Annotated in this window: 48 protein-coding genes; 18 read left to right on the forward strand and 30 right to left on the reverse strand. The window is 43.6% G+C overall.

Features of this window, described 5'->3' with window-relative positions; genetic code table 11:
- Positions 1 to 940: 940 nt before the first annotated feature.
- Complete coding sequence (locus ACVBIU_RS16905) at positions 941 to 1,477, forward strand: thioredoxin family protein (RefSeq protein ID WP_447164385.1); 537 nt, start codon at positions 941 to 943, stop codon at positions 1,475 to 1,477.
- A gap of 77 nt (positions 1,478 to 1,554) precedes the next feature.
- On the opposite strand, the gene ACVBIU_RS16910 is transcribed toward ACVBIU_RS16905, so the two are convergent.
- The 4 genes from ACVBIU_RS16910 to rhlB form a co-directional block, all read right to left on the reverse strand.
- A complete protein-coding gene (locus ACVBIU_RS16910; RefSeq protein ID WP_447164384.1) occupies positions 1,555 to 4,245 on the reverse strand; it encodes a TonB-dependent receptor domain-containing protein in 2,691 nt (896 codons plus the stop codon).
- Positions 4,246 to 4,699: 454 nt separating this feature from the next.
- Entirely contained in the window at positions 4,700 to 7,693 is a 2,994-nt protein-coding gene (locus ACVBIU_RS16915; RefSeq protein WP_447164383.1) for a TonB-dependent receptor, read from the reverse strand.
- Between the two features lie 565 nt (positions 7,694 to 8,258).
- Positions 8,259 to 9,170, reverse strand: coding sequence for a Ppx/GppA phosphatase family protein (locus ACVBIU_RS16920; protein ID WP_447162634.1), 912 nt, complete (start codon positions 9,168 to 9,170; stop codon positions 8,259 to 8,261).
- Between the two features lie 10 nt (positions 9,171 to 9,180).
- On the reverse strand, positions 9,181 to 10,497 hold the full coding sequence (rhlB, locus tag ACVBIU_RS16925) for an ATP-dependent RNA helicase RhlB (protein WP_447162635.1): 1,317 nt from the start codon (positions 10,495 to 10,497) through the stop codon (positions 9,181 to 9,183).
- Positions 10,498 to 10,900: 403 nt separating this feature from the next.
- Between rhlB and trxA the strand changes: the two genes are divergently transcribed.
- Entirely contained in the window at positions 10,901 to 11,227 is a 327-nt protein-coding gene (trxA, locus tag ACVBIU_RS16930; RefSeq protein WP_447162636.1) for a thioredoxin TrxA, read from the forward strand.
- Between the two features lie 237 nt (positions 11,228 to 11,464).
- Positions 11,465 to 12,730 (forward strand): transcription termination factor Rho, encoded by a 1,266-nt coding sequence (gene rho, locus ACVBIU_RS16935; protein WP_447162637.1) that lies wholly within the window; start codon positions 11,465 to 11,467, stop codon positions 12,728 to 12,730.
- 136 nt (positions 12,731 to 12,866) lie between these two features.
- On the opposite strand, the gene ACVBIU_RS16940 is transcribed toward rho, so the two are convergent.
- The 5 genes from ACVBIU_RS16940 to ACVBIU_RS16960 all read right to left on the reverse strand — a co-directional run bounded on the left by ACVBIU_RS16940 (position 12,867) and on the right by ACVBIU_RS16960 (position 18,292).
- A complete protein-coding gene (locus ACVBIU_RS16940; RefSeq protein ID WP_447162638.1) occupies positions 12,867 to 13,781 on the reverse strand; it encodes a LysR family transcriptional regulator in 915 nt (304 codons plus the stop codon).
- Positions 13,782 to 13,927: 146 nt separating this feature from the next.
- The gene (locus ACVBIU_RS16945; protein WP_447162595.1) at positions 13,928 to 14,671 is read right to left on the reverse strand and encodes a fumarate reductase iron-sulfur subunit; all 744 of its coding nucleotides are present in this window, start codon (positions 14,669 to 14,671) and stop codon (positions 13,928 to 13,930) included.
- The gene (locus ACVBIU_RS16950; protein ID WP_447162596.1) at positions 14,668 to 16,668 is read right to left on the reverse strand and encodes a fumarate reductase flavoprotein subunit; all 2,001 of its coding nucleotides are present in this window, start codon (positions 16,666 to 16,668) and stop codon (positions 14,668 to 14,670) included. Before ACVBIU_RS16950 ends, ACVBIU_RS16945 begins: the two co-directional genes overlap by 4 nt.
- A 57-nt stretch (positions 16,669 to 16,725) precedes the next feature.
- A complete protein-coding gene (locus ACVBIU_RS16955) occupies positions 16,726 to 17,400 on the reverse strand; it encodes a fumarate reductase cytochrome b subunit (protein ID WP_447164382.1) in 675 nt (224 codons plus the stop codon).
- Positions 17,401 to 17,560: 160 nt separating this feature from the next.
- Positions 17,561 to 18,292, reverse strand: coding sequence for a fumarate reductase cytochrome b subunit (locus ACVBIU_RS16960; RefSeq protein WP_447162598.1), 732 nt, complete (start codon positions 18,290 to 18,292; stop codon positions 17,561 to 17,563).
- 340 nt (positions 18,293 to 18,632) lie between these two features.
- Between ACVBIU_RS16960 and prmA the strand changes: the two genes are divergently transcribed.
- The 12 genes from prmA (at position 18,633) to ACVBIU_RS17020 (ending at position 26,598) form a co-directional block, all read left to right on the forward strand.
- Positions 18,633 to 19,514 (forward strand): 50S ribosomal protein L11 methyltransferase, encoded by an 882-nt coding sequence (prmA, locus tag ACVBIU_RS16965; RefSeq protein WP_447164381.1) that lies wholly within the window; start codon positions 18,633 to 18,635, stop codon positions 19,512 to 19,514.
- 151 nt (positions 19,515 to 19,665) lie between these two features.
- Positions 19,666 to 20,634: a tRNA dihydrouridine synthase DusB gene (gene dusB, locus ACVBIU_RS16970; RefSeq protein WP_447164380.1), complete on the forward strand. Its 969-nt coding sequence runs from the start codon at positions 19,666 to 19,668 to the stop codon at positions 20,632 to 20,634.
- A gap of 17 nt (positions 20,635 to 20,651) precedes the next feature.
- Complete coding sequence (gene fis, locus ACVBIU_RS16975; RefSeq protein WP_012153658.1) at positions 20,652 to 20,957, forward strand: DNA-binding transcriptional regulator Fis; 306 nt, start codon at positions 20,652 to 20,654, stop codon at positions 20,955 to 20,957.
- Positions 20,958 to 21,242: 285 nt separating this feature from the next.
- Positions 21,243 to 21,509, forward strand: a complete 267-nt coding sequence (locus ACVBIU_RS16980; RefSeq protein ID WP_447164379.1) for an AlpA family phage regulatory protein — start codon at positions 21,243 to 21,245, stop codon at positions 21,507 to 21,509.
- Positions 21,506 to 21,718, forward strand: coding sequence for a helix-turn-helix transcriptional regulator (locus ACVBIU_RS16985; RefSeq protein WP_447164378.1), 213 nt, complete (start codon positions 21,506 to 21,508; stop codon positions 21,716 to 21,718). The genes ACVBIU_RS16980 and ACVBIU_RS16985 overlap by 4 nt, the downstream gene beginning before the upstream one ends.
- A 232-nt stretch (positions 21,719 to 21,950) precedes the next feature.
- The gene (locus ACVBIU_RS16990) at positions 21,951 to 22,199 is read left to right on the forward strand and encodes a helix-turn-helix transcriptional regulator (RefSeq protein WP_447164377.1); all 249 of its coding nucleotides are present in this window, start codon (positions 21,951 to 21,953) and stop codon (positions 22,197 to 22,199) included.
- Entirely contained in the window at positions 22,192 to 22,434 is a 243-nt protein-coding gene (locus ACVBIU_RS16995) for a hypothetical protein (RefSeq protein ID WP_447164376.1), read from the forward strand. The genes ACVBIU_RS16990 and ACVBIU_RS16995 overlap by 8 nt, the downstream gene beginning before the upstream one ends.
- Positions 22,435 to 22,623: 189 nt before the next feature.
- Positions 22,624 to 23,244: a YagK/YfjJ domain-containing protein gene (locus ACVBIU_RS17000; RefSeq protein ID WP_447164375.1), complete on the forward strand. Its 621-nt coding sequence runs from the start codon at positions 22,624 to 22,626 to the stop codon at positions 23,242 to 23,244.
- Between the two features lie 344 nt (positions 23,245 to 23,588).
- The gene (locus tag ACVBIU_RS17005; RefSeq protein ID WP_447164374.1) at positions 23,589 to 24,284 is read left to right on the forward strand and encodes a hypothetical protein; all 696 of its coding nucleotides are present in this window, start codon (positions 23,589 to 23,591) and stop codon (positions 24,282 to 24,284) included.
- Positions 24,281 to 25,768 carry a protein PacB gene (locus ACVBIU_RS17010; protein WP_447164373.1) on the forward strand — a complete coding sequence of 496 codons (1,488 nt, stop codon included), beginning with the start codon at positions 24,281 to 24,283 and terminating at the stop codon, positions 25,766 to 25,768. The genes ACVBIU_RS17005 and ACVBIU_RS17010 overlap by 4 nt, the downstream gene beginning before the upstream one ends.
- Positions 25,769 to 25,943: 175 nt before the next feature.
- Positions 25,944 to 26,399 carry a hypothetical protein gene (locus tag ACVBIU_RS17015; RefSeq protein WP_447164372.1) on the forward strand — a complete coding sequence of 152 codons (456 nt, stop codon included), beginning with the start codon at positions 25,944 to 25,946 and terminating at the stop codon, positions 26,397 to 26,399.
- Positions 26,400 to 26,454: 55 nt separating this feature from the next.
- Entirely contained in the window at positions 26,455 to 26,598 is a 144-nt protein-coding gene (locus ACVBIU_RS17020) for a hypothetical protein (RefSeq protein ID WP_447164371.1), read from the forward strand.
- A 98-nt stretch (positions 26,599 to 26,696) separates the two neighbouring features.
- Here the strand turns inward: ACVBIU_RS17020 and ACVBIU_RS17025 are convergent, their stop codons facing one another.
- The 9 genes from ACVBIU_RS17025 to ACVBIU_RS17065 form a co-directional block, all read right to left on the reverse strand.
- Positions 26,697 to 29,915 carry a type I restriction endonuclease subunit R gene (locus ACVBIU_RS17025; protein ID WP_447164386.1) on the reverse strand — a complete coding sequence of 1,073 codons (3,219 nt, stop codon included), beginning with the start codon at positions 29,913 to 29,915 and terminating at the stop codon, positions 26,697 to 26,699.
- A 236-nt stretch (positions 29,916 to 30,151) separates the two neighbouring features.
- Positions 30,152 to 30,748, reverse strand: coding sequence for a hypothetical protein (locus ACVBIU_RS17030; RefSeq protein WP_447164370.1), 597 nt, complete (start codon positions 30,746 to 30,748; stop codon positions 30,152 to 30,154).
- Between the two features lie 45 nt (positions 30,749 to 30,793).
- Positions 30,794 to 31,702, reverse strand: coding sequence for a DUF4145 domain-containing protein (locus tag ACVBIU_RS17035; RefSeq protein WP_447164369.1), 909 nt, complete (start codon positions 31,700 to 31,702; stop codon positions 30,794 to 30,796).
- Between the two features lie 68 nt (positions 31,703 to 31,770).
- Entirely contained in the window at positions 31,771 to 32,457 is a 687-nt protein-coding gene (locus ACVBIU_RS17040) for a hypothetical protein (protein ID WP_447164368.1), read from the reverse strand.
- Positions 32,444 to 32,611 (reverse strand): hypothetical protein, encoded by a 168-nt coding sequence (locus ACVBIU_RS17045; RefSeq protein WP_447164367.1) that lies wholly within the window; start codon positions 32,609 to 32,611, stop codon positions 32,444 to 32,446. The genes ACVBIU_RS17040 and ACVBIU_RS17045 overlap by 14 nt, the downstream gene beginning before the upstream one ends.
- The gene (locus tag ACVBIU_RS17050; protein WP_447164366.1) at positions 32,608 to 34,029 is read right to left on the reverse strand and encodes a restriction endonuclease subunit S; all 1,422 of its coding nucleotides are present in this window, start codon (positions 34,027 to 34,029) and stop codon (positions 32,608 to 32,610) included. The genes ACVBIU_RS17045 and ACVBIU_RS17050 overlap by 4 nt, the downstream gene beginning before the upstream one ends.
- Positions 34,030 to 34,037: 8 nt before the next feature.
- The gene (locus ACVBIU_RS17055; RefSeq protein ID WP_447164365.1) at positions 34,038 to 36,476 is read right to left on the reverse strand and encodes a type I restriction-modification system subunit M; all 2,439 of its coding nucleotides are present in this window, start codon (positions 36,474 to 36,476) and stop codon (positions 34,038 to 34,040) included.
- 279 nt (positions 36,477 to 36,755) lie between these two features.
- Positions 36,756 to 37,979, reverse strand: coding sequence for a tyrosine-type recombinase/integrase (locus tag ACVBIU_RS17060; protein WP_447164364.1), 1,224 nt, complete (start codon positions 37,977 to 37,979; stop codon positions 36,756 to 36,758).
- A 253-nt stretch (positions 37,980 to 38,232) separates the two neighbouring features.
- Entirely contained in the window at positions 38,233 to 39,561 is a 1,329-nt protein-coding gene (locus ACVBIU_RS17065) for a tyrosine-type recombinase/integrase (protein WP_447164363.1), read from the reverse strand.
- Positions 39,562 to 40,041: 480 nt separating this feature from the next.
- Between ACVBIU_RS17065 and ACVBIU_RS17070 the strand changes: the two genes are divergently transcribed.
- Positions 40,042 to 41,574 carry a leucyl aminopeptidase gene (locus ACVBIU_RS17070; RefSeq protein WP_447164362.1) on the forward strand — a complete coding sequence of 511 codons (1,533 nt, stop codon included), beginning with the start codon at positions 40,042 to 40,044 and terminating at the stop codon, positions 41,572 to 41,574.
- Between the two features lie 146 nt (positions 41,575 to 41,720).
- Here ACVBIU_RS17070 and ACVBIU_RS17075 read toward each other — a convergent pair whose 3' ends face one another.
- From ACVBIU_RS17075 to ACVBIU_RS17090, 4 genes are all read right to left on the reverse strand, one after another.
- Entirely contained in the window at positions 41,721 to 44,888 is a 3,168-nt protein-coding gene (locus ACVBIU_RS17075) for an efflux RND transporter permease subunit (RefSeq protein WP_447164361.1), read from the reverse strand.
- Positions 44,889 to 44,899: 11 nt separating this feature from the next.
- Positions 44,900 to 46,063, reverse strand: a complete 1,164-nt coding sequence (locus tag ACVBIU_RS17080) for an efflux RND transporter periplasmic adaptor subunit (RefSeq protein ID WP_447164360.1) — start codon at positions 46,061 to 46,063, stop codon at positions 44,900 to 44,902.
- The gene (locus ACVBIU_RS17085) at positions 46,060 to 47,460 is read right to left on the reverse strand and encodes a TolC family protein (protein WP_447164359.1); all 1,401 of its coding nucleotides are present in this window, start codon (positions 47,458 to 47,460) and stop codon (positions 46,060 to 46,062) included. The genes ACVBIU_RS17080 and ACVBIU_RS17085 overlap by 4 nt, the downstream gene beginning before the upstream one ends.
- Before the next feature lie 114 nt (positions 47,461 to 47,574).
- Complete coding sequence (locus ACVBIU_RS17090) at positions 47,575 to 47,988, reverse strand: hypothetical protein (RefSeq protein WP_447162544.1); 414 nt, start codon at positions 47,986 to 47,988, stop codon at positions 47,575 to 47,577.
- A gap of 335 nt (positions 47,989 to 48,323) precedes the next feature.
- Between ACVBIU_RS17090 and ric the strand changes: the two genes are divergently transcribed.
- Entirely contained in the window at positions 48,324 to 49,061 is a 738-nt protein-coding gene (gene ric, locus ACVBIU_RS17095; protein ID WP_447162545.1) for an iron-sulfur cluster repair di-iron protein, read from the forward strand.
- 74 nt (positions 49,062 to 49,135) lie between these two features.
- On the opposite strand, the gene ACVBIU_RS17100 is transcribed toward ric, so the two are convergent.
- From ACVBIU_RS17100 to ACVBIU_RS17130, 7 genes are all read right to left on the reverse strand, one after another.
- Positions 49,136 to 49,600, reverse strand: a complete 465-nt coding sequence (locus tag ACVBIU_RS17100) for an Sbal_3080 family lipoprotein (protein WP_447164358.1) — start codon at positions 49,598 to 49,600, stop codon at positions 49,136 to 49,138.
- Positions 49,601 to 49,693: 93 nt separating this feature from the next.
- A complete protein-coding gene (locus tag ACVBIU_RS17105; protein WP_447162547.1) occupies positions 49,694 to 50,416 on the reverse strand; it encodes an HAD-IA family hydrolase in 723 nt (240 codons plus the stop codon).
- A complete protein-coding gene (xerC, locus tag ACVBIU_RS17110) occupies positions 50,413 to 51,312 on the reverse strand; it encodes a tyrosine recombinase XerC (protein ID WP_447164357.1) in 900 nt (299 codons plus the stop codon). Before xerC ends, ACVBIU_RS17105 begins: the two co-directional genes overlap by 4 nt.
- A gap of 12 nt (positions 51,313 to 51,324) precedes the next feature.
- Positions 51,325 to 51,957, reverse strand: a complete 633-nt coding sequence (locus ACVBIU_RS17115; RefSeq protein ID WP_447162549.1) for a DUF484 family protein — start codon at positions 51,955 to 51,957, stop codon at positions 51,325 to 51,327.
- A complete protein-coding gene (gene dapF, locus ACVBIU_RS17120; protein ID WP_447162550.1) occupies positions 51,954 to 52,781 on the reverse strand; it encodes a diaminopimelate epimerase in 828 nt (275 codons plus the stop codon). The genes ACVBIU_RS17115 and dapF overlap by 4 nt, the downstream gene beginning before the upstream one ends.
- A gap of 67 nt (positions 52,782 to 52,848) precedes the next feature.
- Positions 52,849 to 54,093 (reverse strand): diaminopimelate decarboxylase, encoded by a 1,245-nt coding sequence (gene lysA, locus ACVBIU_RS17125; protein ID WP_447164356.1) that lies wholly within the window; start codon positions 54,091 to 54,093, stop codon positions 52,849 to 52,851.
- Positions 54,094 to 54,098: 5 nt separating this feature from the next.
- The gene (locus ACVBIU_RS17130) at positions 54,099 to 54,275 is read right to left on the reverse strand and encodes a hypothetical protein (protein WP_447162552.1); all 177 of its coding nucleotides are present in this window, start codon (positions 54,273 to 54,275) and stop codon (positions 54,099 to 54,101) included.
- A 410-nt stretch (positions 54,276 to 54,685) separates the two neighbouring features.
- On the opposite strand from ACVBIU_RS17130, the gene cyaY reads away from it, so the two are divergent.
- The gene (gene cyaY / locus ACVBIU_RS17135) at positions 54,686 to 55,015 is read left to right on the forward strand and encodes an iron donor protein CyaY (protein WP_447162553.1); all 330 of its coding nucleotides are present in this window, start codon (positions 54,686 to 54,688) and stop codon (positions 55,013 to 55,015) included.
- A 67-nt stretch (positions 55,016 to 55,082) separates the two neighbouring features.
- Here cyaY and ACVBIU_RS17140 read toward each other — a convergent pair whose 3' ends face one another.
- Positions 55,083 to 57,506, reverse strand: coding sequence for a class I adenylate cyclase (locus tag ACVBIU_RS17140; protein ID WP_447164355.1), 2,424 nt, complete (start codon positions 57,504 to 57,506; stop codon positions 55,083 to 55,085).
- Positions 57,507 to 57,671 lie beyond the last annotated feature (165 nt).

Raw genomic sequence — 57,671 nt, forward strand, 5'->3', positions numbered from 1 at the left:
TTTAAGAAGTTTTTCAAGCGATGATTTCTTATACACTCTCGTGTTAACAACCATCATTCGAAGCTCTTAAAGCGTTTGTCACCTGAATCAAATCTCCTAGGAGTTTTAACTCGAACCCTTTATAAAAAGAGCTAACCGATACCGCTGCAAGTCCCATTCTATCTAGCGTTTACGACTATTTCTAATCTCAAGCGTTAGTCTAGTTGGCCTGCTGTGCCGTGTCAGTGGATGCGCATTATAGGGATATCTCAGAGCTGCGCAAGCGCTTTTTTAATAAAAAATGATGTTTTTTCAAAAAGCTATCTTAAGCACACAATACTCACCAACTACCCCCAGACTTATCCACAAAATCGCAGTTTTAGATTACTATTTGCGCACCGGGATAATGAGTCTAGTACAGTATTTTTGAGTTGCACTAAGTATTTTCAACTAATTTCATATTTAAACCATTTAATCCTGCTTCACTTTACGTATTTAGGCCGCCATAAGGTTATAAAGCCACACTTCATACCGATGACGATACAATGACATGTGTTAACTACAGCCTCCTTTGTTCGGTAGAACACTTGCTCGCTGAATCGTAAAACTAGGTCACTATAAAAAGTGCTGCAATATATAGAAGGGAAATAAACTGACTTGTCAGCTAGATTAATCACGCAGCTACATAACATTAAACTGAAACCCAGACGCTTTTCCACATCCAAGTTAAAAAGCAAACCGACGTAGCACCATTTATCTCCTATCAACCCCCCCTAATTACTGCGGGTGATTACAGACTCCATTCAGCTTACCTTAAGACTTTAACCGTTAATCTAGTATTGAAAGGTAAATTTATAGATTTAGAGTGATCCCTATAGCATTGCCGAGATAGTTCACTTCACCCACTAGTTAAGACATGTTTGAATAAATAAAATCATTTATTCTTGCTCGGAGTATTATCATGCACAATAACGTCAAAGCATTGCTTGCAACCACTATGCTGTTTTTTAGTAGCCAAAGTATGGCCAGTGGCGGTTGCGCATTCGATGACAAACAAGCAGGCTTTATGGCCACTTGCAGTGAGGAGAAACAAGAAGTGATTTTAACTGGAACTGTAGAAGCACAGAAAATGGTTACCGAGCTTGCAGACTTTAAAGAGGGTTATGCAGACTATAAAGTTGATAGCGCTGCTATCGCTCCATTAAAGGACATTAGCACTGCGACTGAAATAACCGTGATTATCGGTACATGGTGTCCAGATTGTCACCGTGAAACACCGCGCTTTATCCGTATTATGGAAGAACTCAATAATCCAAATATCAAAGTGACTTATATAGGTGTCGATAGAGCCAAACAAGATCCAGAAGGCTTAGCCGCTAAATATGAGTTCACCCGTATACCGACTATTATTGTTGAGCAAGACAACAAAGAGGTGGGTCGGATTGTTGAAAGACCTGAAGTATCGCTAGAAGTTGATTTAGCTAACATCTTAAAGTAGTCAGCTTATATAGAAAGAAAAGGCACTCATTGAGTGCCTTTTTTATTATCGTCTATATAAGTGACATAAGTAACGACTTAGAAGCTTTGACTAAATGACACCCAGTAGCTACGACCCATGATGTCATATAAGCTCGAGCTGTAACTACCATTTTGCTCAAATGCCGGCTTTTCATCAGTTAGGTTATTTACACCTACGCTAACAGAGTTATTCCACGGCATCATGTATGTGTAGGTGATAGTCTGATAAACCACAGAGTTTATCTCATATTTTGAGTCATCATCATTAAGGTCATCTGTTGACTGGCCATCAATGTAATCAGCTTTATAGAACAAGCTATGATCATCGGCAAATAGATAATTGGCACTAAAACTTACGCGATCATCCGGAGTTTCCGATGTTCCCGCCCAGTTACGAGAAACAACTAGTTCACCATCACTTGGAGAGCTATCGGTATATTTAATATAGTGAGACCAAGCTAGACCAAGTTTAAACTCACCCACTTCAGTTTCAAATGATGCTGCAATATTAGTATCAACACCTTCACGCTCTGCTTTACCAAAGTTCTGCAGTACATTATCCATCGCAGTCAGTTTGCCCGAACCGTTCTGAGAAATGCTTGTACCTGGGTATAAAAGTGAAATGTCTGGACGTGCAACACCTTGCTGATCAGCCGCTTCCCAGAGCTTCGCTTGCTGATACACCAACTCGCTATTATTTAATTGACCAATTAAGTCCTCTGTCTCAAGAACCCAGTAATCAACGGTCATATTAATATTATCGGTAATGTCCCAAACCATGCCTAAATTATAACTTTCTGACTTTTCAGGGCCTAAATTTTCATTCTTATCAACTGAAACTGGAATGCTATTCTCAATATCACAATTACCGACTACGCCTGTTTGCTCATAGCACTGTAGATAGTTAGTTACGTCATTCCAACCTTCACTAGGCGTTTGGTTTAACTGTGCAAGGCTTGGTGCTTTAAAGCCCGTACCCCATGACGCACGAAGTAGTAATGGTTCAAACAAGTTATATCGAATAGAAACTTGTGGATTAAACGTATCACCAAAATCTGAGTAATCATCATATCGAGCAGCTAAGTTCAACTCTAGGTTGTCTAAGATCGGAAGCGTCATTTCTGCGAATACTGCAGTAATATCACGCTCACCTTCACCACCAGAGCCGCCACTTGCACCTTTAATCAAACCAGCTTCTGATAAAGCATCTACTTTAGAGTCGAGCGTCTCTTCACGATATGAAGCACCGACATACATAGCTGCAGTACCAGCATCAAGTTCGAACAAATCAAATCCAGCTCCACCGCCTAGCTCTGCATAAGAAGCAGTCTGGCGCATATCGAAGTTTGCCATGCCACCACTTGGTACTGCTGAATTAGGATCACGAGGATCCCAACCGACAAATGAATTGGTCGCATCATCCCATGAACCAACAAGATCCGTTGATGCACCTTTTAACTCGTAACCCGTACCCCATACGAAGTTGTCGTAGCGGTTATACGTTGCAGAGAAATCCCAATCAACATACTCAGTGCTTCCTTCAAGACCAAGTAAGATGTCATACATGTTGTCATGGTTTTCACGAATACGATTACCGGCTGTATCATAACGATATAACATGCCCGCACCTTCTGGAGTGGCAACAAGATCTAAGCCTTCTGCAGTCGTATACGCTGGCATTGCATCAGGGAAAGAAATGTATCCAGGTACCGGAGCTGATTGATCAATTGTTTTGTTTGCAGCCCAATAAGCACGAGCCGTAAGCTTAATATCATCAGTAATATCGTAGGTATAGTTAACCAATGTATTGGTTCTTTCACGGTCGACATCAAGTGCCGCTGCGTTAGTGTAGTCATATGCACAAAGCGTATCACCAGGGTATGCACTGTCAGACACTGGACCGATAAAGTCATCACCATATACTTCTGAACAACTCAAGTCTGCGTTAGTAAACGGTGCTTGATATGCCCAACCACCATTTGAACCCATATCAATTGTTCGACCAGTAGGGCTAACATTCACCCAGCTTTGGAAGTCTGTTGGGTCTTCACCATCTCTCACGTGTGCCGTTGTATATGGACGGTCACTCATCAAGATTTTATCTTTCTTATAATGTTCCATGGTAAAAACTAAATTACCATTTTCAGAAGTCAGACCTCCAGTGAAAGAGAAAGAGTGGTTATCGCCACCTTCGGCTTCAGTTTGCTCAGCACGGGCTTTAAATTCGATACCTTCGAAGCTTTTCTTCAAGATAACGTTTACAACACCGGCGACTGCATCTGTACCATAAATAGCAGATGCGCCATCAGATAGAATCTCAATACGCTCAATAGCTGAGGTTGGGATGGTATTGATGTTTGCCGCTGCGCCACCAAGAACTGGTGATTTAGCCATACGCTGACCATCTAGCAAAACCAAGGTATCACTAGCACTCGCGCCTTTAAGTTGAATAGTAGCTTGAGAAGACCAGCTGTTGTTTGCTGTACCGCCATAAGAGCCAAATGAGTTCAAAGTCGATGCTCGCAGTGCGTCACCTACAGTAGAGAAACCAGCTACAGCCATATCTTCTGCCGTAATTGTCGTCACTGGTGTAGCGCCTTCCATATCAACACGCTTAAGGCGAGAGCCCGTAACTTCAATGCGCTCTACACTATCGTCTTCATTTTCAACTGCATATGCTGGTGTAGATAATGCTACAACCCCACCACAAGCCAAGCTTATAAGCTTAGCGACTTTATTAAATTTCATCTTTCATCTCCCAAGAATGTAATTTTTATTAGTGCTATTGCTTAAGGGGGCATATTCAAAACTAAACAAGCCACAACAACAAAACAAAGCGATAACATAATTATCACATACTGTATTTTGTATGCAATATATTATTTTCATGGTCAATTCAGGTTATTCTCATAAACAGACTATTTATTCAAAAAGCCGATATTTACGTTTGTTTCCATACAATTTCACCGACAACAAGACTGAACCTAAGCAACTAAAAAATAGGTTTATTTTCGTATAAAACATACAGCCAAATAGGGGTAAGCTGGAATCACGCAACAACATAGAACCACTAAAAATGCAGAATAAATAAAAAGTATTTATTCACATTCTAAGTGTTAAACATTGCTATTTATGCTTCAGGAGGAGATATGTCTCTAAATAAAAAAGGCCGCATGAGCGGCCTTTGTCTACGAGATTATATTTAGAATTCGTAACGAGCAATAACCGAGAAGAAGCGCTCTTCTTGGCGGTCTGTCACCATTCCATAGTCAGGATTTAATTCAAGTCCAGAATCACCATAACGTGCTCTTTCTTCATTGATATTCGTCGCTGAATCAGAGTCCAGTACGTTATAAACAGTCCCTTTAATAGTAAAGTCACCTTCGAAAATTTCTGTCATATAAGTTAACGAAAGATCGATATTTGTCACCCAAGGAAGGTTACCTGCGCTGCCACGTGGGGCAGGATTACCGTTTTCATCGTAGTGAGACGCTTGGTCATAGTAACGACTAATACAATCATCCCATGGATTCCCAGCCGCACAACTATCAACACCTTCTGGATGCTGTGAGAAGTAACTCTGTGGGCGACCAGAGGTCACTCGAGTAACAAAGCCAAATATCAAGTCTTCAGTAATGTCATAAGCACCACTTAACTTAAATGAATGTGTATGATCGTTTGGCAAATCACCATTAGAGTGATCCATTAAATCACCATAGTCATACGATGTTGTCCAACCAGGATCCGCTTGATTGTTATCCGTTTTAACTAGGCCCTCTGTATTACCGTAACTATGAGACCAAGTGTAAGAAGAGTTAATACGTAAATCATCAGTAACAGAACCATCTAGAGTGAACTCTAAAGCAACATATTTACGCTCAGCTTCTGGTAATGCCATTTCTTCGGCAGTAAGGTTTACGTTATCAACTTGACCATCACCATCAAAGTCATAAGAAAGGCTTACATCTTCACCAGGATTAAGTAGTACGTAATAAGAGCTCTGACCAACATTATCGGTAATACCTAGCTCAGCCAACTTCTTTGCTAAAACAGGTCCTACGTCTGTATCTTCAACACTACGACCCAAATCACGGTATATACCACGAACACCAGCGGTCATAGTTTCAAATACTTCTTGCTGATAACCTAAAGTAAATTCATCGGAGTACATAGATTTAAGCGATGAAGACGCTATTAGACCAGGCTCTGTGATGCCTTTTTGGCGGTACCACCGGTCACGCAGCATTGCACCACGACTTGGTGAACCGTCCGCTGTAATAACAGGGTGCCCATCAGCATCGACCTGATCGAGCTCAGAGTATTCAAACCACTCTATAGAAGAGGAACCTTGAGTGATGTTCATGTTTGCAGAAACAGGTTGGAAATAACGGCCATAAGTCGCAAACACTTTAGCTTCACCGTCACCAAATACATCATAAATAGCTTGTACACGTGGTGCGAACTGATCTTCCATCTTTACATAAGCACGCCCATCTGAAACCGTGTTTTCGAACTCGCTATATCGTAAACCTAGGTTTAATACTAAGTTATCTGCTGCCTGCCAAGAATCATTAATATAAAAAGCTGTAGAGGTGACTTCAGAATCGGTAAAGCGCTCACGGACACGGCGTTCAATATAATCCTCACCAGCAATTTGCCCTGAAACGCTGTCGTCTCCTGCAGTGTAGATTGACCACCAACCTTGTGCATCACCAATACCATTCTGAGAAGATGAGTAATCAACCTCCACTTTCGTGTAATCAACACCAAACTGAATTGAGTGATCTTCTAAATCCCAGCTGAAATCAATACGCGCTTGATCACGGGTGTAATGCTCTTCAGAAACTGATGAATTCGTGTGCTGGCTTAACGTGACAGACCCATTTCGATCATCCCAAACACCTGGGTTAGTTGATGCTACGACATTCTCAACATCTTCTTGTACACGACCTACAACCGCGGAGACAGAGAATGTGTCAGATAAATAGCCGTTATAATTTAAGCTATAAACTTTACCACCATCTTCACCAGGTGCATCGACACCTTGCTTTTCGCCAACAACATTGGTTTCCCAATCGTAAGCATAGACTTTATTAGTCCATGTACGCTTGTTATTCATTGCCGAAAAACCAATTGAATGGTCATCTGTCATATACCAATCTAACTTGGCAAACCAACGGTCTTCTTCACGATCTTTGCTCGTTTTTGTCGTTTGACCTGCCCACTCAGATTCTTCTCTTCTTGGTGCAAATAGGCCGTAAAAGAATAATGAATCTTCAATAATTGCACCACTTGCCCAAAGTTGTAGCTCTTTAAAGTCATAGCTCTCTTGCTGAGTATTAGTATCTATCTCACCGCTTGATTGGTAGATATTGTCTTGTGAAGAACGTAATGATGATGGGTCCCAGCGCGCCTCAGCACCAAACTTAAATTCGTTTTCACCTGATTTTGAAACCGCATTAACAATACCGCCTAATGCGCCACCATACTCAGGGCTTACACCACCGGTTTGAACTTGAGTTTGCGAAATAGCTTCCCAAGGAAGACGAATAGAGCCCATCCCAGTACGAATACTTGTTACATTAAGGCCATTAAAGTAATAACCATTTTCGGCAGCCGATGAACCACCAAAACTTGATGCACCATTAAAGTTAGAACCGCCAGGTGCGGCAGTACCCGGTGCTAGTAACGCGATGCTTTCAAAGCCACTATTTACAGGCATTGATTGCAGCTCATCTTGAGTAAAGGTTAAGCCTGATGTTGAATCGGACATATCAACGCGACGGATCATGCTACCTGATACTGCAATACGCTCTACGTTATCAGCACCTGCAGAATATAATTTACCGTCAAGAATAACTGGCTGACCTAGATTGACCTGAATACCATTTTCTTGATTCTGCTCGTAGCCATCTTTAGTAATCGTAATATCGTAGTCACCTACAGGCACATTACGTAGCAGGTAATCACCTTTTTCATTGGTTTCAACCGTAAACACAAGACCCTTAGTCATATGTTTAAGCGTAATAGTTACATTAGACAGGTTACTACCTGAAGCATTTTCAATGTGACCTTTTACAATACTTGTATCGGCGGCCATAACGGATGGCGCAGACAAAAACAACACAGAACCCACGGCCAAAGCCGCTAGTGTCTTCTTTGGCGAAAATCGTTTTAAAGCGTTACTTCCAGACATAATTAATTCTCCCTTAAATCTTCTTTTAGTAAGCGCTTAGTTAAAATATTTATTAGTGATTTTGAGTGCAAAACATCCAAGCGCAACAAAACATTAACATAGTTGATATATTTTATACAATGTACTTTATTCAAAAAGTGCTTATAAATAGAGGGGTACAGACTCATCGGAGAGAGGAAGCTCAAACGTTAACGGGATACTGAAAGTTAATTTGTTAACATATTTAACAAGTTAAGAGGGGAATGATTATCACTGGTCATTACTGGAGATAATTGAACTGAATTACAGTCAGCAAGAGTATTTACTCACTAAAAAGTGCGCTTAGGTACACAAGCTTGATAAGGGGATGAAGGGGTTTTATTATTTCAATAATGCCATACTATCGAAGCTTAATTCTATTTCTACTGTCCGGTTTAGTAACACTAATTAAGAGTGTCTGCTAATTGATTGATTAACAGATCAAGTTATTAACCCTCACAACACCGAGATCGATCTGGACTAAATAGCAACATAGAAAGGAGAATGTTTAGCGAGGAGCTGCAATATAGAAAATAATGCAGAAAAACTAAATATGACTAGCTAAGGTTTGCAATACGCCTTCACGAAGCGCGCCACCAGAAAGAGATAAGTTTTGTATTTCAAGTAACTCAAATAGCGCTAATAAAATTGACACACCGGCGGCAAATGTTGGGGCTCTTTCTTGATTTAGCCCAATAATCTCGACCATTGAAGCATCGTTTTGCGCTAACACTTCTTGTTTTAGGCTCAGTAAAACATCCAAGGTAATTGTAGATGACTGATTACGATGACTAAGTAATTCTACAACAGACTGCACACTACCAGAGGCGCCAACAACACAATGCCAACCCAGTGTTTTAAGAGCAGATAATTGCTCACCGAGGACACTTTTCACCTGAGCTTTGGCATCATCAAAATCCAACTGCTGGAATGGATAGTGACTAAAAAAAGTCTCATTAAAAGTGACACAACCAATGGCTAAACTGGTTTTAAGTAGGACCTTATTACCATCACCAATAATAAACTCTGTGCTTGCCCCGCCAATATCAATAACAAGACGGCGCCCTTCACCTTCTGTTGTCGCAACCATACCTTGATAGATAAGCTCAGCTTCACGCATGCCAGAGATGATTTCAATTGGATGGCCGAGGATAGGGAGAGCTCGACGACAAAAATCATCGGAGTTAGAGATATTTCTTAACGTTGCCGTTGCGATAACAGCAATATTACGGGCAGAAACACCTTCTTTTTTGAGCATGTCGGCAAACATGGTCAAACAGTCTAAACCGCGTAATAACACCTCTTCACTCAACGAGCCGTCAGCTTGGATGCCTTCGGCTAAGCGGACTTTACGTTTGTATTTCGCAATAATTTGGGGTTGCTGGCCCACAGTTCTAGCGACCAGCATATTAAAACTATTCGAGCCTAACGTAATGGCTGCGTAAAGAGGTGTTGTCATTGAGCTTCGCTTATGAATGTCTACGCGTTCTGTCGTGACGACGTGGGCCACTACGTTGACCGCCTTGTGGGCGAGCACTACCGCTACCTGTACCACGAGTATTACGAGTATGAGTACTAGGCTTACGATGAATTCGCACTGGTGGCGGAATATCATCAAGCAGCGCATCACTGTCGTATGACGTTACAGGAATTGAGTGCTGAATATATGTCTCAATTGCTGGTAAGTTAAGTGCATACTCTTCACATGCAAAGCTAACCGACACCCCTTTTTGACCCGCACGGCCTGTACGACCAATACGGTGCACATAGTCTTCGCAGTCATCAGGCAAGTCATAGTTGTATACATGAGATACATCAGCAATGTGTAGACCACGAGCTGCAACGTCAGTTGCGACTAAGATATCGATTTCGCCCTTAGTGAATTGCTCCAGAATGCGTAAACGCTTCTTCTGCGGCACATCACCTGTTAGCAAGCCTGCGCGATGTCCATCACCTTCAAGCCATGACCAGACTTTTTCACAGCTGTGTTTGGTATTAGAAAACACGATGGCTTTTTCTGGCCAGTCTTCTTCAAGCAAAGACAATAGCAAAGGCATCTTCTCCTCCATTGATGGATAGAAGATTTCCTCTTTAATATTCTTTGATGTTTTCTCGTTTGGTGCGATCTCAACTTTTACAGGCTCATTCATGTGGTCATAAGCAAGTTCTTGCACTTTCATCGAAAGCGTTGCAGAGAACAACATATTCAAACGTGATTTAGCATCAGGCATACGTCTAAATAAGAAACGAATGTCCTTGATAAAGCCTAAATCGAACATACGATCCGCTTCATCAAGTACAACAGCTTGAATGCTACTAACATTGATCACACCTTGACGCACATAATCGATAATGCGGCCAGTGGTACCAATCAATATATCAACGCCTTTATCTAATACTTTGCGCTGAACTTCGTAGCCTTCACCGCCGTATACGATACCCACTTTAAGGCCAGTATGCTTAGCCAGTAGGTTCGCATCTTTAGCGATTTGAATAGCCAACTCGCGAGTCGGTGCCATGATAATCGCGCGAGGCTGATTTAGTTGGCGTTCCGCTGGGATCGGCGTAGATAGAAGGTGGTTAAAAGTGGCGACTAAAAAGGCCAGCGTTTTACCCGTACCTGTTTGTGCCTGACCCGCTATATCTTTTTTTTCTAATAAAATGGGTAACGATAAAGCTTGAATTGGAGTACAAAACTCAAATCCAGTTTCGTTAAGTGCCTGATGAACCTCTTTATGTAGAGGAAAGTCAGCAAACTTCTGTGTAGATAAATGTGTATCGCTCATAGCGCAGGCTTACCTGTAAAAGGTTGCAATAAAAAACTTGATCGTTTGAAATAGCGATAGAATTTTATCACGGAAAATTGGTGCACACTCGGAGAAACGTTTATCACGCTATTTTAGGCATCAGTGACGGAATCATCATTCCCTCTATTTTTACGATGCAATGAAATTTAAGCGTGTGTTTAGCGTTCTCTTAGGACAATTTTAAACGCTTCTAGGCGTTAAACGTCGTTGACGTAGGCTAACTATGCCTGTAAATCAGCGTCTTGTCTAAAGCGTTTTAATGTACTAAAGAGTGCCGACATTAATATTTGCGTAACTTTTAGCTTGAAAAGTTATTTTACTGACCCAATATACAGGTTAAGCCATTAACAAACCAGCAATGGCAACTAAACTGGAGAACACCATGAGCGACAAGATTGTATACCTGAGCGACGATAGCTTTGAAAATGATGTAATTAACTCTGAACTACCAGTTCTGGTTGATTTTTGGGCTGAATGGTGTGGCCCATGTAAGATGATCGCCCCAATCCTAGATGACGTGGCTGAAGAGTACGAAGGTAAGATCACAATCGCTAAGTTGAATGTTGATCAAAACAACGTATCACCAGCTAAATACGGCGTTCGTGGCATCCCTACATTATTACTTTTCAAAGCAGGCGAGCTAGCTGCAACTAAAGTAGGCGCACTATCAAAGACTCAACTTAAAGAGTTTATTGACGCGCAAATTTAACTGCGAGTATACCGTTTAATCAACGATTGCACGGTATTAAGTGATTCCCGACACAGCTTCAATAAGAAAATGTGTCGGGTTGAACTAAACTTCTAGACGCCCCGCCCTGTTAGTGCTACTTTAATAACCAGAAACATTCTTAATTAACCCACTTCTCGCTATCCGATCGATATTCAATAAGCTACAAAACCTTTGATCGTAGATGGCATTGCCACGTACAAAACAAGACCCACCACGATGAATTTATCAGAATTAAAAGACACCCCAATATCAGATTTAGTCCAGCTTGCTCAAGACATGAAGCTAGAAAATATGGCTCGTGCTCGTAAGCAAGACATTATTTTCTCTATCCTTAAGGCCCACGCTAAAAGCGGTGAAGATATTTTCGGTGGTGGCGTTTTAGAGATTTTACAAGATGGCTTTGGCTTCCTTCGTAGCTCAGATGGTTCATATTTAGCGGGCCCAGATGATATCTACGTATCACCTAGCCAAATTCGACGCTTTAACATGCGTACTGGTGACTCGATTTTTGGTAAAATTCGTCCACCAAAAGAAGGTGAGCGTTATTTCGCCCTTCTAAAAGTGACCGAAGTTAACTTCGACAAGCCTGAAAACTCTCGCAACAAAATCCTTTTTGAAAACTTAACACCTTTGCATGCAGAAGAACGTATGCGCATGGAGCGTGGTAACGGTTCAACAGAAGATATTACTTCACGTATTCTGGATTTATGTTCACCAATTGGTAAAGGTCAGCGTGGTCTTATCGTTGCACCGCCAAAAGCGGGTAAAACTCTATTACTCCAGAACATGGCGCAAAGCATCACTAACAACAACCCAGAAGTGGTGTTGATGGTACTGCTTATCGACGAACGTCCTGAAGAAGTAACCGAGATGCAACGCATGGTTAAAGGTGAAGTGATTGCTTCTACCTTCGATGAGCCAGCAAGCCGTCACGTGCAAGTTGCCGAAATGGTAATTGAAAAAGCAAAACGCTTAGTTGAGCACAAGAAAGACGTTGTTATCTTACTTGACTCGATCACACGTCTAGCACGTGCTTACAACACGGTAATCCCTTCATCTGGTAAGGTACTTACTGGTGGTGTTGATGCCAATGCTCTACACCGTCCTAAGCGCTTCTTTGGTGCAGCTCGTAACATCGAACACGGCGGCAGCTTAACTATTATCGCTACCGCGCTTGTTGATACCGGCTCTAAGATGGATGAAGTGATTTACGAAGAGTTTAAAGGTACAGGTAACCAAGAGTTACACCTTTCTCGTAAAGCAGCAGAGAAGCGCGTCTTCCCTGCAATTGACTTCAACCGCTCAGGCACTCGTCGTGAAGAGAAACTAACGACTCCGGATGAACTACAGAAGATGTGGATCCTACGTAAGATCCTTAATCCAATGGATGAAGTGACAGGCATGGAATTCCTTATCGATAAATTGGCAATGACCAAGACTAACGATGAGTTCTTCACTGCAATGAAACGCGCTAAGAGCTAATTCGCTTTTAATATACCAACCTAGGTCGGTATAAACTAAAAAACCGCATTCGTGCGGTTTTTTTGTATCTGTTGTTTCCCCAAAAATTTTTGCGACTTAACACTTTTTATCCAAAACTTATGTTACCCCAAACGCACTACTCCATATAATGCTTCACACGTGCTAGGCGCTCCTTACTGCGGTCTCTAAGCATATCCCTCAGCAACAAAATCACTGGCGTCACATGCTCCCGCCCAGGGCACACAAGATATAAATCGGCCTCTTCCCCTTGATAATCATTAAGCAAAGGCACTAAACGCCCCGATTCGATATCATCAGTCAGATCTAACCAAGACTTAAATACTAGCCCTTGGCCTGCAACGGCCCAGCGACGAGCGATATCAGCATCATTACAGGTACGGTTAGCGCTCACTCTCACTTTATGTTGCTGGCCATTTCGATTAAAAACCCATTGGTCATGGGTACGCTCATCCAACATAAAAAATAAGCAATTATGCTGTGGTAACTGCTCCAAGGAGCTCACCTCACCAAAGCGCTTAATGTAATCCGGCGAGGCGCAAAGTACCCGGCGTGAATTACAAATTTTAAAGGCCACCAGCGCTGAGTCTTTAGGTTTACCTGAACGCAGCGCCACATCAATCTTGTCATGATAAAAATCCGACAAGTTATCACCGATATGTAGACGCAACTTTAGCTCTGGGTACTCAAGTAGAAAGGCATCAAGCCAAGGAAGCAAAACATTACGACCAACATCAGAAGGCACCGACAGACTCACAACACCAGAGATACTCGCCTGAGTACTTTCTATCGCTCGTTGACCCACCTCTAAATCGGCTAGCGCACGCCGACAATGAATAAGATAGCGCTCACCCGAATCGGTTAACCTTAAGCTTCGAGTACTACGAATAAATAAGGCTGTACCCAACTCCTTTTCTAATCGTTTGAGCCCCGCGCTCGCCACCGCAGAAGAAATATCTAACTCAACAGCCGCCGCGGTGAGGCTACCGCAATCGGCTACCCGTACAAAAAGTCTGAGATCGTTGAGTTGCATTATCAAAATTCCATTTATAAATATAGCTTTATTATAAGTTGATTGTAGGTAAATGGCGGCTAAACGTCACCCACAAAAAAGCCTGCATCTGCAGGCTTTTTCAATCGTCGCGCTAAGCTAGTACGTTATGGCTAATACGTAATAGCTTAGACAAGTGTGACTGCCATCTTACGACGTAGATACGCAATCTGCTGCATGTGCGGTAAGTCTTTAGGGCAATTATCTTGACAACCCAACAACGTCATACAGCCAAACACACCATCTTGATTACCAATTACATGATAAAAGTCTTCTAGTTCACGACCATCTCGACTATCGAGTTCAAAGCGTGCCAACTTCATCATGCCCACAGCGCCCACAAAGGTGTCACGCATCTGCTTAGTCGCACAGGCCGATACACACACGCCACACTCTACGCAGCGCTCTAACTCATATAGCTTGGCGGCTTCGGCAGGATCCATTGGCGTTTCTAAACGGTGCACATCAATGTCGTCACTAATTGGGTGCAGCCACAGCTTTAAGCGCTCAGCCAGCTCACGCATAAACTTACCTGTATTAACCGATAGATCGCCTATCAACTCAAATCCCGGCAGTGGCATCAAAGTGATATCACCTTTAGGGTACTTGCTGGTCAATGTACGGCAAGCCAAAGTGGGGAAACCATTGATCACCATAGCACAGCTGCCACAAATACCTGCGCGGCAAACAAAGTCAAACTGCAATGAAGTGTCTTGCTCTTCGCGCAAACGATTCAATGCGATAAATACTGTCATGCCCGGTGTTTCTTCAAGTTGATATTTCACCATTTCAGGCTTGTCACCCGGAACCTGTGGATCATATCTGAAAATATTGAAGGTTAAGGTACGGCCTGTTGCCGTTTCTTGGCTCATTTCGCGATCTCTCCTGCGCTCAAGTTATCAAGCGTGTCACTTAAACGTTCGTTCTTTGGTTTTAATGATTCTGGGACGTCAAACGGCATCAATGCATGTTGCTGCTGATGTCTGTCCGCATCGGGCCCTAGCTGAGCTAAGATCTCGCTTATCTCCTGCTCACGCCTAGCGGTATCCGGATGAGCGATAGCATTATCAATACCGTAACCACGATATCCTGGAGGCAACTCCATCGTCATCACATCTAGCTGCTCATACTCAAGCTGCGGCGATAAACTATTAGCATCTGGCCAGCTCGATAGGGTACGGTTCAACCAATCTTTATCATTGCGCTGCGGAAAGTCTTCACGGGCATGAGCACCGCGGCTTTCAGTGCGCGCTGCAGCCCCACAAGCGACCGTGAGTGCCACTTTAAGCATGCGCTTAACCCGTAGCGCTTCTACAAGCTCAGGGTTTGCATGACGCTTATGACATTTAAGGCCGATAGCATGTGAACGCTTAAGTAACGCTTGTAGCTCAGCGACGGCTTTATCGAGCTCAGGGCCGTTACGGAAAATCCCCACGTAATCCATCATAATCCGCTCCATCTCTTTGCGGATAGCAAACGGACTTTCACAGCCCTTACCTTCTACTAGCTCATCAATTTCACTGCGAACTTTATCAACGAATGTCTCAACCAGACCTGTGTTGATCTCTAGGGTATTTTGCTGGCAAAAATCGGCCACATACTTGCCAATAATCATGCCGCCAACCACTGTTTCGGCTAATGAGTTACCACCAAGGCGGTTAAAGCCATGCATATCCCAACAAGCGGCCTCACCGACACTAAACAAACCTTTAAGCTGTGGGCTTTGTCCGGTCTTATCGGTGCGAATGCCGCCCATAGAGTAATGCTGAGTCGGTCTCACTGGGATCCAGTCTTTAGCCGGATCGATGCCTAAGAAGTTTTCACAGATCTCTTTGACTTCACGTAGATTGGTTTCAACATGTTTACGCCCCAGCAAAGTGATGTCTAACCATAGATGTGGGCCATAAGGACTATCGACTCCCTTACCTTTGCGCATATGTTCAGTCATGCGGCGCGACACCACATCGCGTGAGGCAAGCTCTTTTTTCTCTGGCTCATAGTCAGGCATAAAGCGATGACCATCTTTATCACGCAGTAAGCCACCATCGCCACGACACCCTTCGGTGGTAAGAATACCCACAGGCACAATAGCCGTTGGGTGGAACTGCACCGCTTCCATGTTGCCAAGCTTGGCTACGCCAGTTTCAAGTGCCAACGCCTGGCCAACACCTTCGCAAATGATCGCGTTAGTCGACACTTCATAAATACGCCCATAACCACCAGTAGCAATGGTGGTCGACTTAGCGACATAAGCTCTCAATTCGCCCGTGATTAAACAGCGGGCGACAACACCATGGCAACGTTTACCGTCATGAATAAGCGACAAGGCCTCCATGCGTTCGTGTACCGGAATATCCATCGATATCGCTTTGTTATCTACCGCATACAAAAGCGAATGTCCGGTACCGTCGGCGGTATAACAAGTACGCCACTTTTTAGTGCCACCAAAGTCACGGGCATTAATTAATCCATGCGCCTCTTCAGCCTCTTCAATAGTCACCTTCTCTGCGTTGACGACTACTTGGCGTGGACCTGCGGTAACACGCGTCCAAGGCACACCCCAGTTTGCTAATTCGCGTACGGCTTTGGGGGCGCAATGGGCAAACATGCGCGCCACGTCCTGGTCACAGCCCCAGTCAGAACCCTTTACCGTATCTTGAAAATGTACATCTTCGTCATCACCCATACCTTTAACGGTATTGCCTAAACTTGCTTGCATGCCACCTTGCGCCGCCGCGGAGTGCGAACGTTTAGCAGGAATTAATGACAGCACAACAGTATCTAGCCCACGCTCTTTAGACGCGATAGCCACTCGTAATCCAGCAAGTCCAGCGCCGATCACTAATGAATCGGTATATATCAGTTTCACACGTGCTCCTTAAAGTAGGGTGCAGAGTCAGTTTATGTTCTTATTGTCACCAGCTATCTATCGATTGGTGTAAGGTAAAAATGCCAGTAATGAGGCGATACCAACAACAATGAAAACAACGCTAATGATGGTTTTTATTTTTTTCAGTCTTATGCGAGTGTTTAAATCTTTCGCCGCCCCCCATTTCACCGCGAGACGATACATACCTATAGCAGCATGTAATTCCACACATAGCAGCAGAGGTAAATACAGCAGCCACACACCTTGCTCCCAGATCCTATCAGCACTGCCATAAGGACCAATGGTTTCTGGTGCCGCGCCTATCAACCACAAGTGCACAGGCAGTAGCAGTAAAATCACTACCCCCGTTATCGCCTGCCATACCCACAACCGGGTATCACCATGGTTAACCACGTTCAGCTGCAGTCTTAAGGCTTTTTGCTGACGTAAGTTAAGGGGTAACTTATGGATTGCCACCAGCACATGTAATAACACTATGGCTGCAATCAACACCGCAATAATAGAGACAACCCAAGGGTATCCATGATCATCATCGCTCAGAAAACTGAGCTCCATCGTCTTAGCAACCCAAGTCATGGCCCCTTCTCCCAGTAAAATGGAGGAGACCAAGATCAAGTGCGTCCAGAGAAACACCGCTAATAGGCCACCGGAAATACTCTGACTAAGATCTAGCCACCCACTCCAATTACTGCGATTGGTTATTTTATTCATTCGCCGCCCTATCTTTAGTAAACGCTTAACTTGTTAACCAGTTAGTTACAATGTCGCCCAGTAATAGGCATTTAACTGTGAGATAGATCAACAAAGTTGCGATTAGTTTAGTAAAGATTAATTAACGACTTTAGCTTAAGGTTCACGCACCCAAGTACGGCTAACTTGGTCGATAGGCCTCTACTGGTAGAGTCAGCTCACTGCCAATCAAAATGTAGGAAGCTAAGCTGAGTAAACCGATAGCGATAAGGTAAATAATCAATACCTTAGCCAGCTTACGCAGACCGGTGCGTTTTTCAGTAAATCCCCACTTAACGGCCACACGATATAAGCCAATCATGGCGTGTATAACCACGGCAGGTAGTAAAAAGATATATAGCAGCCAAGCGTTTTGATGATAAACGCGCTCAGCTGATAGATTAGGGCCAATCTCAGGATTGGCAATCATGGTAAACAAGTGAACTGGCACTAAAAAAAACAGCACAAAACCCGTCGCTAATTGCCAAAACCAAGCATGGCTATCTTTGTGGTTAATGACAGCCATATGGCGTCTTAGAGCCCGCCACTGCCCAAGCTGGGCAGGAAAACGACGCAAAGCAACTGCTGCATGCAACATCACCACAACCAACATAAATACAGAAAAGACTTTGGTCACAATGGGAAAGCCATGACCAGTAGAACTAAACATTCCGCCCTCTAAAAACTGCACTACCGTATAAAACGCATCTTTTCCAAGTAGAATACTTGACTCGAAATGCAAATGAGCTAATAAGAAGCAACCCATCATAACGCCTGTAATGCTTTGTATTTTATCTGCTTTTGCAGATGCTGGATGTCCTTTACCGATTACGTAGGATGCTAACATTATTCTTGTCTTGTTTGTCTTATGCAAAATAGTGGGATTTACACTCTAACAAGATCTTTAGCAGCAATTGGACAGCGGAATGATTTTCGTGATCTAACTCACCACGCTTAACGCAAGCGTTAGACGTAGATCACAAACCACCCTAATAAAAATGAACACTGGTAATACCATTTATCCAATAAAATTCAATATGTTGAACTACAAATTAAAACGAAAAAACCTCAATCAAACCAACCAAGAGCGCACACTTAAACTCATCATAAATCAGCATGTTCAAAGAATAGTGAGATGATTTCCGATCTAACATTCACACTCAAACCTGCCATGGTTTACAATAGCCTCATATATCTAGATAACGAGAATGCTCATGCCTTGGATCCAACTTAGAATTGACACTGACGGCCAACATGCCGACACGATTAGCGACCAGCTGATGGAGGAAGGGTCACTTTCTGTTACCTTCGAAGACGGTAAAGACAACCCAATTTACGAACCGACTCTGGGCGAAACCCCATTGTGGAGCCACACCGTCATCATCGCGCTATTTGAAGCCGATTTTGATTTAGCGCCTGTCGTAGAGCGTTTAAAGCTGCTTCCGTGCCTAGGCGATAGTTTCGGCCACAAAATTGAACAAGTTGAAGACAAAGATTGGGAACGTGAATGGATGGACAACTTCCACCCGATCAAGTTTGGCGATCGCCTCTGGATCTGCCCAAGCTGGCGTGAAATCCCCGATCCAACTGCAGTCAATGTCATCTTAGACCCAGGTCTTGCTTTTGGTACAGGTACCCACCCTACCACTGCACTGTGTCTAGAATGGTTAGACGGCCTAGATTACAACAATAAAGATGTGATCGATTTCGGCTGTGGCTCAGGTATTTTAGCGGTTGCAGCACTTAAATTAGGTGCAGAGCGCGTAACAGGTATCGATATCGACTACCAAGCTATTGAAGCCTCTAAAGCCAATGCTGAGCGCAATGACGTGCAAGACAAACTTGACCTCTACTTACCAGAAGATCAACCTGCCGATCTGCTTGCCGATATCTTAGTGGCAAACATTCTTGCGGGTCCACTGCGTGAACTGGCACCACTGATTGCAGAAAAAGTTAAACCAGGTGGCCAATTGGCACTTTCAGGCCTACTGCAAGAACAGGCAGAAGAAGTTTCAGCCTTTTATAGCGAGTGGTTTGATATGGACGAGCCTGCTCACAAAGACGATTGGAGCCGCTTGACAGGTATACGCAAATAACAGTAATGCGCGGCGCTTTCTGCGCCGCCACTGACTTCTCACTAGACAAAAGTCAAGCAAAAAAGTTGCCCCCAGGTCATTTATTGACCTTTTCACAGGCTTGAAAAAGGCGTACTATAGCGCCCCTTTGACGAGCAAGGTGTTTTGATAAATGCAGATTGGACCCTATCGCCTGAAAAATCAGTTGATCGTGGCCCCAATGGCAGGCGTCACAGACCAACCCTTTAGAAATCTCTGTCTACGTTATGGCGCAGCCTTAGCCGTGTCGGAGATGCTTTCATCTAATCCTGATGTTTGGGATACCGATAAAAGCCGCTTGCGTATGACACACGCAGGTGAAGACGGAATACGTTCGGTTCAGATTGCGGGTTCAGATCCTGAGTTAATGGCCAATGCCGCTGTTGTCAACGTACAACAAGGGGCACAGATCATTGATATCAATATGGGCTGTCCAGCAAAGAAAGTGAATAAGAAGCTCGCAGGGTCGGCTTTATTGCAAGATCCAGCTCAGGTAGAAGCAATTCTACGTGCGGTGGTGGCAGCAGTTGATGTTCCGGTGACGCTAAAAATTCGAACGGGATGGGCTCCAGAGCACAGGAATGGTGTTCATATCGCCCAGATTGCAGAAGATTGCGGTATTGCTTCATTAGCCGTTCACGGCAGAACGAAGCAGTGCATGTACAAAGGCGATGCCGAGTACGACACAATTAAAGCAATTAAAAAACAGATCTCGATACCCGTTGTCGCCAATGGAGACATTTTAACCCCAGAGAAAGCACGTTTTGTGCTGGATTATACTGGTGTGGATGCCCTGATGATTGGACGAGGAGCTCAAGGACGACCTTGGATATTTAGGGAAATCCAACATTACCTGGATACAGGTAAAAAGCTAGCGCCCGTTGAGATGGATGAAAAGCGTCAAGTTATGCTTGAACACCTTAAGTTACTGTACAACTTGTATGGCGATTATAAGGGCATCCGCTTCGCAAGAAAGCATGTTGGCTGGTACCTAGACCAAGAACAACAACGGCCATTTCGAAGCGAGTTTAATCGACTCGAAACCGTTGAAGAACAATGTTCCATGGTGGAACGCTATTTTGATGAATTTGTTGCATATTAATAAAGAGCAGAATACGAATGTTTGATCAGACTACTCACACTGAAGTTCACCCACTTACTGTTGGCAAAATCGAAACCGCAAGTGGCGCTATTAAGCCACAATTACTACGTGATGCGGTAAAGCGTGCTGTCACCAACTTTTTCGCTCAAATGGACGGGCAAGAAGCTGAAGAAGTATATGAAATGGTGTTAAGCGAAGTTGAAGCACCTCTGCTAGATATCATCATGCAACACACTCGTGGCAACCAGACTCGTGCTGCCAACATGCTAGGTATCAACCGTGGTACGCTACGCAAGAAATTAAAGAAATACGGCATGAACTAAGACTTACGTCTTAACGTGTTGTATAGGAACGGGTTTTTTGGCGACAAAAAGCCCGTTTTTGCTTATATGTACCCCCATATGTACCCCCGTTGTTTTGTTGCCCTAGCCCTTTCCCCCTCTAAGTTTCCCCTGTTTCACCCATAAAAAATATCATGTGAAAAGATCTGCCACTTTTCATGCTAAAACCCTTCATTTGCTAAAAAGCCCTAAAATTTCGTTTTTACTTGCACTCTCCTCAAAATCCATATCCGCGCAATCAAGCGCTATGAATACGAGGAAATACCAATGAAAAACGTCAATTTAACTTTAACGGATATCGGTGCAACAAATGAATTAGTGTTTGACCGAATGGTTAAAGAGAAAGAGCGAAAGCTCATCACCTCAGTAAGTAGATCTGAAGCCTTCCAACTAGAACGCAAAGGCCTATTCCCTAGTCGCAGAAAAATCTCTAACCGCTCCGTAGGTTGGTTGCTCTCAGAATTGCTAGAGTGGGTAAAATCTAGAGATGCTGTAGTGTCATTAGATAATCATAAGCAGGAGGCCGCATTATGATTATCGCCAAAGGCGCTGTACACTCGCCACAAATTGAGATTATGCCGCTTATTAGCATTACAGAGATGTGCACGAAATTGCATAAGAGTCGCGCAACGATCCATCGATGGGTAAAAGCTCGTAAGCTGATAGCGCCTGTATATCAAAACTATCGAACCATTGGCTGGTGCCCGCTTAAGTTTGAGCAATGGCAATTAACTCAAAAGTAAAAAATAGCTGATTTGCTGGTGGTGATACCTAACCGCTTAACCACCAGCATCTCCCCTAAAAACAACCTAAATAGTTATACAATGTATAACTCAAACTCAGCTATCTTCCCCGCTATTCCTCTCCAAGACAGTCCAAAACACTAAAACGCTCTAAAATTTAGTTTTTACTTGCAAGCTAAGCAAAATCCTTCAACCAAGAGCAATAAAGCCCTTTGGAGCCGAGGAGAAACAAATGCAAACATCGATATTCACCCCATCAATCGAAGACAGTATTAATGAACCTATCATCAATGAGCAGCAACGCAGGTTCATCACATCGGTTAGTCGAGCCCACGCCTTTCAACTAGAGCGCCAAGGCCTATTCCCCAAACACCTAAAGCTAGGTAACAACGCCAATGGCTGGAAGTTAACAGAGATCCTAGCTTGGGTGCGTTCTCGCCCAATAGCAGAGCTTAAACAAGTGGGAGCAAGCCATGACTAAATCACTTAATGCTGAGACTGGAAACAATAGAAAAGTCAGGCTGTGCCAATTAGTCGCCTCAACCCATACCGTTGAACAAGTGCTCACAGTGGCTCAAATCGCAACTCGACTAGGCAAAAGTACTAAGACCATCAGAAATTGGCTAAGACAAGCCACAGATGCGCCTAAAGCCTTTAAAGACCAGAATGAATGGTTTGTCAGTATATCGGAATATGAAAAGTGGGAAGTTCGCTAACAGCTGTAGCGTTCGACCAATTAGAAGAGGGCAATGTGTTGCCCTTTTTCAAGGGTAAGGATGAGACAAAATGGGCTGTTATAGTGCTTTATCAAACCTAAAAAAACGAAAAAATCAGTCTTGAAGTCCACAACCATGCGGCCTTGAAAGCAAGGCGCTCACTAAATGAACTAGGTTTTAAATATTATTATGTCTTTACTCTTAATAAGTACACCTGAAATAGAAGATGCACTGGAACATTTACACTATACAGATAAAGCTAAAGATGTTGTTCTGGGTGGGATCAGATGGAAAGTAATGCAATTCCCTGAAGGGTTAAACCGCAAACTTCTCAACGCCCTGTACAGCACTTTAATGGCCTATATCTCATGGCACTCTAAAGTATTAGTGATCCGCTTCGATGTCTCATTATATGATTCATTACCCGACAATCAAATCATCAGTAAGCTAAGAAGCTACATTCAGAAGCACCTTAAATCACATTATAACTCTAAGGCAGAGTTTGGCTGGGTCAGGGAGCAAAACCGATATGATGATAAGTGCCACTACCATTGTTTTGTCTTATTGGACGGGCAAAAAGTCAGGAGCAGTAAAAGGACATTCGATCTAGCGAAAAAGGCGCAAGAGCTAATCATCGATATCAATATCCATTTCCCTGAAAATTGCACCTACATGATTAAACCTAACAACTTAAGCAGTATTCAAGCCGCGTTATACAGGCTCAGTTATTTAGCCAAAAATTGGACTAAAGAGAACAACCCCGCTTTAGCCAAAAGTTATTACTTTGGCCGCACAAAACATAAAGCCTAAACAAGATGACGTTCAGCCAACACTTTTAAGGTGGCCAATGCTGGTGGCACTAACCTCAAAGAATAAGGAGGCTCACATTAATTGAGCTTCAAAACAATGCTTAGGGTCATGCGTGATCCTGACCAAAGAGAAATATAGAAAGACATAATGTTCAGCTGCTTGTAGACCCTAAAGCTACATACTTAAAAACCCACAAAATACGCACCTTCCAAAAACCAATGATTTAATAGCAAAGTTAATGGAAAACCAACCCGAACACAGGGCTGATTTTCTGTTAACGATTTACCTATATCGATTTATGAGCTGATTAACTTAAATAAACTAAGCAACGAGGGAGGTGGACAATGAAAAAGACTAAAAAGACTAAACAAAACACAGGCTACATCATTGACCCCAAAACTCGGCGTTCACAATTCCAAAGTAACAACCGCGCTGCTCTCGTTCATGGAGGTTTCTCTAACAAGATACCAGAGGAGCTACTTGGCTCTATTTTAGATAATGATCTGGGCTTTGAACTTGGTGTGTTAAAAGGACAACTTTCTAATATCACACTGCTAGGCCAAGAGGTAATAACAAGGTTAATCACCGAAGGGGAAGACTCTGTAGCGCTAAGTGTCGTTCTTTCTTGCGCAGATAGAACCGCAAAGCTTGTTCCTCAGATCCAAAAAGTGCTTGATTCATCGCTTGCAAAAACGGGCTCAGTTCAACTTATCAATAGTCGCAACCGTTGGCTAAATAAACTCTATAAAGGAAAGTGTTCAGCTAGTGATGTCGCATATCAATTTGAAGTCCACCAGCTAGGCGAATTACCTGACTACGTACAACGGATGCTATCTATCGAACTATCAGCACAACAAACCGATACCGATCATGAAAACCTAAGTCGGGAACAAATATTTGAAAAACTCGAAGACTACAAAGTCACTATTGCTGCAGAAGAGGAGCAGATTAAATTGCGTCAGCAGGCAGTATCAAAAGAGAAGCAAAGAATTAATCAGCATCTTTTTAATAACTCAGAACCTAGCGAGGACAATAATTGAAAAAGTTAAAAACGATCCTAGCAGATCCCCGCTATATAGAACTCTTAGTCATGTTCCAATACGACTGGGTTGGCTTTGCCTCTGTATTAGTGGGGAAAAGCCCTACTTGGCAACAAAGACAGATTATCTCAGCAATTCAAAAGCAAGGTGCAAGAGTATCTGTATCTAGTGGCCACGGTACAGGCAAAAGCGATATGACCAGTATTATCATTCTAGCTTTTATCATCTTAAACCCTGAAAGCAGAGTGGTAGTGGTTGCAAATAACGCAGCTCAAGTACGTAATGTTATTTGGAAGTACCTTAAAATCAACTTCAAAGCTCTCTGTCGCAACATTCCTTGGATAGAGCGCTACTTCGATTTGAACGAACGCGAGTTCTACGCAATCGGCTATAAAGGTATATGGAGCTGCATTGCTAAATCTGCTCGTCAGGGCAATGAAGAAGCGTTAGCTGGTGAGCATTGTCATACCTACCTCGTAGTTGTTGATGAAGCTAGTGGTTTATCGGACAAAGCCCTAAACGTGTTGAGTTCAGCACTAACCGAAGCCAACAACAATATGTGCTTACTAAGTCAGCCGACTCGAACATCAGGCTTCTTTTACGATACTCACCATAGGCTAGCTAAAACAACCGATAACCCAAGCGGGATCTGGGCTGCAATCACCTTAAACTCTGAAGAATCACCACTTGTAACACCCGAGTTTATCGGTGAGAAATTGATCTCTTACGGTGGGGAAGATTCACCCGAATACCAGATAAAGGTGTTAGGGCACTTCCCCGACAATATGGATGGTTACCTACTTAGCAGAACCGACTGTGAGCGTGCAGCAAGAAGCTCGCCAACGCTAATTGATGGCCAATGGGGCTGGGTTGCTGCGTGTGATGTTGGAAATGGTAGAGACAAATCAGTAATCAATATCTGCAAGGTATCGCTAGAACCTGCAAATACTCGGCTAGTGGTCTCCCATTCCATTATCGAAATGCGTGCAGATATAGATCCTATAGACTTCGCCTACGAGATAAAAAGGTATGTAGAGCCCTATGAGAGCCAAAATATCAGCATTTTAATTGATGGTGATGGCGTTGGCTTCTCGACTGTAAAAATAGCCTTAGAACTCGGTTTAAACGTTCAAGAGGTCCGATGGGGAAAACCTGTCTTTAATCATAACGAGAAAAGCCGCTTCATCAACCAACGAGCCTATAGTCACATCATGATGCGCGATGCGATAAAGACCGGAAGAATGCAGATTGATGGCTCCGAACTGACTAAAAGCCAGATATCCCGTTTACCAGTCCACCTCAATGAACTAGGTCAATGGGTAGTATGTGCAAAGAAAGAAATGAGGGAAAAACACAACATCAAATCCCCCGATAGATCCGACACCTATTGCTTCATGTTTTTAGCTAATCCGGAGCCAATATTTACAAAAATCACCGAGGCTGAATCAGAGCGAGAAGAGGCTATAAATCAATGGACAGGTTAGAGGTTTTTCTAAAAATAAACGCGATGAAACACCGCGCGCGTAGCAAAAATAGTTCGAATCAACAAAATTTCAGGAGTTTTAAAAAATCAGGTGATTTTGCACACAATTACCAAACATAGGATTTGCTCATCCAATTTAGATAAATCAATCTACCTATTCGACAAGAGGAGAAAAAATGAAATTTACGCCAGAAGAAATTTGCTACATGAATGCTGAAATACTTGAACGTCATAGCTGCGAACTATATAGAGTCTCAGCAGAACTAAGAGGTGAACACCCTGCGGCGGCATCCTTTCTCTACAACCTAGTTAAATATATAAACGAAGGTTTCATCATATTATCGCCTAAGATTATTAAGAAAAAACTTATATCTCTTTCACCTTCAGAGGGCACAAAAGAGCTTTATCAAATGAATCAAGATTTGCTTGAAGAGAAAAGCAACAATCTATATGAAATCGTCCATGAGCTTGAAGCAAAACACTCTAATGCTGCATCTATTTTATACGATATAGTGTATTTCCTTTCCGGAGATAGTCGATCTACACCTGAAATTATCAAACAAAAGCTAATTTCTTTCTCACTTGGTGAAAGCACTTTACAGCTATGCGAACGTTATAACCACATGAAATAAAAGCTGAAGTACTTAAGAGGTTTCAGTATAAATCTGTGTAGTGGCCAATTAAAATTTGCCACGTCAAGCTTCACAGTGCTGTATTGGTGAAGAGGTGGGATGCTCCCACTGCTTTCCTCACGGTATCGATACGATAAATGGCTACCATACTAAAGAGCAGCGTAACTGGAAAAAGTACCGCAGAACCCAGTACCGCTAGCCAATATTCCCAAACTAAAACAGCACTCATTTGAGTGCTGTTTATTAAGCTAATAAGCCTACTATGCTACTAGCTAGTCTCAATTCCTCTAATCCATACTAAACTCGGTGTTCATTGAGCATATCAAACATGACTTCTAATACACTCTGACGAGTAGACGGATCGCTCAAGTATTTCAGCATCATCTCTTGTTCAGCACTTGAACTCGCCATAACAGCTTCATCACTCGCTACAGGGAAGTCGCCAAGCATGGCTTGAGCTCTAGTGTTGTTCTTAATCTGAGCCATAACAGTCTCGTTTTCTCTGACCTTCTCACTCCATTTACGAACGGTATTAATTAAGTCACCATCTGATAAGTTTTCATTTGCAAATGCTTCATTGAGCTTTTCTAGGACAAAAGATAGTAACTCTTCCTGCTTATCCTTAGCCTTGGCAGTACCGATATCAGTACTCGGTTCTAATTGGTAATCGGGCGCATCTTCTTTGAGCTTGATATCTTGCTGACGGATTTTAGATAGTCGGTAGTGACTCATCACTACGTTGTCTAAGTCTAACTCATCTTCTTCAATCACCTTTTCCCGTAGCAACGGGCGCAAGTGACGAGCATATAAGCTAAGCTTTTCTAGCTCTTTATCATCATAATCCACCAGCTGAGACATAAACTCATAGAAGCGAGTAAAGCTGCCAAGATCCTTCTTGAATATCTCAAGTCGGTCTTTCTCCTGCTTACAATCCTTAAAGCTATTTTCAGCATTAGCAATTAGAACTGCATCGCCCGTCTTCTTTGTACGTTCAAACATCTCTTTAGCTTTTATGTAAGCCTCTACTGCTGATGTATAACGCTTTTGCCAACGCTCTTTGGCTGGATGACAAATATTACTAATCGCCGCATTGGATTTATTCTTAGTGAAAAAGGCTTCGCAGAACTGCTCCACTTCAGACCATACGAAGATGCCACTAGTGCGCAGCTTCTCATACAGGTCAAACACCATATTAGGGTCAGTTACATCCGCCAATTCTGCAGTTTGAAAATAGGGCTGGAAGGCAGCCAAAATGTCATCTGGCTCATTGTAGAAATCTAATACGAAGGTGCCAGTCTCTGCTTTGCTCGGATAAATACGGTTAAGACGAGAAAGCGTTTGAACGCACTCTACGCCGCCTAATTTCTTATCAACATACATGGCACATAGCTTCGGCTGATCAAACCCCGTTTGGAACTTGTTTGCCACCAGCATGACTTGATAATCATCACTATCGAAAGCTTTACGCATATCCCGACCTTTTAGGTCTGGGTTCATATTTCTTTCGGTGAACTTCTGATCCATAAATGCAAAACTATCAGGATCATTATCATTGAACTCAATTTCGCCAGAGAAAGCCACCATAGCCCGAATTGCTTCATAGCCAGTTTTCTTCTCAGCAAGCGCATCTGCTACGTACTTATCAAAAGCCAGCTTGTAACGTACAGCCTCTTTACGAGAGCTGGTCACGACCATTGCCTTTGCCTGTCCACCTAATAAGCCCATCACGTTATCTTTAAAGTGCTCAACAATCACTTTCACCTTTTGTGATATGTTGTGATCGTGCAAGCGCACCCATTGATTCAACTTCACCTTGGCTTTCTTACTGTCGACTTCTTGATCAGCAGCTTCCACCTTCTGTGCTAATTGGTACATGACCTTATAGTTGGTGTAGTTCTTTAACACATCAAGAATAAAGCCTTCTTCAATGGCTTGGCGCATTGAATACACATGATACGCTTCTGGCTTATTCTGCTTTGACGGCGGAAGCTCTGGCTTTGGTAATCGCCCAAACGTTTCTATGGTTTTAGATTTTGGGGTCGCAGTAAAGGCATAATAGTTAAGGTTACTATTGCCTCTTCGAGCAGCCACAACCGAATCAAGAATGTCTTCCGATGACAACTCTATATCATCATCGGCCTCTTCTATCATTAGCACTTCTTTTAGCTTACGAGCCGTATCGCCTGTTTGCGAGGAATGTGCCTCATCAGCAATTACGGCGTATTTACACTCTTTCAAGCTGGTGCTGTTTTCAATTGCTCTTAAAACATGCGGGAAGGTCTGAATCGTTACGATGATGATAGGCTGAGAGTTTTCTAGAGCTGAAGCCAACTTCTCTGATTTAGAGCCATCACCTTCTTTATTATTAATACGCCCAACTACACCATCTGCATGTTCAAACTGGTAAATAGTATCTTGCAGCTGATCATCAAGCACGGTTCTATCTGTCACCACAATGACTGAGTGGAACTGCTTGTTACCTTCAGCATCGTACAAGGTAGAAAGTTGATGTGCTGTCCATGCAATAGAGTTTGACTTACCCGAACCTGCACTGTGCTGCACAAGGTACTTGTTACCAGTCCCTTCTTTGATTGCTGCATCAATCAACTGAGTCACTACATCCCACTGATGGTAACGCGGAAAGATAAGCGCCTCTTTCTTGTACTTACGACCTTCCCAATCTTCTTTCTCTTCAATTTGAAGATGAACAAAGCGACCAAGGATATTGAGTAAGTTGTCAGGGACTAATACTTCATTCCACAGATAATCTGTGGCGTAACTGTTTTCATCTTCAGGTACATCATTACCCGCTCCGCCCTCTTCAGTCCCCTTATTAAATGGCAAAAAGAAGGTGTCATCCCCCTCTAATTTAGTTGCCATATAGACTTCATATTGACTCACGGCGAAATGCACTAAGGCACCACGCTTAAAGCTCAGCAGAGGTTCCACTTTCTTAGTCACTGGGTCTTTAGATAGACGAGTACGTTTGTATTGCTTAATGGCGTTCTCAACCGATTGCTTGAACTCAGACTTAAGCTCTAATGTCGAAACGGGTAAGCCATTAACAAATAAAACTAAATCAATACGCCATCTTTTGGCCTTCTTACCCGTCGCTTCTAAATGCTCCTTGGTCGCATACGGGCTATAAACTAGCTCAGGTACAACACGGCATATGTTCTGCTGATAACGCGCTAAGGTTTCAGGGTTTAGGCTATGTTCAGGCTTAAACTGGCACAAAGAGAAACGTGCATTACGGATTTTAAGATCGTGACGAAGCACACCTAAGGTGCCATAGGTACGTGATGCTTGATCTGTTGCATTCACGTCTGCTTTTTTAAGCTGCGCAACCAGTGCTTCTAAAAAGTGACGTTCTGATTCGCTAGGGTAAACCTTACAAAGCTTTTGCCACTCTTTTGGCTGGGTTTCTTTCACAAATGCCAGTACATCTTGCTCATATAGAGCTGATTCGCGGTTATAACCTTCTGGCTTACCCTCAACCCAACCATTCGCCACCATTTGGCGAATGATGTCATCTTGAAATACTCGTTCTAAAGTTGGCTCATGTTTTATAGTCGAAGCCTCTTTTTTACCAACCTTTACTGATTCAGCTTTAACACTCTTTAAGGACATAAACTGTACAGAGCAATCCATATCAATATCGCACGCTTTCTTCAGCTCAATCACTTTTTGACGCTTTGGTCGCTTGATGGCTGAACTCATTTTAACTGGTTGAGTATTGTTTTCATCTTCACTCATCTATTAGCCCCCAAAACTTCATCTTGTTTAACTGTAACTTTTTGCAATTCAATGACATTAACATCTGTTATTTTTCTAGATGACGAAGCATCCAAATCGAGCAATATAAACATTCCACCAGCGATGACTAGCGGCACAGCTGCGACTTTTAATTGGCTTACTATCGACGACAGTTTTTGCTGACGTTGGTTATTAGTCTTACAGTTTGCTCCTGCACATTCACTGTATTCTTCTAAGAGATATTCTTCAAAAACTCCAGCCTGATTTTGATCATCAGTCTCTAGTGCTTTTCTGTATTTCTCACTCTCATCCATAGGTGGAAGATAGGTATACTCATTGTTCCAAAAGGCATTTGCCAGTTTTAATGCCGCAACAGCAAACAGACTAATGCTGATAAAAACCAACACGCCAAAAATGAGCAACAAACTGCTCTCTATCTTTAGCTCTATATTTCGTGCCATATAGATGATCAGCGTGACACCAGTAGCAATAAGCGCAAACCTCACCTGAGCTTGAGCCGTGATATCTTTTTTTCTATCCATCTCGAAAGCAAACTGCTCACGGTAGATATCTAAAACATCCTTTTTATCCACCTACTAATCCTTACCTTGGTCTGTATAATTTTGAATTAACGCTCTTCAGTTTGGCGTTTCGGTGAGCTGACTTTTGCTTTCAATCGCCAGCTGTATTTTGTCACTACCAAATTTATGTACTAGTTGTTTGTAATTGTCTCTGGTAGCAATGTAACGCGCTTTTCTATCGTATATCTCCAGTACAAACTTAAAAATTTCAAAAGCATGAAGTAAATCAATTTCAGTTACATCGTGCGCATGAGTGCCTTCGTTGCCCACCAGTTTGAGTGGTTCAAGATATTCTGCAATCTCAGGATAGTGCTCTTTCAATGAACATATTCTTTGATGAAGACCTTTCCCTTTAACCTGCATATCGTCACAGAATGACTCTATGGCTCGACGAAGTTTTGAAGCCGATGATGCAGGATCGAAATGAAAGTGCTTAAACGCATCGTTTAGTTCAACCTGAATACTATCTGGTGTAAAAGTGGAGACGGAAACAATCGGAACGGTAGGTGAAAAGTGCTCCACCTTGATTGCTGGTGGCTTCTCTTTCTTATCTAAAGAGAAACTTCTCATATACAGGCCAGAGGCAGTAACACTCTGCTGACAGTTTTGACAGCTAAAGAAACCACAAAACAGGTTTGGCTCACCATTTGCGGGGTTTGAGGTGTATTGATGATAGGTTCCAGCAGCTAAGAGGAACTTAAGAAAAAAGTTCGATTCTGACGCCATTATTTGTTGGCTTGTCGATTGCGCTTGTTCAGCTGACATCGACTTTTCTGACTGATACTTACGGCTAGCTTTTGCAGCCGTACCTTCAGACAGCTTTCTAAACTGAATAGTCTTTGTTTCTAATTCAAGCTGCTCTTCGTTGCAGTATGGGCAAGGCAAAGATGGATAGTCACCCAATTTCACAAAGCCCACAATTCGCTGCCACTTCTGTAAGTTACCAGTGTAAATTCCCTTTATCATTTCAATCCTTTAATTATATTTTAATTCGTCTAGACCATGGTCAGCATGATACTTCATGGCAGCACTATCTAAGTCAGTAGCTTAGGAATTGTCTCGGCCAAAATTGGATAAATAGTCAAGCCTATAGCTGTAAATGCGATCAAGTATGGAGCATAGATATCTAAAGACTCACGAAACCTTACTTGTGCATCCCACCAGCACTTGAAAACAATGGCCAGTGCATAGATTGACCTTTTGGGGTCTTTAAAATTCAGTAGATAAACCTGACTATATTTTTCATCACCATCTCGGGTATATAAATCATATGAGATCTGAGCATTAAAAAACCAGTTTGCATGAAACGATTCACTCAATGATGACTCATCATCATGCCTAAAATTATCATCATTGTATCCCGCGTAGGCAGGGGCTATATCAACCATATAGCCTCCCTCCTGATCACTATACTCACATGCCCCATAAAAAAATGAATGCTTTAGCAATTTATCTGTCCATTCCTTTGTGATGGCTTGCTGATAGATGCTGGTGTAAGAGTAGTAACGAAAAAGCGAGAAGCCTGTTGATACTAATAATAGGTTTAATATCCCATCCATATTGGCAAAGGTGATTTTAAAAAAGAGAGTATTAGCCTCAGAAACCTTGGCACCAGTAAAACAGATGGCAATGAGAACCATAGATAGACCAACCAACAAACGCCGCTTAGAGGCTAGAGGTGCATCGTCATGTATGGTTTTGCTTAAATCACTTGGTTTCATTACGTAAAACCTTAATCAATACCAAGCTATCTCGATCATATAATGCAAATTCATGGTTATAGCCTTCAGGCTTTCTCACTAGGCTGCCATGCGCCACTATCAAGCGAATAATGCCATCTTGGAAAGTACACTCTTGAGTTGAAACACTACTCATTGATCACCATCCTGCCGCTGCGTTTCTTGAGCCGCTGGTGCTTGCCAGTTTCGTACGTCGATTTTTCCTGTAACTGCGGCTGAGATTAGGGCTATGCGGCGCTCTTGCATCAAATCAATAGCATTTTGAGCTTTATCAATTGTCTTATCAAAATGTTCTAGCTTTTTACTTAAATAGTTCGCAATATTCCTTTGTTCTTCTTTTTCCGGAGGTATTGCAACAACGATTCCCAAAACATCACTATTTGCTAAATTTGCTTGCTTAGTCCCTGATGGTAAAGAATATAGCTGCGTTAGATATGATTCTGACCACAACACATTAATTAGAAAATTCAAATCAATCTTTGAGGCAAATGGAAGTAATTTAGCGACTCGTTGATTTAATAAAAAACAATCACAATGCTCAACCTTAATAGCAAACCCATAGTCACGCTTTCCTAAAGTTCCAGTTAAAGACATGAGAATATCGTTCTGCTGAACTTTAAAGTCAGCCAGTTCACTTAGCATTTTCTGTGGAACAAATGTTGGTTGACGCTCTAGAGCAAGTCTATTTTGATAAACGTTGCCAATGCGAAGAATCTGTACACCTTCTTCTGTAAAAGAGTCACTACTAAATGCATAACCACCTTGAATAGATGATAGATATTTCAATTTGGTCACAACCCAATGCTCAGGCACTTCACCCAACCACTCCACACCAGAATCTTTCATTGGTGCATTAGGATTTAGTCCCTGCGTCACCGCATGGCTAATCACCGCTTGACGCTTTTCTTTTAGCAGCTTGATAAGTTGTTGCTGCTTGTCGATCAGGATGTCGATTTTCGCGGTTTCGTGATCGAGGAAGTTGGCGATTTGGGTTTGCTCGCTAAACTCTGGCGTAGCAAGGCAATATCCATTTACAACATCTGAAGGCACACGCTTTAGACCACCAGCTCCTGTCATAGCTGCTGTTGCAATATCCATGAAGCTATCTTCTTGTAGTCGGTAGTACAAAAAGCGGTTATTTACTCTCTCACTAGCACGAAGAACATAGATTTCTGAAGACCCAAAACCAATGCCATTCATTAACCCAGAGGCTACTGCTATATTCTTATTTTCAAAACATGGCGTGACTTTAGCCATAAGAACATCATCGTCTTCAAAGTATGTATATCCATTATAAACATCACTAACTAAGCATTTTTCATTCAATATAATGGAATTCAACTTCAGTTTTTCCATTGGCAAGAAATGACATTCTTTATTCAACAACGTTTCATCAATAATGGACTTTTTTGGGTTTAGGGTTGCCAAGTACTTCACTGGAATGACTTGCCAGTGTTGTGGAATATTCCCCAACCACTCAATTCCAGAATCTTTATATTCTGGATATGCCACATACTTTGACGAGCCGCTCAAGGCTGCTTCTTTTTCACTCATGACTGTCATTATGAATGTACCTCTTGCAGTAACTTCATGATGTCCTTGCTCACAGCATCGAGGTCTTTATCAATATCTTTTAGTAACGAAACTCCAGCGAGTCCCCTAGGGTTTGAGAAAACATAGAAATGGCGGTTAAATGGGATTTCATAACCAACAATACCAATCTCGCCATCTTTATCATCACGCTTGTCAGCATTGATCCATGCATCGGTAACGTGAGGGAGTACCTCTTTCTCAAAGTATCCCTCTATCAATTGATGGTTATGTTTGGACGGTTCAAGCGGTACGTTCTCGTTATCACGTAAATCGCCATCTTGCTGGAACTCGACAACCTTACCGACTAAGCCTTTAACATCACCTTGATACTCAAATGCTCCATAATACGGGTCTAGATCATCAGCTTTGAGTATCTTTTTAACCACTCGTTCAGCACTTTGATTTTTCCATGTTATTGCATCAATAAATTGCTTTTTCTCTTTGGGGTAGAACTTGATGCCAGTCGCTTTAAATGCACCTTTTAAGGTCAGCTCAAACTGATTAAAATCATCACTTTGATGCTCTTTTCCACCAAGTGATTCACCAACCTCAACTTGTAGCAGCTGAGCTTGCTCCATTAGTGATTTTTGGAAAGTCCAAACTATGCTATCTAAGACATCTTTGATTTGTTTCTCTTTAAGCTCAGGGAAGTCAAGTTTAATGAGGGCGCGTGCTTCAGCTTCAACATCTGTAAACTCACCATATGTTTCATCTGTCCAAGTTCCACTAAACTTTTCATAGAGAGATACCATCACTGCATTAAATGGCTTAGGTGCAAAGCGAAGAGATTTAACAGCTTCATCGGTAATTTGTGCAGACAAGCGAAGCGGACGCTCAATCGTTAAGCGGCGATATCCAAACTCATAAGTATTAAAGATTTTGCTTGCGAAGGTTTTAGGTGCTTCTGTTTTAGCTGTGGCAGATTGGCGTCCACGGTTTGATTTTTGCTCTACTGGTTTATCTAGCCCAAGCTCTTCAAGTGGCGTTGCATCAACCACTTCAAAGTCACCAAAGCTACGGGTAATGATTTTGATATCATCATCACTCATCACCTTACGCTTTGAACCTAGTGACTTTCGCATCTTGCCACACAGATTAGAGCCGTCAATTAATTGAACCTTGCCTTTACGTTCTGATGTTTTCTTGTTACTTAGCACCCATACGTAAGTCGCAATACCTGTGTTGTAGAACATGTCGGTTGGCAGCGCGACGATGGCTTCAAGTAAATCAGTTTCAAGGATATAGCGACGAATTTCACTTTCACCACTACCCGCACCGCCTGTAAACAGTGGTGAACCATTAAGGATAATACCGATACGACCACCAGCAGTAACACTACCGTCAACAGCGTGCGGCTCTTTTAATGAAACAGGGCGCATCTTACTAATCAAGTGCATCAAGAACAGCAGAGATCCGTCAGACACTCGTGGCAAGCCCGCACCAAAGCGACCATCGAAGCCTTTTACTTCATTCTCTGTTTTTATCTCGCTTTCAATCTTTTTCCAATCGACACCAAATGGCGGGTTAGACAGCATGTAATCAAATTTATCAGCGGGGAGTTGGTCATTAGAGAGGGTATTACCCAGTTTGATACGGCTAACATTTTGCCCTTTAATCAGCATATCTGCTTTACAGATGGCATAGGATTCAGGGTTTAGCTCCTGACCAAAGGCACGCATCACCGCTTTAGGGTTCAGTTCGTGAACATATTCCATACCAGAAGACAGGAAGCCACCCGTACCCGCTGTAGGGTCGTAAATGGTACGGATAATGCCTTCTTTAGTCAGTGCATCATCATCTTCCATAAATACCAGCGAAGTGGTTAAGCGAACGATGTCACGTGGGGTAAAGTGCTCACCCGCTGTTTCATTTGAGCTTTCAGCAAAGCGGCGAATAAGCTCTTCAAACACTAAACCCATTTCATGGTTAGATACTTTACTTGGGCTAAGATCGGTAGTCGCAAACTTCTTCACGACTTTGAATAACAGGTTCGCATCCTCTAACAGGCCAACAAACTCATCAAATTTGAAGTGCTCGAAAATTTCACGCGCATCAGCAGAGAAACATTGAATATAAGTCTCTAAGTTCTTTTTGATGTCCTTCTGACCCATCTTGCCAAGGTTCATTGGCGAAGTATTGTAAAACGATAGCGGTTTCGGGTTACTTGTGGACTTTGTCGCTGGAAGCAACATTTTCTCTTCTGCAGCTTCAGGCAAGTTCATCGCTTTAACTTTTTCAGCTTGAATGAGGACAGTATCTTTACTCTCTTCTAGTACACACTCAAGACGACGAAGAAGAGTAAAAGGCAAGATAACTCGCCCATATTGAGATTGTTTGAAATCGCCACGAAGCAGGTCAGCGACCGACCAAATGAAGGCTGCGGTTGAAGAGAAGTTGGTATTTGTCATTTGATCACTCATAAAAGCCACTAAATCGTCTCGGCTTGTGTTGATTAGTATTGCGGGAGATTCTACGGTGTTGTTGCTGGTGGAGCAATCAAGGCTGTTGAGTTGTTTGATGGTGACCTGAAGTTTTCAACTTTGCTTAAGCTAGTGGCTAAACTAGCTATCCACACTTCCGCATAAATACATTCAGAGCTACACGCTTTTATGCGCATAGAAGTGCAAGATTTCACACTTTTATGCGCGTTAAAGTTTAATAACAAAGCCGTAATTAATAATGGAGCTCTACCCTGCCTTTGCTAAACCTATTTGCACCACGTTATCAATGGGATTTGCTAACCTATCTAACCACTCACACCACATATCCAGTGCCGCTGTCGATTGCTTAAGGTATTTACTATGGTTGTAATGTTTCTCTGCCCCAGTAATTACATGGCCTATCAATTTATCCACTACCCGTGAGTCGACCTCAAGGTCATTTAGGGTGGTTGAAAAGGTACTTCTTAAGTCATGTAGCGTCCATCGTTCCTTGTGCTTTAACTTTTTACAAATCTTACCGCCTGAACCACTTACGCTGGCATCTTCTCTCAACTCACCTAATAGATAGCCTTTCTTGGCATTGCGCTTAATCAGTAGCGCAATAACTGGTTTTATTTGCATAGGTATAGATCTAACAATCACTAAGCCTGTTTTACTGTGCTGTTTTGGCACAGTCCATAAGTCATTATCGAGATCCCATTCATCGATAGTTGAAAGCCTAACTTCTTGCGTGCGCGCACCAAATACGATTAACAACAAGCACAGGTAGCGCATATAGAAGGAGCCTTTCCGCCCATGACTCCACTGCAATACGTCCTTTAGTTCGCTATATGAAAGCACCCTATCTTTTACTTTTGCTTTTTTACCTACATCGCCCACCACAAGATCATCCAATTCATGAGTTATTGCATATCCTCGAACGCGACAGAATTTTAGTGCTTGCTTACAAGTTTGTAGTATTTGCCCCGCAGCAACTGCCGCTGGCTTTTGTTTACCCTCAATACCAGTATTAATACGGTCAAAACAATCAAGCCAATGAGTGATTTTAGTTTGCTCTAAAGGGTAATGGCCGATATAGGAGTAGATATGCTTGTTAAACTGACCTCGTATTTTTTTAAAGCTCTTTCGCTTCACACGCGCATACTTTTCAATCCAATACTCCAAGGCGTCTTTAACCGTCACAGGCTCTAGTGTTTTATCTCTCACCATTTCACGCGCAACTTTAGGGTCATGACCACCAGCTAACCAAGCTCTGCATTTATCTCTTTCATCCCTAGCTTGTTTGAGGGACAAATCAGGGTAATAACCTAAATCTATACGCTTATTCTTACCTTTAATTTTATAGCGAAACTGGAATCGAATACGGCCTTGTTTAGAGACTCTAGCACCAAGCCCCAGTCCGTCACGATAAACTTTGGTTACTGCTTGAACCTTTCCATTCATGGAGCGCAAATGTGTTTCGTGTAGCATGATTATCCAGCTGATATTACAAGAGTAAATTGATTACCCGTACAACCTAAATGTGAGTAAATATAAGCATAAACAATACCCCTATCCTATAGCTCAAGGTCGGGTAAAATCCTCATCAGTGTGGATAAGTAGTAAATAGCAAATATAAACAGATACCTATAAAAACCAGTGAAAACAGCGTTTTGTTATCTTGGTCTCATTATGCAAAGGCTAGGAATTGATATAAGGAAGAATGAGCTTGAGAGGTGAAGTGCTAGCCGTATCTTGCAGAGCCAATAAGTACGACATTATCAGCAGGATTGACCAACAGTTCTAACCATTCACACCACATATTAAGCGCTGCTAACTTCTCTGGTAGATATTGACTGCGATTATAGATAGACATCACACCACCAAGGGAGTGGCCGAGCAGCTGTTCAACCACATAAGGCGCTACACTCAAATCGTTCAGTTTGGTAGTGAAGGTTCTTCGCAAGTCATGCAATGACCAAGACTCTTTATGCTTAAGCCGTTTGTAGATTAGGCTACCAGCACCACTAACGGATTCACCGCTTTTGAGCTCGCCAAGCAAATACCCCGTATCACCATGGCGTTTATATAAAAACTCAATAATCGGCTTAACTTTAGCGGGAATAGGCCTAACAATTACCGTATTGGTCTTGCTATGCGCTTTAGGCACTGTCCATAGGTTAAGCTCTAAGTCCCATTCATCAAAGGTCGATAACCTTAGCTCTTGTGTGCGAGCGCCAAAAATAATGAGTAAACGACATAGGTAGCGCATATAAAAGGTGCCTTTGCGCTTTGCAATTGAGCCCATCAAATCGTACAACTCAACATCGGTCAGCACTCTATCTTTCTTCCGTTGCTTTTTACCCACATCGCTAGCAATCAAATCATCCAGTTCGCGACTAATGGCATAGCGCCTTACTCGACAAAAGCGTAATGCTTGTTTGGCATTTTGTAGAATTTGCCCAGCAGCGACAGGCGCGGGCTTTTGTCTACCAGCAATGCCACGTCGAATACGGTCAAAACAATCAATCCAGTGGCGAGTCTCTGTTTGCTCTAGTGGGAAGTGACCAATATAGGGATAAATGTGCCTTTCAAATTGGGCAATATTTCTGTCGACATTAGCGCGATTATCTCTGGCGTAATTCTCAACCCAATACTCTAGGGCTTGCTTAACTGTCACTGGCGTTAGCGTTTTCTCTCTCCCCATGCAGCGCTTTATTTTGGGATCATGACCTTCAGCCAACCAAGAGCGGCACTCATCGGCAACATCCCTAGCATGCCTGAGCGATAAATCAGGATAAGCGCCAATATCCATGCGCTTATTTTTACCATTGATTTTGTAACGGTACTGGAAGCGAATCTTACCCAGTTTAGACACACGCACACCTAAACCTTTACCATCGGCAAGCTCGATGGTTTGAGGTTGAAGCTTGCCATTTAGTGCCCGCAAACTAGATTCGTACAGCATGATATTTTGGCTCATTTGGGTGGGAATACGGCCAATTCCATGTACCCCCATATGTACCCCCATGTAACCATAGGAACCAAAACCCACCAATACCAATGAAGACACCAAACCAGCTTTAGCTATTGATAAATAAGAAAAAATATCACGACAAAAGACAATTGAAAACCACTCAAAACAGCCAGTCGTACTCTACGGCATGAACTAAGACTAACGTCTTAACTTGTTGTATTAAAACGGGCTTTCCAGCAATGGAAAGCCCGTTTTGCTTTATATGTACCCTCATATGTACCCCGCCCTTACTTCCTCATTCCATTACAATCAATTAGTAAAAATAATCGAAACCATTCTCAGCAGCATGGCTATTTTCAGCTTCGGCTAATTTTTACCTTGTAGACTCGCAAACCATGTGACAATTCCTAACAAGTTTTAACTTAGTTGTTAATTCAAAAAATGATAAATTGCACAGCCTTCTGCGATTAACGCAAGAAAGTGTCAATAAAAACAATAACGACAACTACAACAAAAAGAAGCTGCGACGCCTTTGGCAAAACCCGATCGCAGAACTAAATCCCGATAGAGGACATTATGCTAACCAAGAAAACCCTGCTAACCAGTGCATTAAGCTTAAGCCTGTTAACTAGCTATTCAGCTCACGCCGAAACCTTTTCTTTTGTAGAGAAACCAGCAAACAATATCGACACCTTAGTCGTCTTCCAAGCAGGCGAAAATGCATCAAGCGCCCTTACCAAGCTAGATAAACAATCAAAGCAGCAAATTAGCAATGCCTTGGCACTGCAAGAATTTACTGGCGAAAAGAAGCAAATCGTTGAGATTTTAATGCCTACGGGGATTAATGCTAAACGCCTTGTGGTAATAGGTGTAGGTGATGAAGCAGAGCTAACCCCAGGTGAAGTCAATAAGCTTGGCGCAGAAATTACTGCCCACTTTAGCGGTATTAAAACCGATAACATCCAGCTACTGACATCAGGGATCTCTGATGCTAGCAGCAATGCGAGCTTTGGTGCACAACTGGCTCACGGTATTAACCTGCGCGCTTACAAGTTTGATAAATACTTTTCAGACAAGAAGCCCGCTGAGAAGAATTACACCATTGCCGTCAGCAAGCCAAAGGATGCAGACAAGCAATACGCCCAACTTGCAGCAATTGAGCAAGGCGTGTTTCTAGCCCGCGACCTCACCTCAGAAACACCTACTGAGATGACGCCCGTTGATTTTGCCAATGCGGCAAAAGAGCTTAAAAAGCTTGGCGTAAAAGTCACAGTACTTGAGCCGAAGAAAATCGAAAAACTTGGTATGGGTGCGCTGCACGCTGTTGGCCGCGGCTCTTTAGAAGGAGCCCGCTTAGTGGTTGCTCACTGGCAAGGCAATGACGATGCGCCTATCGCACTGGTTGGTAAAGGCATCACCTTTGACTCGGGCGGCTACAACATTAAAGCCTCAGGCGACTCTATCTCGCGTATGAAGTCAGACATGGCGGGTGCCGCTGCTGTACTGGGCGCCATAAAAGCGATGGCACTGCAAAAAGCAGATATGAACGTGGTAGCCGTTATGCCTCTGGCAGCCAACATGGTGTCTGAAACCGCACTTGCTCCAGGTGATGTATTAATGACAGCAGAAGGCTTAAGCGTTGAAGTGCTTAATACCGACGCCGAAGGCCGCTTAATCTTAGCCGATGGCATGTGGTACGCCCGTGAATACTATCAACCACAGGTAATGGTAGACGTTGCTACGCTAACGGGCTCTAAGGTACGTGCGCTAGGTAAACGCTACACAGCGGTATTTAGTGATGACGACACTTTAGTTGATGAACTGAGCTTCTCTGGTCAAGCCGTAGATGAAAAACTATGGCGCTTACCGCTAGCTTATGAAGACTTACTTAAAAGTCCGATTGCAGACCTAAAGAATGCCGGTTATGGCGGCCCAGGTGCCACGACTGCTGCGGTATTCTTACAGCAGTTTACCGGCGACACTAAGTGGGCTCACTTAGATATTGCTGGCAGCGCATTAGCGGCAAAAGATGTGGGTGTGACTCCAGCAGGCGGTACAGGCCACGGCGTACGTTTACTAAGTAACTGGCTTATGACTCAAAGCAAGTAATTGCTATAAGTTAGGAATTAGCTCTAGATATGGTTCTAGACTGAATTCTAAATTTAGCTTTAAAGCGAATAGAAAAAGCCCTGCAACTGCAGGGCTTTTGTTTTTCACGCTTTGGTAAAACTAACTAGCACTTGTTAAACATTAGCTTAAACAGGCGCTTGCTCAAGTTTTTCAGCATTGGCTCGCTTATTCTCACTCTTGTGATGCTCACCGCGCTGGTGTGCCATACGGTACAGAATAGGCAGTACAAACAGAGTTAATAACGTCGATGAGATAATACCGCCAATTACCACTGTGGCAATTGGACGCTGCACTTCTGCACCTGTACCAATATTCAGCGCCATAGGCACAAAGCCAAGCCCTGCCACTAAGGCCGTCATCAGTACTGGGCGCAGTCTTATTAATGCACCATCAATAATCGCTGTGATCAACTCGCCCTTCTCTTGATAGAGCTGACGAATAAAGCTAAGCAACACTAAGCCATTAAGCACCGCTACACCCGAGAGCGCAATAAAGCCCACGCCTGCCGAAATCGACAATGGCATGTCTCGTAACCACAGCGAAATGACCCCGCCTGTTAGCGCTAATGGAATGCCCGTAAAGATAATCAAAGCATCTTTGACCGAACTAAAGGCCATCACCAACAAGCCCAGAATAAGCGCCAGCGTTAATGGTACTACAATCGATAAGCGCTGACTTGCCGATTCAAGCTGCTCAAAGGTGCCGCCATATTCCAGCCAGTAACCGGCAGGGATATCCACTTGCTCGGCAATTTGCTGTCTAGCTTCACTGACAAAGGTGCCCAAGTCGCGACCACGGACGTTAGCAGTGACTACAATGCGACGCTTACCGTTTTCACGGCTGATCTGGTTAGGCGATGGCGCAATATCTAACGTCGCCACTTCAGATAACGGCACATATTGCCCAGATGGCAACATGATTGGCAGCTCGTGCAAGTGCTCAACGTCTTTGCGGATCAATTCTGGTAAACGCACCACGATTTTAAAGCGGCGATCGCCCTCAAAGATAAGTCCTGCTTGCTCGCCACCAATAGCGGTAGCAACAAAGTCCTGTAACTCATCAACCGTTAAACCAAAACGTGCTAACGCCATGCGATCAGGCTGGATCGATAGCATTGGCAAACCCGTTACTTGCTCAACTTGCAGATCGGCAACGCCATCGATCTTTTCTAGCACTTCATGGATCGCGTTAGCTGAAGCTAATAACTGATCGAGATCATCGCCAACAACCTTAATACCCAGATCGGCACGCACTCCCGAGATCAATTCATTAAAGCGCATTTCGATCGGCTGAGTTAGCTCAAAGTTATTTCCCGGCTGCCCAGAAACCGCAGCAACGATATCTGCCGCCAAAGCGTCATGACTCATCTTAGGATTAGGCCATTCATTACGCGGCTTTAGCATAATAAAGGTGTCGGCGATATTTGGCGGCATAGGATCATTTGCCACCTCTGGCGTACCGATCTTAGAAAATACATTTAACACCTGTGGGAAGTGTTTGATGCGATCTTCTAACTGCATCTGCATATCCACGGACTGCTCTAGGCCTGTGCCCGGAATGCGGATCGCTTGCAGCAAGATATCTTCTTCATTGAGCTGTGGGATAAACTCAGAGCCTAGGGTTGTTGCCAGCCAAATAGAGAAACCAACTAATGCCATAGCCGCGCCAAGCACTAACCAGCGTAGCTTCATCGCACCGATTAACAGAGGCTTGTATAGCGACTTAGTGGCGGTAATGACACGGCTCTCTTTTTCGCTCACTTTACCCGTCATAAACAGAGCAACTGCTGCAGGCACCAGTGTTAACGACAAGACTAATGCTGCTAACAGTGCCATCACCACGGTTGCCGCCATTGGGTGGAACATCTTGCCTTCTACGCCTGTAAGGCTAAATAGCGGGATATACACCACGGTAATAATCAGCACGCCAAACAAGCTTGGGCGGATCACCTCATTGGTGGCTTCAAACACTAACTGCAAACGTTGTTTACGTGGCAATACATGACCACCATTTTGCGCTTGCGCCTGACCCAGCCTGCGAATCGCGTTTTCAACAATAATCACTGCGCCATCGACAATCAGACCAAAATCGAGTGCACCAAGGCTCATCAGGTTAGCCGAAATGCCCGCTTGTACCATGCCCGTCATCGTTGCCAACATCGCCAGCGGAATAACCGCCGCGGTAATGAGTGCCGCTCTAGCGTTACCCAGTAGAATAAACAGCACCACGATAACCAACAACGCGCCTTCTACTAGGTTTTTCTGTACCGTGTATACCGCTTTGTCCACCAAAGTGGTGCGATCGTAAACCGCTTCAACTTTAATGCCATCAGGTAGCGATGCTTTAATATCTTCAAGCTTGGCGGCTACTGCGAGTGATACCTGACGTGAGTTTTCACCCACCAACATCATGGCACTACCGAGTACCGTTTCTTTGCCGTCACGGGTTGCAGCGCCGGTGCGCAGCGCCTTACCGATGCCAACTTCTGCAACATCAGCTATAAAGATTGGTGCGCTATCAATATGCTTAATCACCACTTGCTCAATATCGCTAATGCTCTTTAGCTGCGCAGCAGATCGCACTGTCAGTTGCTGGCCATCTCGCTCAATAAAACCAGCACCACGATTGCTATTACTGCTTTGCAGCGCCAGCTTAATATCGACAAATGACACACCGTATTGCAGCATATTGGTTGGCAATGGCGTGATGTGGTACTCCTTGTCATAACCACCAATAGTGTTGATCTCGGTAACACCAGGCACCTGTGCCAGCTGAGGTTTAATGATCCAATCTTGGATCTCTCTTAATGCTGTCGCGTCAAATTCACGGCCATCAGCTTGTTTAGCATTAGGCAGCGCTTCGATGGTGTACATGTAGATCTCACCGAGCCCGGTCGAGATCGGCCCCATCTCAGGTTCAATCTCGGCGGGTAACTTACCCTTGATCGCGTTTAAGCGCTCATTAATCAAGTTACGTGCAAAGTACAGATCTGTGCCCTCATCAAACACTACGGTCACTTGCGATAAACCATAGCGCGATAGCGAGCGGGTGTAAGATAACTGCGGGATCCCCATCAGCGCATTTTCGATCGGATAGGTAATTCGTTGCTCGGTTTCTTGCGGTGAATAACCTTCTGCTCGGGTACTTATTTGTACCTGCACATTGGTAATATCCGGCACCGCATCAATCGGTAATTTTTGATAACTCCACAGCCCCACTGCGACTAACAGCATGGCTAGGAACATCATCATCCAGCGTCTATTTATCGCAAGACGCAATACTGACTCAATCATTGACGTCTCCTTTAGTGAACGTGGGCTGCGCTTGATTTCTCAAGATCGGCTTTGAGTAAAAAGCTATTGGCAACGGCATATTCTTCGCCTGCTTCAAGACCCGACAATACTTCGCTCATTTCACTGTCGCTGCGGCCAAGAGTCACAGCGCGTCTTTCAAAACCTTCATCATTACGGATAAACACCACTTGCTGCCCTTCTGACTCCTGCAGTGCGCGGTTATCTATCGTTAACGTCACCGCTTGTTTACTCAGCGTCAGTTTGCCTGATAACAAAGCCCCTACCGCCCATTGGCCGCTGCTGTTATCGAGTGGCGCACGAGCGAGCTTAATGTTGTCACCGTTTGTTGAATTGAGTAGATATTGGATACTCGAAGCCGCTGTTAGCTGCTGAGCAGAAATGCTAAGCGCCTGCCCAACAGCAACCTTGCTTAGTTGGCCAGGGAAGATTTGATACTGCGCCCAAAGCTGACTGTCATCGATAATGGTCAGCAGCACATTATCAGTGGCCATTTCGCCAGTATTAGCAGTGCGGCTCACCACCACTCCGGAGATCGGCGCCTTAATCGAGTAGCGTTTTAAGCTAGAGTTTGACTCGACTTCAGCTACCACTTGCCCGGCTTTAACGCTATCGCCAACGGTTACATTCATGCGGGTGATTAAGCCTGAAAAACGGGCGCGGATTTCACTGCTGGCCGCCTCTGGCACTACTGCACGGCCATATACCGTCAATGTTTGTTTGATATCGCCCGCTGCAGCAAGCTCTGTCGCAATACCCGAGGCTACAATTTGCTCGGCGCTGATATGAACTCTGCCCTCTTCATGCTCGTCGTGACCGTGCTCATCACCATGCTCATCATCGTGACCACTATGTTCGTCTTGATGACCGTCATTATGGCCATGTTCCTCGCTATGCTCATCATCGTGACCAACATGTTCGTCTTGATGACCATCATTATGGCCATGTTCATCGCTATGCTCATCACCATGGCTATCATGCTCGTCTTGATGCTGATTGGTGTGCGCTGTTTGCTCTTGATGCGCAACTTCATGATTATGCTCAGGCTCATGGCTGTGTTCAGCTGAAGCGTTAACAGTGCTGCTAATCATCAATGCAACTGCAGCAACAACAGCAAGGTGAACTAAGGAGAATTTATTTAATAAACTAGGATTCATTTTGTATATCCTTTCGCTGCATCAGAAGAATTAGCTGACTTTGAGAAATCACTGAAGAAGGTATGTTGAGAAGCGGGTAACGGCTCAGCAATCAGCTGTTCAATATCGACGCCATAACGTAGCGCAGAGGCCGCAGCATCAATGAGTGCACGGCGAGAAAAGAGTAATTCTTCTCGGGCTGTTAAGTAGTCAAGATAGCTATACAAGCCTTGTTCATAGGCGGTTTGGGTATCTTCAAGCGCTAAAGTTAAGGTAGGGATAACACTTGCCTGTAGGCGGTTAACAGTCATTATCGCTTGTTTACGGCTGGCATAAGCACGATACAGTTGGCCATATAACTCTAAAAGTGCCACTTCTCTGTTGGCGAGTACTTGCTCTTTTGCGGCTTGTGCCGAAAGCACGGCACCAGTGTTACGCTCACCATTAAACAGCGGCATACTAAAACCGGCGGTCAATGCCATATCATTAGTTTGCTGAAATTGCTTTACACCAACCGACCAGCTGATATCGCTGCTAGACTGGGTTTTAGCAAAGCGTAACTCGGCCTCTTTAAGCTGTGCCTGAGTTAAAAAAGCGGTAATAGCTGGGCTATATTTCACTTTCTCAAATAAAGGCTCAAGTGCGACATCATCAGTAAAAGCGAACAAACTGCCCTGTAATGAAACAAAATTTACCCTAGACTCGCCCCACATCATGCTTAACGCTAATTTGGCGTAATCGAGTTGCTGTAGCTGAGTTTCTGCAACCAGTCTGGCATTAAATACCGCCGCTTGGGCGCGCTTTACTTCGGCCTCTGGTGTTACAGCTGCTTGAGCGCGCTTAGCTACAACCGCTTGTGTTTCTTCTGCAAGCTGTAATGAATCAACAGCAAGTTGCAGTTGCGACTGCGCCGCCAATACATCGATATAACGACGTGTCGCTTCAGCTAATAAGTTTAATGCGGTAATTTTTTGTTCGGCATCTAATACAGCGCGCTGCTCACTAACAATACCGCTGCGAGCATCTAACTTGTCACCAAGCTCAATGACAGAAGACAGAGATACGCTAAACTCGGCGCTATCAATTCCTTGGAACTCACCGCTGCCCACGAGATTGTCGGCATCAAAGCCGATTTCAAAGCCTGGAGTCAACGCTTGAGTTTGCGCTGCGCCATCAAGCGCTTGCTGCCTAAACTTAAACACTTTCAGTGATGGATGCTGTTGTTGAACCCGTTCAATCACAACCGGTAAAGAAAGCGTATTAGATTGTTCTGCATTACCGTTAGAGTCGGCTGTAGCCGCAATAACTGAGGTTGCGGATATCAGAGCAATAAGCGCCAAGGTGCAATAAAGCCCTCGCCAAACACAAAACATGCCAATTTTAGTGACAGATTTTGCGCAATAAGTATTATGAAACATCGGAGATTAAGCCTCGATTTAATACAAAAATACAGAGCTGTGAGTTAAACCTACAAGAGGCCCAACAGCTCTTTAGCAAGCTTGTAAAAGCTCGCTAAATGAATAAAGTTTTGATTAAACGATTAAGGCTTTAGGGGGGCGCAGGAAAGCGAAATAAGGGGACTCAATAGAAGTAGAGCTAAAAGCAAAAATGTGGCTATTAGGGCTTGCTGTCACTGATTTTAACGCAGTGATAGGGTGCATTAAGGTCATGCAACATGAGCAGCAGTTATTGCTACACTCAGCGCAGTCATCTTCTACATGACTTGCTGTTTCAACTTCATCACATTGTGATGTGTTATTTACAGTGCCGTTCGTATGCTCAGCCACATAGGTGACTTCACTGCCACAATCATCATGAGCAGAAGTACAATCATCAGCCATAGTTACCATGGATTGCATCGTTAAAATCACGATCAACAGCATCCGCCCCAACTTAGCTGGAGAGGTGATGAATATTGCTCGGATAAAACTCGATAAGCTCGACATTAGGCCGCAGCATTACCTTTGTTTTTAATAACGTACATAACTGACTTTATCGCACACTCGTATCACTTTGATTCAGGCTAGTTTAAATTAATCAAAATTAAAACACTATGTGTTTACAAATCTTAATCGGCTCTGTGTATAAAAAACTTCCGAAAACATCGATGAGACCACATCTATAGCAATAAACCTTGGCTTGGGACTTCTACCTAGATCGAGCTAAATTATACCTCAAAGTGTGATTACCTGAGCATTTTACTCAAGTAATAATTGAACACGCCAAAAGATGCAAATAATATGCACGTATATTTCAAACTAAACTTGCCTTGGATCTGCCAATGACTAAATCAAACACACTTCACTCGAACGCTCTTCAATCCAAAGAAAGCCTACTTGCCTCTCGTGTAGGAGAATTAGTCGCTAACGATTTTCGCACTGCCCATTTGTTTAGCCAGCATGGTATCGATTTTTGTTGTGGTGGCGGTATTTCATTAGCCCGAGCAATTACACGCTTTGATGCTGATGAAACAGCGCTTCTCGATGCATTAATGGCGTTAGACACTGAAGGCGAGAAGCAGCAAGGTCTAGAGCAATTAGCTTTACCCGATCTGCTCAATTACATTGAATCGACTCATCACACTTTTGTAAGAGAGAAAGCGCCTTTACTGGTAGAGTACAGCCAAAAAATGGTGCGTGCCCACGGTGAAAATCATGACGAGATAAAGCCTCTAGCAGGTTGGATCCGTGCATTAGTCGATGACTTAATGCCTCACCTGATGAAAGAAGAACAGATATTATTCCCTGCAATTTTAGGGCTACATAACCAAGTTGAGATGCAAAACTGCTTTGGTCATATCGGCAATCCAATTAATGCTATGCAGTATGAGCACGATGATGCACAGCAGATCTTTGAAAAGATCCGCGAGCTAACAAATAACTTTACCCCACCAGCGCACGCCTGCACCACTTGGCGCGTATGTTACGCCAGCTTGGCAGAATTCGAAGCGGACTTAAAACAGCATATTAATATTGAGAACAACGTTTTGTTCCTCAAAGCGCTTGCGCTAACCGCTTGAGTCATCGAACTGATGGTTAGCGTATAAAGGCTGACCCATAAAAATAAGAGGCTCACATCAGTGAGCCTTTTCTATTAAATAGCAGTTTGTTGCAACGGAGACCAATTTACTGAAGCTTGCTGTTGCTGAATAAGCTGCTCAATCAACTCTCGAATTTTAGGTTCAGCATCAATAAACTTATTCATATTCGCGCCACCACTGCGAGCGTCATAAATTGCTTCACCATCTAACCGACCATCATGAAACACCTTTATCTCTGCATAGACCATATATAATGCAAGATCCCAACGCCAATTAGCGGTATAAGTCGCTGTCCACTCACATTGCTGACTTGCATCTAACTGTTCAACAATGCGGTATTTAATTTGCTTCTCCGCTAGAATTTTTTCCATCTCTTGCAGAAAACCCTCTCGTACATCGGGGTTCTTCTGAATACAAACTTCAGCATTATTATTCACGTGTACCGGATCAACTCGCTGTTTGATTGAACAGGCGCTGGTTAATAGTAGAATTGACACTGCAACAAATAGTTTATTCATGATAATCCTTATCTAGTATAAAACTCTGTTTATTCTTAATTTTTTAAGAAATATGAGCATATCAAGATAAAGGAAGATAGCAAGTCGCTTGCATTAGACCTTAATAAGATCTCTCAATTGCAGCACAGACGCGATTTCAATATGTGGCAGTTGCCTGTTGGCGATCGATTTCTCTGTAACGCCGAAGCCCGGGTTAAGCCATACAGCCTGACAACCGGCTTTCCTGGCGCCATCAACATCGCTTTTAGCGCTGTCGCCCACATGCAAAATACGCGATAAAGGTAGCGCTAATTTATCCGCCGCATGGGTAAACATATCGCTCGACGGCTTTTGCTTAAAGCCATGGCCGGGGTGCAGTACAAACTCAAATACCCCATCTAAACCAACGCGCTGATGATCAACATTGCCGTTAGTTATGCCAATTAATCGGTAACGGGCTTTAAGCGCATTGAGTAACTCAACCACCTCACTTGATACCTTGAAGTGACTACGATGCATCACAAAGTGCGCGAGCCCTGCTTGAGCCCCTGCTGTTGCCGTCTTAGCATCATAACCTAGCTCTAGCAGGCCACGCTCTAACATTAGCAGTCTTGCTAGCGTAGTATCATGTCGCAGCTTAGGAGACTCCTTAAACAAGGCGAGTTTGAGCTTGTGCCAATCAGCAAGCTGCCACAGCTTCGATTTAGGCCACTGCTGATGTAAAAATGCTTGCAGCGCGGATTCGGCCTGACGAATGATTGGGCGATTATCGTAAAGCGTATCGTCTAAGTCGAAGCTAATCGCGTCAAAGGCTTGTGGGCGAATAAAGATCTTCATGATCGGTTGCCTCTTTTTTTCGCTCTTGGGTGTGCACTGTCGTACACCTTAGCTAGATGCTGAAAATCGAGACTGGTATAAACCTGAGTCGTCGACAAGTTTGCATGACCTAACAGCTCTTGCACTGCACGCAGATCGGCACTGGATTCGAGCATATGGGTAGCAAACGAGTGACGTAATTTATGCGGGTGTACCTTAATGCCTATGGCTTGCTCTTGCCCCCACTTAGCCAAACGAGCCTGAATACTACGGTGAGCTAAACGTTTGCCTTTAGCGGTAACAAACAAGGCATCGTCTTCACAAGCGATGTCACGCTTAACCGCTAACCACTGAGTAATCGCGGCTAATGCCAACTTGCCTATGGGTACTATCCGCTCTTTACTGCCCTTACCTAACACTTTGACTTGCGCCTGTGAAAATTGAATATCGGCTGCATTAAGCGCAGCGAGCTCAGCAAGACGTAAACCCGACGAGTAAAATAGCTCCATTATGGCTTTATCGCGAAAACTTAACGGATCGTTAGCGTCGATATCAAGCAGGTGCGATATCGAGTCGACATCCATATTTTTTGGCAAAGGCTTACCTTGCTTGGGTGCAGTAAGGCTTACAGCTGGGTTAACCTTTAACTGCTGTTCCCTAAGTAAAAAACCATAGAACTGTTTTAAAGAGGAGAGGGTTAACGATAAGGAACGCGGACTTAGACCCTTGCGGTGTAATTTAGCTAAAATCGCCTGTAAGGAGTCATGTTGCTGTGACAACCATGACTCCGTATCGTTAAATAGCTTCTCGACTCGCTTTAGCTCAAACAGGTAGTTACGCACTGTATAAGCCGAAACTTGACGCTCGGTGCGTAAGTAACGTTCAAACCCGCTCAACCAAGCTGAATTATCAGCCATAAAGCCTCGCTATTAGATTTTAGTCAGCTGGTGATCAAGTAACTGTTTAAGCTGAGACAGCAGAAGGTGGTCCATCTCAGGATGAAAGTGGCTAGGATCGTGGCTAGCAATCGCAAAAATAACCTGACCGCATTCTTTAGATAATCGAGACAGTGCGACCGAACCCACCTCGGTTCCAAATAGACGCTTTGACTCTTCATTAGTCAGGCGGCCAAAATAGTAACCAGAGCTGAGGCGTTTGCTCCAGATCTGCGATAGCTCGCTATCGATGTCATGCACGGTGATCAGCCTGACATGACTGAACTGAAACTGCTCTTTTAACCCATTAGACAAGACTTGCCGTAGATCGCCCATATCTTCACATTTTAGCAGTTGCATAGATAATGCACTGTTAAACATGTAGATCTGCTCATTACGTGATGCCATCGCTAGCAAAGCGGTGATCTCTTCTTCTAACTGAGCGACTCGTTGGCGTAACATCTCTTGCTTGCGCTCGACTAATGACACCGCCCCGCGCTCAACATGGGGAATTCGCATCGCTAGTAATAACTCTGGATAGCGGCTGAAAAAATCTGGGTTATCCAATAAGTATTCGCGGATGAGAATTTCATCGAAGGGAGGGGCCTTGTTCGAGTTATCTATCATTGTGCGATCTGCCCGTCATAAACATGCTCAGCAGGCCCTGTCATCCATAAAGGCTTGCCCTCGCCGTCCCAGTTAATCGTTAAACTGCCGCCAGGCAAGTCCACATGCACGTTGCGATCAAGTTTACCTTGCTCAATACCCACAACTACCGCCGCACAGGCTCCTGTTCCGCAAGCTAATGTTTCACCTGCGCCACGCTCATAAACTCTGAGCTTAATATGACCTGAGTTCACCACCTGCATAAAGCCAACATTCACACCTTTTGGAAAGCGCTCATGATTTGTCAACTCAGCGCCAATGGTATCGACATCGGCTGCGGCCACATCGTCAACTTCAATCACGCAATGGGGGTTACCCATAGACACTGCGCCACAAAGATAGGTGCCGCTCGATGCCAAAAGCAGATAGGTTTTCTCAACTTTCTTGGCGGTAAAAGGAATTTTGCTCGGCTCAAGTACGGGTATGCCCATATTAACCGTTACTTTACCGTCACGCTCAAGACGCAAAGTGATTTTACCCGAAGAGGTGCTCACGCGAATTTTGTGTTTGTGGGTCAAACCTTTATTACGCACAAAGCGTGCAAAACAACGGGCACCGTTGCCACACTGTTCAACTTCGCTGCCATCAGCATTAAAGATGCGATAATGAAAATCTAAATCGGGATCGTACGGAGGCTCAACCAGCAGTAACTGATCAAAACCAACGCCAAAATTCCGATCGGCTAAGCGCTTAATTTGATCTGGGGAGAAAAACACATTTTGTGTCACTCCATCAACGACCATAAAATCATTGCCTAACCCATGCATCTTAGTGAATTGGATCAAGGTGGACATCCTTAAAAAGTATCTGTAGCGCATGCTGTGCCATCCACTACATTAGTATTATTCTAGTTTACGGCAGGATCTGCTCACCTTGCCATAATTGAGCTAATTTTTCTCGCTCTCGAATCACATAAGCTTTGTCTGCATCCACCATCAGTTCTGCGGCACGTGGACGAGTATTGTAATTAGACGACATGGTAAAGCCGTAGGCTCCCGATGAGCGAATAGCCAAATAATCACCTGCGAGTATATTAAGCTGACGGTCTTTGCCTAAGAAGTCTCCCGTTTCACAAACCGGCCCAACAACGTCATAGCTTTGCGTCTCACCCGCACGTTCAATCACCGGGATAATCTTCTGCCATGCACTATAGAGAGACGGGCGAATAAGATCATTCATAGCGCCATCAACTAAGGCGAAACGTTTGTCACTGTTCTCTTTTAAGTAAAGCACTTGAGTAACAAAAATACCTGCGTTGGCAGCAATGGCTCGGCCAGGTTCAAAAATTAATTTAAGATCACGATCGCCTAATCGTTCTAATAAAGCAGCAGCGTACACATCTGGCTGAGGTGGCACTTCATCATCGTAGGTCACCCCCAGTCCACCGCCCACATCAAAGTGTTTAATGTCGATACCTTGCTCTGCTAAGCGATCGATTAACGCTAGCATACGATCCATCGCATCTAAAAACGGTTTAATTTCGGTTAACTGAGATCCGATATGGCAATCGACGCCCTTAACCTCTAGGCCTGGCAATTCATTGGCGCGGCTAAAGATAGCCTCAACCTCTTCCATTGCGATACCAAATTTATTCTCTTTTAGACCCGTAGAGATATAAGGGTGAGTACCCGCATCAACATCTGGATTCACTCGTAGTGAAACTGGCGCGACCTTGCCAAGGCGCAAAGCAACAAGATTAAGCTGCTCAAGTTCGGCTGCTGACTCGACATTAAAACAATAAATACCAAGATTCAGCGCCATCTCCATCTCTTCGACGGTTTTACCAACGCCGGAGAAAACCACTTTTGCAGGATCGCCACCGGCCTCGATGACGCGTAGCAGTTCACCGCCAGAGACAATATCAAAGCCACTGCCTAAACGTGCTAATACGTTAAGTACCGCAATGTTTGAGTTTGCCTTTACTGCATAGCAGATAAGGTGTGGATGATCGCTCACGGCATTGTCAAAGGCGTGCCAATGACGCTCTAAGGTTGCACGGGAATAAATATATAGTGGCGTTCCATGCTGCTTTGCGAGGTCGGCAACTTGGCATTGCTCCGCATAAAGCTCATCTGCTTGATATAAAAAATGATCCAATGTCTTTAGTCCTTTTTGCTTTGTTCGCTTTGCCCATGCTCTGCGTCAGACACCTGCTTATCAGTTGCCTGCTGATTAACGTCTTGCGGAGGCGCTCTAAATAACGCACTTTTCTGTCCACAACCTAAAAGCACTAGGCTACCAAGCCCTACTAGCAAAAACAGTCTCATTTTTTTCAACATCAGGTGACCCTTGTAGCAATAACACTACGGCTTGCTATACGGCGAAAATTGTAATCCTGATGTTTGCAGACAGCCCGCAATGCGTCAACCCTATAACGCATTTATATCAGGCCTTTCTTGCATAAATCCCTCGCTCAGTTAGCCATGTATTGACTAGGTTAATTAGGATAAATCACAACTTGACTGCACAAAGCGATGCTAATGCAAAATAATTCAACTTATCCCAAGTCTTTTATCTAGAGGGCAGCCCCACCAATAAGTTAGTAAGGAATTGAAAAGTAACGCATTAGCTGTATTAAATAATCGCTAGCATTACTTAGATAGTGATTAACCACACAATTAATGTGATTGGTAATCAGGCTATCGATTGGTAATATGTTTGTATTACCTAAATCTGAGGAATAATCAGCATGGCTATAACAGATTTCGAATTTCATCAATTGGTTGATGAAATATTTCAAACAATTGATAACGCGTTAGAAGTACTGATTGATGAGCAAGATGCGGATGTGGATGTCGATGGATCAGGTAATGTGCTGCAATTAGAATTTAATGGCACATCTAAGATTGTTATCAACAAACAAGAACCACTGCATGAAATTTGGTTGGCAACCCAGTTTGGCGGTTACCATTTCGCTTATGTTGACGGCAAATGGATGGATGAGCGTAATGGCAATGAGTTTATGCCTTTCGTGGTTGAGTCTATCTTCAAGCAAAGCGGCTTAAAGCTAGATATTTAACGCTTTAGTAGCAGAATGAGTCGTCATACTTCTCATTCTGCTATGTTTAACCGCCTAGTGCTCACTGCTAAAAATCGACTTCAGAAGACTCCAGCGTCACACCAAAAGGGACTGCAAGCAGCTCGCCTTTTACCCGATCTAATTTAAAAAACTGCGGCAGATTAAAATGCTCTTTTGCAAGTTGAGGATCTTCAAATGTGTGATAGTGACTCAACTTGTTCACTAACGCATTCACGTCTGTTCCCTCTTGTACATAGTGGTTTAGCTCGTTCATCTCATCTAAAATAAACACATCTAAACCTTCCTCTCTTTGGCGCAAGAAATACTGAATCGCACCTTTAGCCGCATAGTCTTGGATCACTGAAGGCACTTTGGCAAAAGGCTCGTCACCTAACGTTGGTCTGGGCAGCTCAAGTAATTTACGCTGAGATAGCTGTTGATAGAAAGATTTTGCATCACTTAAATTCTCGTAATGCATGCCACGATTATTGAAGAACAAACCGTAACGCAGCCGTCCGACCTGTAATGCATAACCTAAGGTCGTTGAGCTTTGCGCCTGACGGCTAAGTCGCACCGCTCTGTAAAGCAGGTTCTGCACAGTACGTTCTGTTTGCGATCGTAACTTGCTTGAACAGCTAATCACCTCCACCGAGACTGGCGCACTGGCCCGCTTCATACCCGGTGTCACGAACGACAAAGCATCTAAGATACTTTTTTCTCCCTCAAAATGATGACAATGCCATTCCCCCCAGCTGTTAAGGCTAATCACATCAATCGAGTCCACCATATTCAAATGCTGTCGACCAATCGAGAACACATTACTGTTCATATAGTCGACCATGATGTCTTGCCCTTGCCAACTCTCGGTAGGGTCACTATTGAAATTCAATAAAAACACCAGCTTGCTAAAATGCCACGGCTGGTAAAGTGCCATCTTAGACACTTTTGTCGATTGATTTACAATAAGTCCATCAAGCCGATGAGCCGCTTGAGTTAAGTAGGTCGATTTGCGCTTACTTTGCCTGACTTCATGCCACTGGGTTTTACTGTCTGCCACACCATTCAAACTAGCCCATACCAACAACTTAGCCTTACTTTTTGAATGGAATACTGCGCTATGCTCAAGGAAGTTTCTAGGATTAGGCGAACATCGGTAGAGGTAATATTGCTTATCTTGTTCACTATAGATAACAGATAAATGAGTCTCTAAAATCGAGTGACTCCACAGCGGATTAAGGCGCATGATCTGGTGAGCATCTTCACTAAAGTAGGTATGTAGCTTACGGGTTAGCAAGCCTAACTCTGAGATCCTTAAACTTTCACTTAATCTATGGATTGAAGCGAATTGCAGCAATGTTTGATAGCTACCTAGCATCAGTTCGTTAAGTTGCTCGTTAAACCATTGCAACTGACCACAGTGCCAATTCTCACAATTATCTAAGGTTTTCAGTAAGCTTTCAGACCAGTTCCAATCGGCAACTAATTTTTGCATTTTAAAGTAACGCCAATCGATCGCTTGATCATGCCGACTCAATTTAACGCCACATTTTAAGTAAAAACAACGCCGCGTGATTTCCAGTCGGCGGCCATCACCCCGTTTCTTTAGATAGCACTCTATCGATTCATATAGCAGATAATAAGCGTCATTAGCCGCCGAGAAATCCCCTTCTAATGTATGCTGCCAAATCCGCTCGCTCACTAACTGAGTATGGGGGTAATCACTGGCATACGCCTCCAGTAACAGCACTTTCAACAATGCTTTATGAGGCTTTTCAACCCCCTTGTAGAGCTGCCACAGCGAAGCCCCAAAATATTCACTCGCTGGCAGGGTATTGGCATCGCCTAATGAAAGTAATTGAGGAGACACTTTAGCATTGGGCCACCATGCAATAGGCTTACCCGCTAAACGAAATTGACTACGATAAAACTCTTCGAGTAGCAACCAATGTTGAGCACTACCACTGTGTTCATGCCCCATGCAATTGTATAAATCAGCCTGTTCGCCCTGCTCTCTAATAAATTGCTCTGGATGCACCAAATAGAAGTTCACTTCTAAATCAAATTTAGCGAACCACTGCGTCAATAATGCAGCTTTGCTAGCAAGTAACTCGCACTCATTTTTACTCAAAAGATCGCTATGTATTAGCCATACATCGATATCGCTTTGAGGGTTTTGGCCAAAGCTGGCTGTGCTGCCCATGCTGTATACGCCCTCTATTTGAGGGCGTTTACTATTATTTGTGGCAGCGATATCAAGGTTGAGAGTTTCACAGGCTTCTTCAGTGTCTGAATCGGGCTGATAGTTAGCAATACCGCGAGGGGTTAGCGGTCCGTTATAACCGGGTAATTTAGGTAGGTGACTATGGAGCAAAAAAGGGATTAAGCGAAGAAGATGGCGCTTTAAAGGCGACAATAATGCAATAGCTCTGGCATACCTGATCACATCCAATCTCTTCGCGGCATGTTCGAGTCTAACAAGCTCTTCTGGCAAATGATTAACCCTAAATCGTAGATAACTACTCACTAATGTATATGGCAATTGTACAAGCAGCAAGTAAATGCGATCAAGATCACACTTTTTACCTGTGTAGAACTGGGTAGACTTCAAAGAATCAGCAGCAGAATGTTACATCTATATGCAGGCAATGTTAGCATT

The sequence above is a fragment of the Shewanella sp. 30m-14 genome (assembly GCF_052977125.1).

Bases quoted from the DNA above. Each gene is read 5' to 3' on its own strand.
- trxA (WP_447162636.1), top strand. From the start codon at position 10,901: ATGAGCGACAAGATTGTATACCTGAGCGACGATAGCTTTGAAAATGAT.
- ACVBIU_RS17035 (WP_447164369.1), bottom strand. From the start codon at position 31,702: ATGATAAAGGGAATTTACACTGGTAACTTACAGAAGTGGCAGCGAATT.
- ACVBIU_RS17005 (WP_447164374.1), top strand. From the start codon at position 23,589: ATGAAAAAGACTAAAAAGACTAAACAAAACACAGGCTACATCATTGAC.
- rho (WP_447162637.1), top strand. From the start codon at position 11,465: ATGAATTTATCAGAATTAAAAGACACCCCAATATCAGATTTAGTCCAG.
- ACVBIU_RS16905 (WP_447164385.1), top strand. From the start codon at position 941: ATGCACAATAACGTCAAAGCATTGCTTGCAACCACTATGCTGTTTTTT.
- ACVBIU_RS16945 (WP_447162595.1), bottom strand. From the start codon at position 14,671: ATGAGCCAAGAAACGGCAACAGGCCGTACCTTAACCTTCAATATTTTC.
- ACVBIU_RS16985 (WP_447164378.1), top strand. From the start codon at position 21,506: ATGATTATCGCCAAAGGCGCTGTACACTCGCCACAAATTGAGATTATG.
- fis (WP_012153658.1), top strand. From the start codon at position 20,652: ATGTTTGATCAGACTACTCACACTGAAGTTCACCCACTTACTGTTGGC.
- ACVBIU_RS17045 (WP_447164367.1), bottom strand. From the start codon at position 32,611: ATGAGTAGTGTTTCAACTCAAGAGTGTACTTTCCAAGATGGCATTATT.
- ACVBIU_RS16920 (WP_447162634.1), bottom strand. From the start codon at position 9,170: ATGACAACACCTCTTTACGCAGCCATTACGTTAGGCTCGAATAGTTTT.
- prmA (WP_447164381.1), top strand. From the start codon at position 18,633: ATGCCTTGGATCCAACTTAGAATTGACACTGACGGCCAACATGCCGAC.
- ACVBIU_RS17055 (WP_447164365.1), bottom strand. From the start codon at position 36,476: ATGACAAATACCAACTTCTCTTCAACCGCAGCCTTCATTTGGTCGGTC.
- ACVBIU_RS16990 (WP_447164377.1), top strand. From the start codon at position 21,951: ATGCAAACATCGATATTCACCCCATCAATCGAAGACAGTATTAATGAA.
- ACVBIU_RS16955 (WP_447164382.1), bottom strand. From the start codon at position 17,400: ATGAATAAAATAACCAATCGCAGTAATTGGAGTGGGTGGCTAGATCTT.
- ACVBIU_RS17015 (WP_447164372.1), top strand. From the start codon at position 25,944: ATGAAATTTACGCCAGAAGAAATTTGCTACATGAATGCTGAAATACTT.
- ACVBIU_RS17100 (WP_447164358.1), bottom strand. From the start codon at position 49,600: ATGAATAAACTATTTGTTGCAGTGTCAATTCTACTATTAACCAGCGCC.
- ACVBIU_RS17090 (WP_447162544.1), bottom strand. From the start codon at position 47,988: ATGTCGAGCTTATCGAGTTTTATCCGAGCAATATTCATCACCTCTCCA.
- ACVBIU_RS17130 (WP_447162552.1), bottom strand. From the start codon at position 54,275: ATGTTGAAAAAAATGAGACTGTTTTTGCTAGTAGGGCTTGGTAGCCTA.
- ric (WP_447162545.1), top strand. From the start codon at position 48,324: ATGACTAAATCAAACACACTTCACTCGAACGCTCTTCAATCCAAAGAA.
- ACVBIU_RS17080 (WP_447164360.1), bottom strand. From the start codon at position 46,063: ATGAATCCTAGTTTATTAAATAAATTCTCCTTAGTTCACCTTGCTGTT.
- rhlB (WP_447162635.1), bottom strand. From the start codon at position 10,497: ATGAGCGATACACATTTATCTACACAGAAGTTTGCTGACTTTCCTCTA.
- ACVBIU_RS16995 (WP_447164376.1), top strand. From the start codon at position 22,192: ATGACTAAATCACTTAATGCTGAGACTGGAAACAATAGAAAAGTCAGG.
- ACVBIU_RS17075 (WP_447164361.1), bottom strand. From the start codon at position 44,888: ATGATTGAGTCAGTATTGCGTCTTGCGATAAATAGACGCTGGATGATG.
- ACVBIU_RS16980 (WP_447164379.1), top strand. From the start codon at position 21,243: ATGAAAAACGTCAATTTAACTTTAACGGATATCGGTGCAACAAATGAA.
- ACVBIU_RS17000 (WP_447164375.1), top strand. From the start codon at position 22,624: ATGTCTTTACTCTTAATAAGTACACCTGAAATAGAAGATGCACTGGAA.
- ACVBIU_RS16910 (WP_447164384.1), bottom strand. From the start codon at position 4,245: ATGAAATTTAATAAAGTCGCTAAGCTTATAAGCTTGGCTTGTGGTGGG.
- ACVBIU_RS17115 (WP_447162549.1), bottom strand. From the start codon at position 51,957: ATGATAGATAACTCGAACAAGGCCCCTCCCTTCGATGAAATTCTCATC.
- ACVBIU_RS17105 (WP_447162547.1), bottom strand. From the start codon at position 50,416: ATGAAGATCTTTATTCGCCCACAAGCCTTTGACGCGATTAGCTTCGAC.
- ACVBIU_RS17060 (WP_447164364.1), bottom strand. From the start codon at position 37,979: ATGCTACACGAAACACATTTGCGCTCCATGAATGGAAAGGTTCAAGCA.
- ACVBIU_RS17040 (WP_447164368.1), bottom strand. From the start codon at position 32,457: ATGAAACCAAGTGATTTAAGCAAAACCATACATGACGATGCACCTCTA.
- ACVBIU_RS17025 (WP_447164386.1), bottom strand. From the start codon at position 29,915: ATGGTGGCGAATGGTTGGGTTGAGGGTAAGCCAGAAGGTTATAACCGC.
- ACVBIU_RS17050 (WP_447164366.1), bottom strand. From the start codon at position 34,029: ATGAGTGAAAAAGAAGCAGCCTTGAGCGGCTCGTCAAAGTATGTGGCA.
- ACVBIU_RS16915 (WP_447164383.1), bottom strand. From the start codon at position 7,693: ATGTCTGGAAGTAACGCTTTAAAACGATTTTCGCCAAAGAAGACACTA.
- ACVBIU_RS17085 (WP_447164359.1), bottom strand. From the start codon at position 47,460: ATGTTTCATAATACTTATTGCGCAAAATCTGTCACTAAAATTGGCATG.
- ACVBIU_RS16940 (WP_447162638.1), bottom strand. From the start codon at position 13,781: ATGCAACTCAACGATCTCAGACTTTTTGTACGGGTAGCCGATTGCGGT.
- ACVBIU_RS17070 (WP_447164362.1), top strand. From the start codon at position 40,042: ATGCTAACCAAGAAAACCCTGCTAACCAGTGCATTAAGCTTAAGCCTG.
- cyaY (WP_447162553.1), top strand. From the start codon at position 54,686: ATGGCTATAACAGATTTCGAATTTCATCAATTGGTTGATGAAATATTT.
- xerC (WP_447164357.1), bottom strand. From the start codon at position 51,312: ATGGCTGATAATTCAGCTTGGTTGAGCGGGTTTGAACGTTACTTACGC.
- dusB (WP_447164380.1), top strand. From the start codon at position 19,666: ATGCAGATTGGACCCTATCGCCTGAAAAATCAGTTGATCGTGGCCCCA.